The sequence below is a fragment of the Enterococcus sp. AZ196 genome (assembly GCF_050498845.1).
Lineage (GTDB): Bacteria > Bacillota > Bacilli > Lactobacillales > Enterococcaceae > Enterococcus_A > Enterococcus_A murrayae.
Window position 1 is genome coordinate 430001 of the sequence record NZ_JBIPAM010000001.1, and the last position, 57671, is coordinate 487671.

The 57671-nt window shown below is 39.7% G+C and carries 45 protein-coding genes and 11 tRNA genes (2 of these 56 running past the window's edge); 42 read left to right on the plus strand and 14 right to left on the minus strand.

Annotation, left to right across the window (positions count from 1 at the left end):
* The 11 genes from IGI67_RS02085 to IGI67_RS02135 form a co-directional block, all read left to right on the plus strand.
* Positions 1–26: transfer RNA gene (locus tag IGI67_RS02085), tRNA-Glu, on the plus strand; it begins 46 nt to the left of the window's first position.
* Positions 27–41: 15 nt separating this feature from the next.
* Positions 42–114, plus strand: a tRNA-Val gene (locus tag IGI67_RS02090).
* Positions 115–117: 3 nt separating this feature from the next.
* A tRNA-Asp gene (locus IGI67_RS02095) sits at positions 118–193 on the plus strand.
* Positions 194–227: 34 nt separating this feature from the next.
* A tRNA-Phe gene (locus tag IGI67_RS02100) sits at positions 228–303 on the plus strand.
* A 1-nt stretch (position 304) separates the two neighbouring features.
* A tRNA-Tyr gene (locus IGI67_RS02105) sits at positions 305–385 on the plus strand.
* Between the two features lie 8 nt (positions 386–393).
* Positions 394–464, plus strand: a tRNA-Trp gene (locus IGI67_RS02110).
* Positions 465–477: 13 nt separating this feature from the next.
* Positions 478–550: transfer RNA gene (locus tag IGI67_RS02115), tRNA-His, on the plus strand.
* 10 nt (positions 551–560) lie between these two features.
* Positions 561–632 (plus strand) — tRNA-Gln (locus IGI67_RS02120).
* 67 nt (positions 633–699) lie between these two features.
* Positions 700–770 (plus strand) — tRNA-Cys (locus IGI67_RS02125).
* 24 nt (positions 771–794) lie between these two features.
* A tRNA-Leu gene (locus IGI67_RS02130) sits at positions 795–878 on the plus strand.
* Between the two features lie 58 nt (positions 879–936).
* A tRNA-His gene (locus IGI67_RS02135) sits at positions 937–1009 on the plus strand.
* Positions 1010–1107: 98 nt separating this feature from the next.
* Here the strand turns inward: IGI67_RS02135 and IGI67_RS02140 are convergent.
* Both IGI67_RS02140 and IGI67_RS02145 read right to left on the minus strand, forming a co-directional pair.
* Complete coding sequence (locus IGI67_RS02140; RefSeq protein WP_429956596.1) at positions 1108–2274, minus strand: RtcB family protein; 1167 nt, start codon at positions 2272–2274, stop codon at positions 1108–1110.
* A 448-nt stretch (positions 2275–2722) separates the two neighbouring features.
* Entirely contained in the window at positions 2723–3595 is an 873-nt protein-coding gene (locus tag IGI67_RS02145) for a MerR family DNA-binding transcriptional regulator (RefSeq protein ID WP_429956597.1), read from the minus strand.
* A gap of 75 nt (positions 3596–3670) precedes the next feature.
* On the opposite strand from IGI67_RS02145, the gene IGI67_RS02150 reads away from it, so the two are divergent.
* From IGI67_RS02150 to ilvA, 7 genes are all read left to right on the plus strand, one after another.
* Complete coding sequence (locus IGI67_RS02150; RefSeq protein ID WP_429956598.1) at positions 3671–5413, plus strand: ABC transporter ATP-binding protein; 1743 nt, start codon at positions 3671–3673, stop codon at positions 5411–5413.
* Positions 5394–7199, plus strand: a complete 1806-nt coding sequence (locus tag IGI67_RS02155; RefSeq protein WP_429956599.1) for an ABC transporter ATP-binding protein — start codon at positions 5394–5396, stop codon at positions 7197–7199. The genes IGI67_RS02150 and IGI67_RS02155 overlap by 20 nt, the downstream gene beginning before the upstream one ends.
* A gap of 560 nt (positions 7200–7759) precedes the next feature.
* Positions 7760–9442, plus strand: coding sequence for a dihydroxy-acid dehydratase (gene ilvD, locus IGI67_RS02160; RefSeq protein ID WP_429956600.1), 1683 nt, complete (start codon positions 7760–7762; stop codon positions 9440–9442).
* 11 nt (positions 9443–9453) lie between these two features.
* On the plus strand, positions 9454–11160 hold the full coding sequence (gene ilvB / locus IGI67_RS02165) for a biosynthetic-type acetolactate synthase large subunit (protein ID WP_429956601.1): 1707 nt from the start codon (positions 9454–9456) through the stop codon (positions 11158–11160).
* Entirely contained in the window at positions 11161–11637 is a 477-nt protein-coding gene (gene ilvN / locus IGI67_RS02170; protein ID WP_207110700.1) for an acetolactate synthase small subunit, read from the plus strand.
* A 60-nt stretch (positions 11638–11697) separates the two neighbouring features.
* Entirely contained in the window at positions 11698–12693 is a 996-nt protein-coding gene (gene ilvC / locus IGI67_RS02175; RefSeq protein ID WP_207110699.1) for a ketol-acid reductoisomerase, read from the plus strand.
* Between the two features lie 13 nt (positions 12694–12706).
* The gene (gene ilvA / locus IGI67_RS02180; RefSeq protein ID WP_207110698.1) at positions 12707–13963 is read left to right on the plus strand and encodes a threonine ammonia-lyase IlvA; all 1257 of its coding nucleotides are present in this window, start codon (positions 12707–12709) and stop codon (positions 13961–13963) included.
* A 52-nt stretch (positions 13964–14015) separates the two neighbouring features.
* Here the strand turns inward: ilvA and IGI67_RS02185 are convergent, their stop codons facing one another.
* Genes IGI67_RS02185 through IGI67_RS02195 form a run of 3 tightly spaced genes read right to left on the minus strand, consistent with a single transcriptional unit; the run spans position 14016 to position 15689 of the window.
* Entirely contained in the window at positions 14016–14777 is a 762-nt protein-coding gene (locus IGI67_RS02185; protein ID WP_429956602.1) for an ABC transporter permease, read from the minus strand.
* Positions 14777–15412: an ABC transporter ATP-binding protein gene (locus IGI67_RS02190; RefSeq protein ID WP_207110696.1), complete on the minus strand. Its 636-nt coding sequence runs from the start codon at positions 15410–15412 to the stop codon at positions 14777–14779. The genes IGI67_RS02185 and IGI67_RS02190 overlap by 1 nt, the downstream gene beginning before the upstream one ends.
* A 1-nt stretch (position 15413) precedes the next feature.
* A complete protein-coding gene (locus tag IGI67_RS02195; protein ID WP_429956603.1) occupies positions 15414–15689 on the minus strand; it encodes a hypothetical protein in 276 nt (91 codons plus the stop codon).
* A gap of 316 nt (positions 15690–16005) precedes the next feature.
* Between IGI67_RS02195 and tuf the strand changes: the two genes are divergently transcribed.
* Both tuf and IGI67_RS02205 read left to right on the plus strand, forming a co-directional pair.
* The gene (tuf, locus tag IGI67_RS02200; RefSeq protein WP_088935902.1) at positions 16006–17193 is read left to right on the plus strand and encodes an elongation factor Tu; all 1188 of its coding nucleotides are present in this window, start codon (positions 16006–16008) and stop codon (positions 17191–17193) included.
* A gap of 133 nt (positions 17194–17326) precedes the next feature.
* Positions 17327–18370 carry a glycerol dehydrogenase gene (locus tag IGI67_RS02205; protein ID WP_429956604.1) on the plus strand — a complete coding sequence of 348 codons (1044 nt, stop codon included), beginning with the start codon at positions 17327–17329 and terminating at the stop codon, positions 18368–18370.
* Positions 18371–18484: 114 nt separating this feature from the next.
* Here the strand turns inward: IGI67_RS02205 and IGI67_RS02210 are convergent, their stop codons facing one another.
* The 3 genes from IGI67_RS02210 to IGI67_RS02220 all read right to left on the minus strand — a co-directional run bounded on the left by IGI67_RS02210 (position 18485) and on the right by IGI67_RS02220 (position 22839).
* Positions 18485–19801 carry an ISL3 family transposase gene (locus IGI67_RS02210; protein WP_429956605.1) on the minus strand — a complete coding sequence of 439 codons (1317 nt, stop codon included), beginning with the start codon at positions 19799–19801 and terminating at the stop codon, positions 18485–18487.
* Positions 19802–19926: 125 nt separating this feature from the next.
* Positions 19927–20664 carry an ATP-binding cassette domain-containing protein gene (locus tag IGI67_RS02215; protein ID WP_207110708.1) on the minus strand — a complete coding sequence of 246 codons (738 nt, stop codon included), beginning with the start codon at positions 20662–20664 and terminating at the stop codon, positions 19927–19929.
* A gap of 12 nt (positions 20665–20676) precedes the next feature.
* Entirely contained in the window at positions 20677–22839 is a 2163-nt protein-coding gene (locus tag IGI67_RS02220; RefSeq protein ID WP_429956606.1) for an amino acid ABC transporter substrate-binding protein/permease, read from the minus strand.
* A gap of 245 nt (positions 22840–23084) precedes the next feature.
* Between IGI67_RS02220 and uvrB the strand changes: the two genes are divergently transcribed.
* The 7 genes from uvrB (at position 23085) to whiA (ending at position 33365) form a co-directional block, all read left to right on the plus strand.
* On the plus strand, positions 23085–25076 hold the full coding sequence (gene uvrB / locus IGI67_RS02225; RefSeq protein ID WP_429956607.1) for an excinuclease ABC subunit UvrB: 1992 nt from the start codon (positions 23085–23087) through the stop codon (positions 25074–25076).
* 183 nt (positions 25077–25259) lie between these two features.
* Positions 25260–28082, plus strand: coding sequence for an excinuclease ABC subunit UvrA (gene uvrA / locus IGI67_RS02230; RefSeq protein WP_207110691.1), 2823 nt, complete (start codon positions 25260–25262; stop codon positions 28080–28082).
* 101 nt (positions 28083–28183) lie between these two features.
* A complete protein-coding gene (locus IGI67_RS02235; protein ID WP_429956608.1) occupies positions 28184–29440 on the plus strand; it encodes a carboxylate--amine ligase in 1257 nt (418 codons plus the stop codon).
* A 2-nt stretch (positions 29441–29442) separates the two neighbouring features.
* Positions 29443–30156 (plus strand): amino acid racemase, encoded by a 714-nt coding sequence (locus IGI67_RS02240; RefSeq protein WP_429956609.1) that lies wholly within the window; start codon positions 29443–29445, stop codon positions 30154–30156.
* Positions 30157–30462: 306 nt separating this feature from the next.
* On the plus strand, positions 30463–31350 hold the full coding sequence (rapZ, locus tag IGI67_RS02245) for an RNase adapter RapZ (protein ID WP_207110688.1): 888 nt from the start codon (positions 30463–30465) through the stop codon (positions 31348–31350).
* The gene (locus tag IGI67_RS02250) at positions 31347–32345 is read left to right on the plus strand and encodes a gluconeogenesis factor YvcK family protein (protein ID WP_429956610.1); all 999 of its coding nucleotides are present in this window, start codon (positions 31347–31349) and stop codon (positions 32343–32345) included. The genes rapZ and IGI67_RS02250 overlap by 4 nt, the downstream gene beginning before the upstream one ends.
* A gap of 84 nt (positions 32346–32429) precedes the next feature.
* Complete coding sequence (whiA, locus tag IGI67_RS02255; RefSeq protein WP_207110686.1) at positions 32430–33365, plus strand: DNA-binding protein WhiA; 936 nt, start codon at positions 32430–32432, stop codon at positions 33363–33365.
* Positions 33366–33385: 20 nt separating this feature from the next.
* On the opposite strand, the gene IGI67_RS02260 is transcribed toward whiA, so the two are convergent.
* A complete protein-coding gene (locus IGI67_RS02260) occupies positions 33386–33901 on the minus strand; it encodes a thioredoxin domain-containing protein (protein ID WP_207110685.1) in 516 nt (171 codons plus the stop codon).
* A 261-nt stretch (positions 33902–34162) separates the two neighbouring features.
* Here IGI67_RS02260 and nifJ point away from each other — a divergent pair, with 261 nt between their 5' ends.
* The 4 genes from nifJ to glmM all read left to right on the plus strand — a co-directional run bounded on the left by nifJ (position 34163) and on the right by glmM (position 41416).
* Complete coding sequence (nifJ, locus tag IGI67_RS02265; RefSeq protein WP_429956611.1) at positions 34163–37834, plus strand: pyruvate:ferredoxin (flavodoxin) oxidoreductase; 3672 nt, start codon at positions 34163–34165, stop codon at positions 37832–37834.
* Between the two features lie 218 nt (positions 37835–38052).
* The gene (cdaA, locus tag IGI67_RS02270) at positions 38053–38937 is read left to right on the plus strand and encodes a diadenylate cyclase CdaA (protein WP_207110683.1); all 885 of its coding nucleotides are present in this window, start codon (positions 38053–38055) and stop codon (positions 38935–38937) included.
* Positions 38934–40037, plus strand: a complete 1104-nt coding sequence (locus IGI67_RS02275; protein WP_207110682.1) for a CdaR family protein — start codon at positions 38934–38936, stop codon at positions 40035–40037. Before cdaA ends, IGI67_RS02275 begins: the two co-directional genes overlap by 4 nt.
* 23 nt (positions 40038–40060) lie before the next feature.
* Complete coding sequence (gene glmM / locus IGI67_RS02280; protein ID WP_207110681.1) at positions 40061–41416, plus strand: phosphoglucosamine mutase; 1356 nt, start codon at positions 40061–40063, stop codon at positions 41414–41416.
* Positions 41417–41491: 75 nt separating this feature from the next.
* On the opposite strand, the gene glmS is transcribed toward glmM, so the two are convergent.
* Positions 41492–43300 carry a glutamine--fructose-6-phosphate transaminase (isomerizing) gene (gene glmS, locus IGI67_RS02285; RefSeq protein WP_429956612.1) on the minus strand — a complete coding sequence of 603 codons (1809 nt, stop codon included), beginning with the start codon at positions 43298–43300 and terminating at the stop codon, positions 41492–41494.
* A gap of 467 nt (positions 43301–43767) precedes the next feature.
* Here glmS and IGI67_RS02290 point away from each other — a divergent pair, with 467 nt between their 5' ends.
* The 8 genes from IGI67_RS02290 (at position 43768) to yihA (ending at position 51611) form a co-directional block, all read left to right on the plus strand.
* The gene (locus IGI67_RS02290; protein WP_429956613.1) at positions 43768–44055 is read left to right on the plus strand and encodes a hypothetical protein; all 288 of its coding nucleotides are present in this window, start codon (positions 43768–43770) and stop codon (positions 44053–44055) included.
* A 10-nt stretch (positions 44056–44065) separates the two neighbouring features.
* On the plus strand, positions 44066–45094 hold the full coding sequence (gene sppA, locus IGI67_RS02295) for a signal peptide peptidase SppA (RefSeq protein ID WP_429956614.1): 1029 nt from the start codon (positions 44066–44068) through the stop codon (positions 45092–45094).
* A gap of 2 nt (positions 45095–45096) precedes the next feature.
* Positions 45097–45648 (plus strand): RDD family protein, encoded by a 552-nt coding sequence (locus tag IGI67_RS02300; RefSeq protein ID WP_429956615.1) that lies wholly within the window; start codon positions 45097–45099, stop codon positions 45646–45648.
* The gene (locus IGI67_RS02305) at positions 45635–46558 is read left to right on the plus strand and encodes a tetratricopeptide repeat protein (RefSeq protein ID WP_429956616.1); all 924 of its coding nucleotides are present in this window, start codon (positions 45635–45637) and stop codon (positions 46556–46558) included. Before IGI67_RS02300 ends, IGI67_RS02305 begins: the two co-directional genes overlap by 14 nt.
* 103 nt (positions 46559–46661) lie before the next feature.
* Entirely contained in the window at positions 46662–47945 is a 1284-nt protein-coding gene (gene tig, locus IGI67_RS02310; RefSeq protein WP_207110675.1) for a trigger factor, read from the plus strand.
* Between the two features lie 240 nt (positions 47946–48185).
* Positions 48186–49562, plus strand: a complete 1377-nt coding sequence (locus IGI67_RS02315) for a GH25 family lysozyme (protein ID WP_207110674.1) — start codon at positions 48186–48188, stop codon at positions 49560–49562.
* A gap of 151 nt (positions 49563–49713) precedes the next feature.
* Positions 49714–50961, plus strand: a complete 1248-nt coding sequence (gene clpX / locus IGI67_RS02320) for an ATP-dependent Clp protease ATP-binding subunit ClpX (RefSeq protein ID WP_207110673.1) — start codon at positions 49714–49716, stop codon at positions 50959–50961.
* Between the two features lie 53 nt (positions 50962–51014).
* On the plus strand, positions 51015–51611 hold the full coding sequence (gene yihA / locus IGI67_RS02325) for a ribosome biogenesis GTP-binding protein YihA/YsxC (protein WP_207110672.1): 597 nt from the start codon (positions 51015–51017) through the stop codon (positions 51609–51611).
* Here yihA and IGI67_RS02330 read toward each other — a convergent pair.
* Positions 51608–51760, minus strand: a complete 153-nt coding sequence (locus IGI67_RS02330) for an SPJ_0845 family protein (protein WP_429956617.1) — start codon at positions 51758–51760, stop codon at positions 51608–51610. The two genes, yihA and IGI67_RS02330, sit on opposite strands and share 4 nt — an antisense overlap.
* Before the next feature lie 133 nt (positions 51761–51893).
* Here IGI67_RS02330 and IGI67_RS02335 point away from each other — a divergent pair, with 133 nt between their 5' ends.
* Positions 51894–53222, plus strand: coding sequence for a hypothetical protein (locus IGI67_RS02335; protein ID WP_429956618.1), 1329 nt, complete (start codon positions 51894–51896; stop codon positions 53220–53222).
* Positions 53223–53352: 130 nt separating this feature from the next.
* A complete protein-coding gene (locus tag IGI67_RS02340) occupies positions 53353–53538 on the plus strand; it encodes a hypothetical protein (protein WP_429956619.1) in 186 nt (61 codons plus the stop codon).
* Between the two features lie 41 nt (positions 53539–53579).
* On the opposite strand, the gene IGI67_RS02345 is transcribed toward IGI67_RS02340, so the two are convergent.
* The 3 genes from IGI67_RS02345 to IGI67_RS02355 are packed head-to-tail and all read right to left on the minus strand — an operon-like array spanning position 53580 to position 57221.
* Positions 53580–55499, minus strand: coding sequence for a PTS fructose transporter subunit IIABC (locus IGI67_RS02345; RefSeq protein ID WP_429956620.1), 1920 nt, complete (start codon positions 55497–55499; stop codon positions 53580–53582).
* A 58-nt stretch (positions 55500–55557) separates the two neighbouring features.
* Positions 55558–56472 carry a 1-phosphofructokinase gene (gene pfkB / locus IGI67_RS02350; RefSeq protein WP_429956621.1) on the minus strand — a complete coding sequence of 305 codons (915 nt, stop codon included), beginning with the start codon at positions 56470–56472 and terminating at the stop codon, positions 55558–55560.
* The gene (locus IGI67_RS02355; RefSeq protein ID WP_207110667.1) at positions 56469–57221 is read right to left on the minus strand and encodes a DeoR/GlpR family DNA-binding transcription regulator; all 753 of its coding nucleotides are present in this window, start codon (positions 57219–57221) and stop codon (positions 56469–56471) included. The genes pfkB and IGI67_RS02355 overlap by 4 nt, the downstream gene beginning before the upstream one ends.
* A 157-nt stretch (positions 57222–57378) precedes the next feature.
* Between IGI67_RS02355 and IGI67_RS02360 the strand changes: the two genes are divergently transcribed.
* Positions 57379–57671, plus strand: partial view of an alpha-amylase gene (locus IGI67_RS02360; RefSeq protein WP_429956622.1) — the 5' portion only. 1168 nt of this gene lie beyond the right edge of the window; only the first 293 of its 1461 coding nucleotides appear in the window; its start codon is at positions 57379–57381; its stop codon lies off the right edge, out of view.

Here is a 57671-nt window from a genome sequence, read left to right on the forward strand (position 1 = left end):
CACGGGTTCGAGTCCCGTACGGGTCATTTCAATTAATTTATGGAGGTTTAGCTCAGCTGGGAGAGCATCTGCCTTACAAGCAGAGGGTCAGCGGTTCGATCCCGTTAACCTCCATTCGGTTCCGTGGTGTAGGGGTTAACATGCCTGCCTGTCACGCAGGAGATCGCGGGTTCAAATCCCGTCGGGACCGCCATTTATTTAATTGATTACTTTAAACTATTATATATGGCGCGGTAGCTCAGTTGGTAGAGCAACGGATTGAAGCTCCGTGTGTCGGCAGTTCGATTCTGTCCCGCGCCACCATGGAGGAGTAGCGAAGTGGCTAAACGCGACGGACTGTAAATCCGTTCCTTAGGGTTCAGTGGTTCGAATCCACTCTCCTCCATTTGTTTCAGGGGCATAGTTTAAAGGTAGAACAGCGGTCTCCAAAACCGTTAGTGTGGGTTCAATTCCTGCTGCCCCTGTTCTTTTATTATGGCGATCGTGGCGAAGTGGTTAACGCACCGGATTGTGGCTCCGGCACTCGTGGGTTCGATTCCCATCGTTCGCCCTTGTATTTTTGGGGTATAGCCAAGCGGTAAGGCAAGGGACTTTGACTCCCTCATGCGTTGGTTCGAATCCAGCTACCCCAGTTTTTAGAAAAGTATCAAGAAACTTTCTTGAAAAATACTTGTTCTAAGAAAAAAACAATAGTATAATGGCGGTATAGCCAAGTGGTAAGGCAGAGGTCTGCAAAACCTTCATCACCGGTTCAAATCCGGTTACCGCCTTAGTACTAGAATATTTATTGACATGCCGGCGTGGCGGAATTGGCAGACGCGCTGGACTCAAAATCCAGTGCCCTCACGGGCGTGCCGGTTCGACCCCGGCCGCCGGTATAAAGAGCTAAGATGTTATTTCATCTTAGTTTTTTGTTTGAATTTAAATAGCACCATGGCGATCGTGGCGAAGTGGTTAACGCACCGGATTGTGGCTCCGGCACTCGTGGGTTCGATTCCCATCGTTCGCCCTAATTAGACTCAGCAAAAAATGCTGGGTCTTTTTTTTATACAAAACTATCGGCAGAAAATCATTTCTGATCTTCTGCCGATAGAGAAATCGTATGGATTAACTTTTGAAGTTGTACAATGGACGAATGATTTCTTTCACTTCCATCGTCTCAGGCAAATACCTCATTAGTTGTTTTTTTGATTTATACGCTTTAGGCGCTTCATCCAGTGTCTTTTTTGAGACGGAGGTTGTCCAGACGTGTCGCATCATATGCTGATAATTATCTAAACTGATTGATGCTCTGGCTTGCGAACGACTCATCATTCGACCTGCTCCGTGTGGCCCAGAGTAATTCCATTTCTCATTGCCTTTTCCGATACCAATAATCGAACCGTCCTTCATATTTAAAGGAACGATCATCTTCTCGTTTCTTCTAGCAGAAGCTGCCCCTTTGCGTAAAATCATATGCTTTAAATCGATATAATTATGCGGGCTGTCAAAGCTTTCGATCACCGATTTTTCCCATTTCATTGCTTTTAAGATTGTTAAAGCCATATTTTGGCGATTAAAGGCAGCGTATTGTTGAGCGATTCTCATGTCTGATAAGTAGTTATCCAAATCTTGTTCTGAAACATAGGACAGCTCATAAGGCATTTTTAATAGTTCTCGTTGTTGAAGCAAACGTTCCTTTTCATCAGGATGTTTTGTACTCTTTGCTAGGAGCTTTATATCTTCCCGCTGCTGCGACAGTTTCTGATAGGCGATTTCCTGATGATACTCTGCGATTTCTTTTCCTAAGACACGGCTACCGCTGTGAATGACTAGATAAAAACCATCACTACCTTCATTGACTTCGATAAAATGGTTGCCACCGCCTAATGTCCCTATACTCCGTAATGCTCGGCCTCGGTGGATTGGAGCTTGAACATTCTCCAAAGGGAAAGTGTACTGCGGTTTATTGTGAGAATGGTGCCCACTTGGAATCCGATTGCGAATGATCCGGTCCAGTTTATCAAAGTTTAGTTTAACACCTTTTTTAACCTTAGCCACATATAGTCCACAACCTATGTCCACGCCGACAAGGTTAGGGACTACTTGATTGTTTACCGTCATGGTCGTGCCGATAACACAGCTTGATCCGCTGTGAGTGTCCGGCATGATCCGAATTTTTGCGTTTTTTGCAACTGATTGATTGCATAGCGTCGTGATTTGACCGACTGTACTCTCCGTTAAATTGTCTGCATAAACAGTTGCTGTATTATATTTTCCTTTTATTGTTAACATTTCTATTCCTCTCTGTGAGGAATCGTCCAATTCCTCGTATTAATTTGTATCTGTCTCTACTTTCATTTTCTTTCCACTCATAGGAAACACCTCCAGGAATTTGTTTGTATAAATTTAGTGTCATTGATCGCTTTAGAAAAATGATTGGTAGCTGTCTCCGCAGAAGGGAGGACATTTTTGCGTCGATTCGCACGGGCTGCTGTTAAATTAGATAAAGCATCTTGTTCACAGCTTGAACTTAATAAACTGTGAAAAGCATTGCTCACAAAATAAAAACTGCCAATCATATGATTGACAGTTTAACAAATAGGCTTTATTTAAGAATCTAGAGAGCCAGCAGAAGAAGACTTTCTGATCAAATAAAACGAATGCTGCAGATCAATCAATTGTATTAGGTTTAGTTTTTTAGTCTTAATCATCGTACTCTCTCCCTTCTTTAAACTCTTTATCATCCTATCATCTCTATTGATGGACTGTCAAGGTTATTCAGCTGACTCTGTTTGACTGGTATCAGTACCTCAAATACCTGATCTTCTGGATACTCAGAAGTCGTTTCATCCTGCCACAGCAATTCCCAAATATCACCATTCAATTCCAAGTTATTTTTCTTCAGGTAATTTCTAAAGCGGTTGTTAAAGGTATTGATATGATGAATCTCATCTTTCATGAAGCCGGAGACATAAGTGCCTGCTGGCCGTTTGACAACACGCTGTTTATCATAAAGGTGTAGTCGGTCTTCTGGAATTTTCACTAAGGCACGGTAAGGAGCTGCGTGAAAGTTCTCTTGGTAGAAGGCAGAACCATCTACTAAGAAACCGATTGGATAGCCGCTAAACAGATCGCTGCTGTCTACCGAGGAATAGAAGCGACCGTAGATTTGTACTGAATCAATGTCGTCAAAGTTTTCTATCGTCTCGGAAATCACAAAGGACTCGGATTCACGAAAGGAGAGGGTGATCGATTCCAAATCGAAATTCTTCAACGTCGTATAACGTTCAATATAATTATCCAAAGAGCCGCGGATAACATTCAGCTTCTTTATCTGCTCGTCAACCTTTTGCTTTTGCCGCATAAAACCTTCTAGTACATAATCCACATTTCGATTTTTCAAGAATAAATGGATATCTTCCAAGGAAACATCAAGATTTTTCAGCAGCAAAATGACATCCAACTCAAAATATTGATCAATCCCATAATAACGATAGCCGTTTTCACCAATTTTTGCTGGTTTAAATAGATCGATTTGATCATAATAGATCAGTGTTCGTCGACTGATACCGGCGTATTTCGCCATCTCACTGATTGTCAGATACTTCTTCATAAAAAAGTTCACTCCTTGCTTGACTGTAACGTTGCGTTACAGTTTATCCTACCATAGGAAGAGGAGGTAAAAAAGATGAAACTATTTAAAATCTTTTTCAAAGAATATCAACGGATGTTCTTAGGCACCTTCATCTTAATGATTGTGCAAGCTGTTGGAACATTGATGATTCCTTACTATGTTGCTGAAATTATTGATGAAGGAATTGTCACTCAAGATCAAGGGGCGATTTGGCAAAACGGCATTTTCATGTTGGGAATAGCGGTGCTAACGGGTGTTGTTTCGATTATTGCAAGCTATTATTCAGCGATTTTAGCCGGTCGTTTCGGGTATTTTTTACGGAAACAACTGGTTGATAAAACACAGCGCTTATCAATGGCTGATATGGATGAGTTTGGAACAGCCACATTGCTTGCTCGGACGACTAGTGATATTACGAATATCCAGCAGATTATGATGATGTTTTTTCAAATGATCATTCCTGCACCATTGATCTGTTTGGCATCCATTGTTTTAACTGGAACGATTTCGTGGCAGTTTGTATGGATTCCGATTGCGTCGATCACACTATTTTCGGTCGTGTCACTTTTAGTAATCAAAAAAGCTATTCCGTTGGCAGATGTGATGCAGCAGCGGATGGATAAAATGATGCAAATCCTAAGAGAGTTTTATACAGGTGTTCGAGTTATTCGTGCATTTAATAAAACAAATTTTGAAAAGAAACGAACAGATGCCACATTTACCGATTATTCAGAGGTTATGATTCGAGTAAATAAGCTGTTCGCTGTGTTGAATCCGACTGTTAATCTAGTGATGGGCATAGGAATGACTGCCGTCCTAGCTTTTGGAGGTGTCATTGTGGCTCAAGGAGCTGTTCCGATTGGCAGTCTGACGGCAATCAGTGAATACACTGTTTTAAGCTTGTGGTTTTTGACAATGGCTGCAATGGTAATTGTAATGATTCCCAAGGCGTTGGCCTCATTGGAACGAATTAGCGAAGTATTGAATAAGCAAGAAGAAATTGTTGATGGAGCAAAATCCTCCTTTGAGTGGAGAGAAGACAGACCGATCGTGGTTTTTGATCACGTTGATTTTGCTTACAGTGGTGCTGAAGAAGCTGTTTTATCGGATATCACTTTTGAAATTTCTAAAGGTGTGACCGCAATCGTCGGTGGTACCGGCTCCGGAAAAAGTACAATTGCTAAAGCGTTGTTACGTCTAAGAGACACGACTAAGGGAGAGATTCGTTTCTTGGGCGAACCCATTCAGACTGTTACTCAGGAGGCTTTGAGAGAGCGAATTAGTTATGTTCCACAGAAAGCCTTCCTATTTAGCGGAACTGTGAAGGAAAACTTCCTTTTCGGTAACCCTCAGGCGACAGAGGAGGAGATGAAACAGGCGGCAAAAGCAGCTCAAGCCGAAGAATTCATTGCTCATCTAGCTGGTCAATACAATGCGTTTGTTGCACAAAAAGGCAATAATTTTTCAGGTGGCCAGAAACAGCGTTTGAGCATTGCTCGAGCATTGATCAAACCGGCAGAGCTATATTTTTTTGACGATAGTTTCTCAGCTTTGGATTATCAAACAGATGCTAAGCTGCGTAAAGCATTGAAGAGTAATCTTTCAGATGCAGCGATTGTGATCGTTGCCCAACGACTTTCGACAATCAAGGATGCGGATCAGATTATTGTCTTAGAAGAAGGTAAGATAGTCGGTAAAGGAACACATGAAGAATTGCTTCAAACCTGCAGTGTGTACCAAGAATTTGCTAAATCTCAAGGAATGGAGGGGAAAAAGCATGAGCATCAAGCAAGCTGATGGAAAAAAGATAGATACAGAAACGCCAAAAGAGTTTAAAAAGACCGGGATTCGGTTATTCAAGTTGCTGTTAGAGCAGAAAGGGCGCTTTGTCATCATTATTGCCTCAGCCGTGTGTTTTGCCACTTTGATGGCATTTACACCTCTAATTTTGGGATGGGGGCTGGATGAGATTATTCGATTGATCCAAACAGGTCAAGTAGCGCTAGAAAACTTATTTTCAGCTTTGCTGCGTCCGGTATTTCTGCTTTTTCTAGCATGGAGCGGTATTTCGCTGTTTTCGCTGTTGCAGGAGTACACAATGGCGAGTGTCGCTGAAACGTTGACTTTGCGTCTAAGAAAGACGGTGACCGAGAAGCTGAATCATTTGCCGATGAGGGAGTTTGATCACTATAAAACCGGTGACATTTTGACTAGAACCACGTTGGATTTAGACAAAGTCTCAGAAGTTCTGCAAGTCGGATTGATGCAAATGATTTCGGCGATTCTGTCGATCGTCATCGGTCTGGGGCTGATGATCTATTTGAGTCCATTGTTAACGCTGGGAATCGTAGTCATTCTATTAATCAGTCTTCTTTTAACGAATCGTTTGGCACATAAAAATCAGGAGTATTTCTCTGAGAACCAGGAGGCTTTGGGAGCTGTAGGCACAAAGGCAGAGGAAAACTATTCGGGAAATCTTTTGATCAAGGCCTATAACCGACAAAAAGAAACAGCGGATGAGCTGGATAAATTGAATGAAGCGCAGTTTCAAGCCTTTAAAAAAGCGCAATTTGTCAGCTTTGCTATCAATCCTTTAATCCGATTGATCAATCAGCTAGGGTTTGTTACTAGCGCAGTTGTTGGCGGGATTATGGTGATTAATGGTCAACTGTCGATTGGCTTAGTTCAAGCTTACCTGCAATATGTAAACCAGGTTTCTGAACCAATAACTCAGGTTTCATACGTTATCAATAGTTTGCAAAGTGCTTTTGCGGCACTAGAACGAATCTTCGAGATTTTGGATCTTGAAGAGGAAACAGAAGAGATATTGAATGTTGCAGTTCCAGAAGATCTTCGTGGGGAAGTAGTCTTTAAACACGTAGCTTTCGGCTATACACCGGATCGTCTCTTGATGGAGGATGTTAATTTTAAAGTGAAGCCGAAACAAATGGTAGCCATCGTCGGACCAACCGGCGCCGGTAAGACAACGATGATTAACTTACTGATGCGTTTTTATGAAATGACAGGTGGTCAAATCGAGGTTGACGGAAAGAACATCAGTCACTTTTCACGTGCAGCGATACGACAAAAATTTGGGATGGTTTTACAGGATACCTGGCTGTTTGAAGGAACGGTGGCGGATAATATTGCTTATGGACGACCTGAAGCAAGCAGAAAGGAAATTATCCAAGCCGCTAAAGATGCTCAATGCCATCATTTTATCCGCACGCTGCCTGATGGCTATGACACAATCATCTCTTCAGATGGCAGTCAAATATCCCAAGGACAGCAACAGCTGTTGACAATAGCGAGAGCAATCTTAGCGAATCCGCAATTATTAATCTTAGATGAGGCGACTTCTAGTGTGGATACGAGAACAGAAGGGCTGATCCAGCAGGCAATGGATCAGCTGACAGCCGAGCGGACTAGCTTCGTGATTGCACACCGTCTATCGACGATCAAAAACGCTGATTTGATTCTGGTAATGAAAGATGGTTCGATTATCGAGCAGGGAAGTCATCGGAGCCTAATGAAAAAAGGCGACTTTTATGCAACGCTGTATAATAGCCAGTTTGCTGGATAAGACTAGATCAAAAAAATCCGCAAATGCTAACTTTGTATTGAATGAAGTTTCAAAAACTAAAGAGAAAGTCAAACGATCATATACTATCGTCATTGATAGGAAATAGGATCGTTTACTTTCATTTTGTTAAGTTTTTTTCAAAAAAACTTTCTGTTTATTAACTTTCTTCTTTTGCAATGATTAATCAAAAGTTTGTGATTGTTGAGCGGGTACGGATTAGTATTATGGACTTGTCTAACTTTGGTTATTCCGGTAGAGAAACCAAAAAAATACTAAATTAGAAAATATTCTGAAAATTCATTGACTTTTAATCTTATGAACTGTATAGTATAAAAAAATGATTAAGATATTATTAGAAAAATGAGGAGCCGATTTTTATGCGCAAGAGTAAATACAATAATTTTGATGGCATCGTCTTATTAATTATTGAGTCCAGGACTTAGAACGCGGGAAAGAAACAACCGTTAGTTTGAGTCCTATTTGCGTTAGAAATGGGATTCTTGCAAGAGCATCCCATTATTGATGGGATGCTCTTTTTTTGAAGGTAGGGAGATGTGACTATGAGAAGTGATCAGATTAAAAAAGGAATTGATGCAGCACCAGCTAGAAGCTTACTATATGCGACTGGCCAAGTAAAAAATATCCAGGATATGGAGAAGCCATTTATTGCTATTTGTAATTCTTATATCGATATTGTACCAGGGCACGTCCACCTACGAGAACTCGCAGATGTGGCAAAGGAAGCGATTCGCGAAGCTGGCGGTATCCCGTTTGAGTTCAACACGATTGGTGTAGATGATGGGATCGCGATGGGGCACATCGGGATGCGCTATTCGTTGCCAAGTCGTGAATTGATCGCCGATGCAGCAGAAACAGTTATTAATGCTCACTGGTTTGACGGCGTGTTTTACATTCCCAACTGTGACAAAATTACACCGGGAATGATCATGGCTGCTGTGAGGACCAACGTCCCATCGATCTTTTGTTCAGGCGGACCGATGAAAGCTGGGATCGATCCTCGTGGTCATCAAACGACTCTTTCTTCAATGTTTGAAGCGGTCGGTGCTTTTAAAGAAGGACAGATGACAAAAGAAGACTTTCTATTTATGGAACAAAATGCTTGTCCAACCTGCGGTTCATGCGCAGGAATGTTTACGGCCAACTCTATGAATTGTTTATTGGAAATCTTAGGTTTGGCATTACCTGGCAATGGAACGATCTTAGCGGTTTCCGATGAGCGACGCGAGTTGGTTCGTGAATCAGCCAAGAAGCTGATGGAGCTAGTAAAAAAACAGATCAAGCCGCGTGATATCGTCACAAAAGAAGCTATTGATGATGCATTTGCTTTAGACATGGCAATGGGTGGCTCTACTAATACTGTTCTTCACACCTTAGCGATCGCCAATGAGGCGGAGATTGAGTACGATCAGTCAGATATCAATGAGATCGCCAAAAGAGTACCGTATCTCTCTAAAATTGCTCCTTCTTCTAGTTACTCCATGCACGATGTTCATGAAGCAGGCGGTGTACCGGCAATTATCAATGAATTGGTTTCCATTGATGGAGCGATTCATTCAGATCGTATCACTGTTACCGGCGAATCTTTACGTGACAGTGTAGCTTCAGCCAAAATCATGAACGAAGAAGTGATTCATCCGAAAAGCGCTCCTTACAGTGCTGTTGGCGGACTTTCGATTCTTTATGGAAACATTGCACCTGAAGGCAGTGTAATCAAGGTCGGCGGTGTTGATCCGAGTATCAAGGTCTTTAAAGGAAAGGCGATTTGTTTTGCTTCTCATGATGAGGCAGTAGAGGCAATTGACAATCATACGGTTACAAAGGGACATGTCGTTGTGATTCGCTATGAGGGACCAAAGGGAGGTCCCGGTATGCCGGAGATGTTGGCACCAACTTCCAGTATTGTGGGTCGCGGCTTAGGAAAAGATGTGGCGTTGATAACTGATGGACGCTTTTCTGGAGCTACCCGTGGAATCGCTGTTGGCCACATTTCACCAGAAGCAGCAGCTGGAGGGCCTATCGCATTAGTCAAAGATGGTGATGAAATCACGATCGATTTGACGAATCGGACATTGAATGTCGATGTGTCAGCAGAAGAATTAGCAAAACGACAAGAAAACTTAGCGAAGTTCCAGCCAAAAGTGAAAAAAGGCTGGTTGGCACGTTACTCAGCAATGGTCACGTCGGCACATACCGGCGGTGTCATGAAATTACCTGAAGAATAGGAGGCATGGGGATGGAAGAGATGAAGCAAAAAATGGCGACTGAACATCTATACAGTGGCGCAGATTTGTTAATCAAGTGTTTGGAAAATCAAGGAGTTGAATTGATCTTTGGGTATCCTGGAGGTTCCGTCTTACCATTATATGACTCACTGTATGATGAATCTATTCCGAATATTCTCACACGCCATGAGCAAGGAGCCGTTCATGCGGCGGAGGGCTACGCGAAAGCAACCGGTAAGCCGGGAGTCGTGATTGTAACTAGCGGACCTGGGGCAACCAATGTCGTGACTGGTATTGCGGATGCAATGATCGATTCTGTTCCATTAGTCGTAATCACAGGTCAGGTAACGACTCCAGGAATTGGTAAGGATGCTTTTCAAGAGGCGGATATGTTAGGTATCACCGTACCGATCACTAAAAATAATTATCAGGTGCGGGATATAGAAGAGCTTCCACGTATCGTTAATGAAGCATTTCATATTGCAACAACAGGCAGAAAAGGACCAGTTCTAATCGATCTGCCAAAAGATATCACAACGTTGAAAGCCAATCCTAAAATCGATAAGCCTGTTCATTTGGAAAGCTATCAGCCTACAACGACACCATCGGTATTACAGGTCGAACGTTTGATGGGCTTATTGAAAAAAGCGAAAAAGCCGCTTCTTTTAGTAGGCGGCGGAGTTGTAGCGGCGAATGGGGCAGAGGAATTGCGTCAATTTGTTAACAAATATCAACTGCCGACCGTCAGTACATTATTAGGCTTAGGGTTACTGCCGCATGAAGACCCGAACTTTTTGGGAATGGGTGGGATGCATGGTACCTATGCCGCAAACATGGCGATGATGGAGGCCGATCTATTAATCAATATCGGTAGTCGCTTTGACGATCGTTTGGCTTGTTCTCCTGAAGCCTTCGCCCCGCATGCCAAAGTTGCGCATATTGATGTTGATCCAGTTGAAATTGGTAAAATTATTAAAACGGATGTGCCAATCGTTGGTGATGCCAAGATTGCTTTGCAGCAAATGCTGTCGATTGAGATCGATGCTCCGAATTGTGAAGAATGGCGTGAACTTTGTGATGAACGTAAGCAGAAATACCCATTGAAGTATGAGCGCCATGAAGAGATCATCAAGCCGCAAGAAGTGATAGAGATTGTAGGACGAATCACGAAAGGGCAGTCCTATGTCGTAACAGATGTTGGTCAGCATCAAATGTGGGTAGCCCAATATTACCCATTCCAATTTCCTAAGCAGCTGATTACCAGCGGTGGTCTGGGAACAATGGGATATGGAATACCCGCTGGAGTCGGCGTGAAGTTCGGCAAAAGAGATGAATCAGTTGTTGTATTCGTTGGAGATGGCGGATTCCAAATGACCAATCAAGAATTGGCGATTTTGAATCAACACAATTTGGATATCAAGTTTGTTTTGCTGAACAATCAATCACTGGGAATGGTTCGCCAATGGCAGGAGAAATTTTTCAATGAACGACGGTCTCAATCGGTTTTCCATGAACAGCCAGACTTTATGAAAATGGCCGAAGCATATGGAATCGGCAGTAAGAAAATCTCTGCTGCTGGGAATTTGGAAAAAGAATTGCAGGAGGCTTTCGCTGAGCCAGGTCCAATGCTGATAGAAGTCATGATCTGCAACAAAGAACATGTACTACCAATGATTCCGGCTGGAATGCCGAATGATCAAATGTTGGGGGTGGATTAAATGAGACGGATGATTACTGCAATGGTTCACGACCAGGCGGGGGTACTTAGTCGAATTACCAGTGTCCTGAACCGCCGACAAGTTAATATGGACAGCGTTTCAGTCGGTCGCACCGAAAGAGACGGCGAGTCACGGATGACGATCATTATTCAAGCAGAAACTTTGGCTGACGTTGAACAAGTCACCAAGCAGTTAAATAAACAAATCGACGTGGTGAAGGTTTCCGATGTGACCGATGAGCCTCATTTGGAAAGAGAACTGGCGCTTGTTAAAGTAAGTGCACCAGCGGCGATCCGCTCAGAGATTCAAGCGATGATCGATCCGTTTCGTGCAGATGTAGTAGATGTAGGACTAAAAACGATCGTGGTTCAGGTTGCCGGATCAACAGAAAAGGTTAATGCTTGTATCGATGTGCTCCGTCCTTATGGGATCAAACAATTAGCACGAACGGGCGTGACCGGATTTAGCAGAGGTTAAACGCGAAATCTATTTTTGGGTTTTGCTATTAATATAGTTTAAAAAATTGGAGGAAAAATTATGGTTAAAGTTTATTATGATGATGCAGTAGCGAAGGATGCTTTAGAAGGAAAAACAATTGCAGTGGTGGGCTATGGGTCACAAGGGCACGCTCATGCACAAAATCTTAGAGATACAGGACACCAAGTTGTGATCGGTATCCGAGAAGGAAAATCCGCTGAGGCTGCTCGCGAAGACGGCTTTGATGTGTTGCCGGTAGACGAAGCAACTAAGAAAGCTGAAGTAGTCATGATTTTAGCTCCAGATGAAATCCAAGGTGCTCTCTATGAGAATGAAATTGCACCAAACTTAAAAGACGGCGATGCATTAGTGTTCGCACATGGCTTCAATATCCATTTTGACGTAATCAACCCGCCGAAAAATGTAGACGTGTTTTTAGTTGCTCCTAAGGGTCCCGGTCATTTAGTTCGCCGTACCTTTACTGAGGGCTTCGCGGTACCTGCTTTATTTGCCGTTTATCAAGACGCAACAGGAACTGCTCAGGATTTAGCGTTGTCTTACGCTAAAGGAATTGGTGCTACACGAGTAGGTGTCTTGGAAACAACCTTTAAAGAGGAAACAGAAACAGATTTATTCGGTGAACAAGCGGTACTTTGCGGCGGCTTGACTAGTATGATCGAGGCAGGCTTTGAAACATTAGTTGAAGCGGGTTACCAACCCGAATTAGCTTATTTTGAGGTTTGTCATGAAATGAAATTAATCGTTGACTTGATTTATGAGGGTGGTTTCGCGAAAATGCGTAACTCGATCTCTAATACAGCTGAATACGGCGACTATGTTTCTGGTCCTCGCGTAATCACTGAAACAGCGAAAGCCGGTATGAAAGAAGTTTTAACTGATATTCAAAACGGCAAGTTTGCTAAAGGGTTCATTGATGATAACAAAAACGGCTTCCCTGAATTCAAGAAGATGCGCGCTGAAAGTGCGGGACATCAAATTGAAGAAGTGGGTGGCGAATTAAGAAAAATGATGCCATTTGTAAGTCGTAAAGATTAGTGGGGGTGCTGCGATGGAATTGATCAAGGATACCGAGGTTCGCAGTGCATATCAGTTACTGAAAAATTCTGTAAATCATACACCGTTGCAATATGATCGCTATTTATCTGAAAAGTATCAGGCGACCATTTTACTAAAAAGAGAAGACCTGCAGAAGGTGCGTTCATTTAAATTACGCGGAGCCTACTATGCCATCAAGAAGCTCTCAGAAGCAGAATTGAAAAAGGGTGTGGTTTGTGCGAGTGCAGGAAATCATGCACAGGGAGTTGCTTATACTTGCCATGAATTAAAAGCAAAGGCAGCGATCTTCATGCCGACGACTACACCGCAGCAAAAAGTTTCTCAAGTAAAATTCTTCGGTGGTGAATTTGCAGATATTCATTTGGTCGGCGATACCTTTGATGCTTCTGCTGCTGCCGCAAGGAAATACTGTGAAGAAAACGGCATGAGCTTCATTGATCCTTTCAACGATAAAAATATCATCGCTGGACAAGGAACATTGGCATTGGAAATGATGACTGATGCAGAAAGTGAAGGCTACAAACCTGATTATGTCATTTCAGCAATCGGCGGAGGCGGCTTGATCAGCGGAGTATCCTCCTACGTTAAAAATACCTCACCAACCACTAAAGTGATTGGTGTCGAACCCAAAGGAGCAGCTTCGATGCAAGCGGCCTTTGAGGAGGAACAGCCGATCAAATTAGCCGAGATCGATAAATTCGTTGATGGGGCAGCCGTCCAACGTGTGGGGGAAATCACCTACTCTCATAGTAAAAAGTATGTCGATGAATTGATGTCAGTAGACGAAGGCTTGATTTGCTCAACAATTTTGGATTTATACGGTAAACAAGCAATCGTAGTTGAACCTGCTGGTGCATTGAGTGTTGCTGCCCTAGATTTAATGAAAGAAAAGATCAAAGGGAAAACCGTCATTTGTATCATCAGTGGTGGAAATAATGATATTAATCGAATGGCAGAGATTGAAGAGCGTTCATTGATTTATGAAGGCTTGAAGCACTATTTTGTAGTAAACTTTCCTCAACGGCCAGGAGCTCTGAAAGAATTTGTATCAGAGGTACTAGGTGAAGGTGATGACATTACTCGCTTTGAATATACTAAGAAGAGCAATCGCGGAACCGGACCCGTAGTGATTGGTGTACTGTTGAAAAAACCTGAAACTTTACCAGAATTATTGAAACGCTTGAAGACGTTTGATTCAACGTATATTGAGTTGAGTCAAAACAAAACGCTGTACAATTTATTAGTTTAAAAAGCAGGAACTGCAAGAAGTTGGCGACTTTAACTTCTGCAGGTCCTGTTTTTTAGAGGGTCAATTGGTGATCGGAATTGAAGTAGTTCTTATAAGCAAAGTAGCCGCCAATGATGGAGCCGAGACTAGTAGCTGACAGCAGCATAAAGGTCACCATAATCTGATATTTGATGGCATGTACCGGATCAAGTCCGGCAAATATCAGCCCTGACATCATTCCAGGCAGACTGACTAGTCCAACCGTTTTTGCCGAATCGATTGTCGGCTGCATGGCGGTCTTGATACTTTGCTGCAGAATCGGTTTAGAAGCCAGCTTGATTGAAGCTCCTAATGCCAATTTTTCCAGTACTTGCTGTCTCAGATCGTGAAATTGTGTATTCAAGGCTCTATAGCATAAACCGATCGCTACCATAGAATTACTTGCTATCATACCTGTAATAGGAACGATTTGAGAAGGAATGAACTTGATTGCGCCAGAAAAAATCAATAGGCCCAGAGTAACATACGTGCTGATAAAAATAGCCGCTAATGAGTGAATATACTTTTTATGAAGACTAGGATTTCGCTTATGCGCGTTCCAAGCAGCGTTGAAAACAATAAACAGACTCATGGCGATCGTTAAAAAATTATTATCCACTTGAAAAATATACTTCAGTAAGTAGCCTACGATCACTAATTGTATGATCGCTCGGATAATACTAAGAAAAATATCCTTCGATAAGTGAAGCTTTTCTTTAGCACTTATCAGAACAGCAATCAGAACTAGCGCAAAGGCGAGAACTAATGAAAGATCGTTTACAGCTAATTGATTCATTATTTCAATTTCCCTCCTTGAACGAACAGCAGCTTCTTCGCAGCCTTGATTTCAGATTCATCATGAGTCACTTGTAAAATAGTACAGCCGTTTTGATGAATGCTGTCGATCAATCGATGAATAATTGTTTTTGTCTGTTCATCTAATCCAGAGGTCACTTCATCCAACAACAAAATTTCTGGCAGGAACAAGATATTTCTTATTAATGCAACCCGCTGACGCTCACCTCCAGAAAGCTCATTGATTTTTTTGGGTAAGTAGCTTTTTGGAAGATCGACCATTTGAAGATGCTCCAGCATTTGTTCCTGATTTGGAGTAGTTTGTCGAATCAGATAAGGAAATTCTAAATTGTCCTGGACAGTCTCGCCAAATAATGACGGCTGCTGAAAACAATAAGAGACTTGTTGACGAAATTCAGTGTAATCATATGAATGTTGATTTTTCCCGCGAAAAAGAATCTCTCCGCTGGACGGAGACAGCAGCGATGCAATCATTCGAAGCAAAGTGCTTTTACCGCCACCAGACGGTCCGGTAATTGTCAAAAAAGTTCCCTGTTCAACAGACAAGGTAATCTGATCCAAAATCAAACGTTCTTCCGCTTGGTAACTAACACTATTTAATTCTAATAAAGCCATGTTAATTATTATCCTTTCTATAGTCATAAGGCACGATGACAAAAAGCTCAGGCAGATCATTTATCACCAGCTGCTTCAAACCCAATTTAGGATAAAGAATAAATTGGCTGTCTTTTTTGTACCGTTCAAAGAAATAATCCTGTATTTGTTGTTCGTTCCATTGTCTGGCTGGAAAATGCCAATAGTGATCCTTCTCTTTGACAAAAACAAACCCAACACTCCACGCTTTGCTTATTTCCGCTGGTACTTGAGCTAGTTGTTTTTGAAAATTGTTCATTTAATCTTCTCCTTCATTAATTAGTTCTAACAAGAGTGGGAATATCATGGAATCCTCACTATTATTAAACCAATAATCCTTCTCTCTGTACACTCTTTCGTCTATACATAAACAATAATCAGTCATGATCAGCTTTCGAATCAATCTCCTTTATTCAAAGTAGAAACAAATTATTTGGAGTTTGACCAATTCTGATGTATTATGATCTCGGATAGTTACTTACAAAAAGTAAAAGTGTAAATCTTTTTCATTTAGCCCAAAATGTTTTACACTGTATCCGTAAGAATTTTTACACTTTTTAGGAGGTTTGTTTATTATGGCAAAAGAACATTACGATAGAAGTAAACCACACGTTAACATTGGTACCATTGGTCACGTCGACCACGGGAAAACAACATTAACGGCAGCGATCACAACGGTATTAGGCAAGAAAGGTCTAGCAAACCCTCAAGACTATGCTAGTATCGATGCTGCACCAGAAGAACGAGAACGCGGAATTACTATTAACACCGCTCACGTTGAGTATGAAACAGAAAAACGTCACTATGCACATATCGATGCCCCAGGACACGCGGACTATGTAAAGAATATGATTACCGGTGCCGCTCAAATGGATGGTGCGATCCTAGTAGTTTCAGCTACTGACGGACCAATGCCTCAAACACGTGAACATATTTTACTATCACGTCAAGTAGGTGTTAAATATTTGATCGTTTTCTTGAATAAAGTCGACTTAGTTGATGATGAAGAATTGATTGATCTAGTTGAGATGGAAGTACGTGAGCTGCTTTCTGAATATGGTTTCCCAGGCGATGATATTCCAGTTCTTAAAGGTTCTGCCTTGAAAGCTTTAGAAGGTGATCCTGAACAAGAACAAGTGATTATGGACTTGATGGATACTGTAGACGAATACATTCCAACACCAGAACGCGACACAGACAAACCATTCTTGTTACCAGTGGAAGATGTCTTCTCAATCACAGGACGCGGGACTGTTGCTTCAGGCCGTATTGACCGTGGTGAAGTCAAGGTTGGCGATGAAATTGAAATTATCGGGATCAAACCTGAAGTTCAAAAAGCAGTGGTAACTGGACTTGAAATGTTCCGTAAAACATTGGATTATGGTGAAGCCGGCGATAACGTCGGGGTCTTATTACGAGGCATCACACGTGATGAAATCGAACGTGGACAAGTATTAGCTAAACCAGGTTCAATCACACCACATACAAAATTCAGTGCAGAAGTTTATGTATTGACGAAAGAGGAAGGCGGACGTCATACTCCGTTCTTTAACAACTATCGTCCTCAATTCTACTTCCGTACAACAGACGTTACTGGTAACATCGTATTGCCAGAAGGTACTGAAATGGTAATGCCTGGCGATAACGTAACGATCGATGTTGAATTGATCCACCCAATCGCTGTAGAAAAGGGAACAACATTCTCTATTCGTGAAGGCGGACGTACTGTTGGTTCAGGTATCGTAACCGAAATCGAAGCATAATAGAATTTACTAAGCACGCAGCTATTCAACGCTGTGTGCTTTTTTTGTGTTATGGAGATACTGGACTTCGGGTTATCTTGCAACTGTGTTATTTGATTGCTATGATAATTTAAAAGGGTCAAAAGGAGCAGCTATGGAGAAAGTTTTTGTCAGTCCTATGACGTATCGTCAGGGAAAAAATGTTTTATGGAATCATTTAGAGGATATTTTAGCTTTTGGTGCAAAGGGATTATTGGTAACTGATTCATTTGTGTACGAAATGGTCGGAAAGCAATTGATCGAAGAGCTGACTATTCGAGGCGGCCAAATTAGCACATGGCTTGTGGAGAACGAGAGAGGTACAAACAGTTTTAATTATGTTATTGCTTTGGGCGGTGGAAGAGCGATTGATTTGGGAAAAGCGTTGGCATTTGAATCGAACAGCAGCTGTATCGTTGTTCCAACATCAGCTTCGACAGATGCGCCAACTTCACGGATTTCGGTGAAATACCAAGATGGCTACTTTGAAAAGTATGATTACTATGCTCAAAGTCCTGATTTAGTTTTAGTTGATACGGCGATTTTAATCAACAGTCCAGTCCATTTTCTAACTGCCGGAATCGCTGACGGATTGTCTACGTCAATAGAAGCGAGAACAGTGCGAGAAAATTCTGGAGTGAACACACTTGGAACACTGCCCACCTTGGCAGCAGAAGCCATAGCAGAAAAATGTCGTGAAGTTTTGTTGGAGTATGCAGAAGCAGCAGTGGAGGCAAACAAGAAACATGAAATTACGCCGGCATTTGAAGCGGTTGTTGAGGCAAACACACTATTAAGCGGGATTGGGTTTGAATCGGGCGGTTTGAGTATTGCTCATGCACTGCACAATGCGATGATTAGCCTATGGGGTAGAGAAGTGAAGGGGAGTCACGGACAAATCATCGCTCTGACGACTTTACAGCATCTTCATATAGAAGGGCGAGAAGAGGAACTGACTCAGTATCGAAGGCTATTTGAGAATTTAGATTTGCCGACTACTTATGAGGATTTATCGATCTTCCCATCTGCGGAAGAACTGAAAAAAGTGACTGATTTGGCCTTTTCTCCAGAGGATGGAATAATCCGCAGTCAATCACCAGTGACCAAAGAAGAAGTTTATCAAGCTTTATTAGTTTTTAGAAAAAACCGTGAAATCTAAAATGATTTCACGGCTTTTTGTGTTTATGGATTAAATATTGGCTCTAAGTCAAATAGTGTTGTTTCAATCAAATCACCTTAAGGAGACGCTTCGGCGTTTCCTTTTTTTGAGTTATTAAATGATGTCACAGAGATTCTGGTGGATCAGCACTCGCTTACGGAGATGACGGAAAGTCCTGAAGCCAAAAGCAATGCGCTTAATTACTTTGATCAGATTGTTTTTCCCCTCCAACTTGCCATTGGAATACGGATACTTCAAGGCATTAATGATCGCCGTTCGATGTTTATTAAGATAGGTCACGGCTTTTTTAAAACCAGCGTTTAATGACTGAGGCAAGGAATCGATCAAGTCAAAAAAGCTGTTAAAATCTTTCGCATCAAAGGCACCTAACAAATTCTGGTAGATGTCATAACTTTGACGAAGCTGTGGATCAACGGAAAGCAGATAATCTAAAACCTCCGATTCTGTTAGATATTTCTGTTTGAATAGTGGAAATTGTTTCAATGATTGATAGTTTAGTTTGGAATTTTTCTTCAAGACGGTGCGCCAGTACTTTTTCAGTTTCCGATAGTCTTTTTGTGCTTGCGAATCACTCTTTTTCAATTGGTTCATCGCTTGAATGCGTTGTTTGTTTAAAGCGCGAGTCAGCTGTTGAATGACATGAAAACGGTCGATTGAAATCCGTGCATTGGGAAACACTTCTTTCGTCACAATGCCGTAAGAAGCATTCATATCCATGACAACGTGTGTGACTCGACGTCTCGCTTTGAAAGAAAAACGTTGAAAGTACGCTCTTAACTTGAAATTCCGACGATCATCTAGAATATCGAAGATTTTCCCGGTATCCGCGTCACTGATGATAAAACACATAGCCCCTTCACAGTCCTTGGTTCCCTTAAATTCATCGATCAAAAGATGCTTTGGTAAGTACTCAGGGTTTCTTTTCGGCTCCTTAAAAAAAGTGTCCAGTACCCGCTCAACCGTTTTCGAAGAAACAGAATAGCGTTCGGCAATATCTTTCATCGAGATTTTTCTCTTTAAATCAACGGCGATCGCAAATTTCAGAGCTTGAGAAATATAGCAGTTTTCAGCGACATAATACGTTTTGGCAGAAAAAGTATGAAAACAATGCCTGCAGAGAAACCGTTGTTTATATAAATGAAGATACGTTGGTACTTCCTGATAAGGAAGCATCTGAATCCAGCTGTCTTTCCAGCCATGACGAATCACAGAATCAAAGCCGCAAAGTTCACAGTGAGGCGGTTCGTAGGACAGTGTCCCCGTAAATACGTTCGCAGATTTACCGCGGATGCGTTCCTTATTTATCGCATCTTTAGGAAACGAGATATGAGAATCTTTGATATTTAGCAACAATTTGATGGCTTTATCTGTATTTTCATCTTTAAGTTTGATATTCTTAGTTACGGACATTTGGTTGACCTCCTATGGTTTGGTTTGGCGATTTAATTATAGGACAACCAAGTGTCTTTTTGTATTATAAAAAGAAAAGGGTGTTCCTACTCACTTTTGAGTAACAACACCAAATATTATAGAACCTAAATATTCAATACTTTATTCAAGAAGTCTTGCGTTCTTGGATTATGAGGATTATTGAAAACTTGTTCTGGTGTGCCGTCCTCAAGAATTTTCCCACCGTCGGTAAAGATCACACGGTCAGCTACTTCCTTAGCGAATCCCATTTCGTGAGTAACGATTACCATTGTCATTCCTTGCAGCGCTAAATCTTTCATAACCTTTAATACATCTCCAACCATTTCCGGGTCAAGAGCAGAGGTTGGTTCGTCGAAAAGCATGACATCAGGGTTCATTGCTAATGCACGAGCGATTGCGACACGCTGTTTTTGGCCGCCAGAAAGACTATCTGGATAATCATTTTTCTTTTCAGCTAAGCCGACCTGTGTTAACAATTCCACTCCACGCTTATTAGCCGATTCTTTTGATTCGCCTTTTAAATCAAGCGGAGCCAAAGTAATATTTTCCAAAACAGTCAAGTGCGGGAACAAGTTGAAATGCTGAAATACCATCCCAATATGCTGACGCACCAAATTGATGTCTGTATGCTTATCGGTCAGATCCTGCCCATCGATAATGATTTCACCCGAAGTAGGTTCTTCTAAGTGGTTCATACAGCGCAAGAAGGTACTTTTACCTGAACCAGATGGTCCGATAATACAAACTACTTCACCTTCACTGATGGTGATATTCAAGTCATTCAATACGGTGTTTTCACCGAATTTCTTCACTAAATGGTTTACGACAATTTTTTTATCTATTCTATTTTCCATCTATTTCACCTTCTTATCTAAACGGTTTGCTAACTTAGTCAAGATCGTGATCAAGATCAAGTACATGATCGCGATGATCAAGTATACGTAAGAGCTTTGGGTTGTACGAGCGACGATGATTTTACCTGTTTGGAGTAATTCCACGACACCGATAGCAGAGATGATCGTCGTATCTTTCAAGCTGATAACGAATTGGTTAATGAAAGAAGGGATCATGATCTTCACAGCCTGCGGCAAAATAATTTTCTGCATCGTGCGATTGTATGAAAGACCTAAACTACGAGAGGCTTCCATTTGACCAACTGGCACAGCATTGATACCGCCGCGGACGATTTCAGCAATATAGGCACTTGCATTTAAAGTCAAAGTAATGATTCCTGCGGCAAAATCGGGAATCTTGATTCCGGTAATCCCTGGTAAGCCAAAGAAAATGAAGAAGGCTAATACCATCATTGGAATACCCCGGATAATATCAATGTAGACACCTGCTAAAGTCCGTAATCCACGAACTGGAGAAACTCGGAATAATCCGAAAATGACACCTAGGACTAAGGCAAGAGCAAATGAGACTAAGGCTAGAACGATGGTTTTCCATAAACCGTCTAGTAATGATTTATAGTTATTTTTCAATAGACCGATAATCGTGGATTCATCAATAGCGTCTTTCTTTTCTTCTTTATCAGACCCGATGTACTTATTGACGATCTCATCATATTCGCCAGTACGTTTCATTTCTTTCAAGCCTTCGGTGAACATTTCTCTAAGCTCCGCATTTTGCCCTTTTTTCACTGCGAAACCATACTCGCCACCAACTTCACGTTTAATCGGCGTCTTTAAATCTTGTCCTTGATTGACCGCATAACCGATAACAGGGTAGTCATCCATCATAGCGTCAATTGAGCCAACCTTCAACGCATCATACAGCTGATCAGCTGCATCAAAGCTCTTAATGGTGTAATCATATTCCTTTTTATGAGCTTCTAGAAAATCAGCACTTTCAGTACCGACTTTAGCTCCGACAGTTTTTCCTTTTAAATCTTTATAGGATTTGATGTCCTTATTGTCTTTGGCCACAGCTAACTGAATCCCGCTTTGGAAGTAAGGGTCAGAAAAGTCATAATTGGCCTTTCGTTCATCTGTGATTGTCATACCAGCGATCATACCTTCTGCCTGCCCAGATTCTAATGCCTGCATCGCTGAAGAGAAGCCAATAAATTTAATATCTAATTTAAACCCTTGGAGTTCGGCTGCACGTTTTAATAAGTCAACGTCGATCCCTTTGTATTTTCCATCACTGTCTTTGTATTCAAATGGAGCGAATGCAGAGTCACTGGCAACGACATAAACATCTTTTTTCGGTTCGATTTTTTTCATTTCACCAGAGACTTCTTTGTTGCCTGAACCAGTAGAAATGTATTTGCTGACAATTTTATCGTAGCTTCCGTCTTTCTTTAAAGCTTTCAACCCTTTGTTGAATTTTTCTAGCAACTCTTTGTTTTCGCCTTTTTTTACAGCGAAGCCATAAGAGCTGCCTTTTTCAGGATCACCGACTAACTTGAAGGGTTGACCGTTCGTTACAGCATACCCAAGAACCGGGTAGTCATCAAAAATTGCTTCAACATTTCCGTTAGTCAAAGCATTATACATAGCATCGGCAGCTTCATATTGCTTGATTTCGTAACCGTACTTATCTTTGTTCTTATCTAAGAATGTAGCACTTTCGGTACCGATCTTGGCAGCAACCGTCTTTCCTTTCAGATCCTTGTAATCCTTGATGTTTTTGTTGTCATTTTTAACGGCCATCTGGATGCCACTATCAAAATACGGTTCTGAAAAATCAAATGTTTTTTTACGTTCATCTGTAATGCTCATACCAGCGATCATGCCATCCAGCTGATCTGATTGAACTCCTTGGATTGAACTGTCAAAGCCTAAAGGACGTAAATCCACTTTGAAGTTCTGGTCCTTTGCAATTTGGTTAAGTAAATCCACGTCGATCCCTATGTATTCGCCATCGGAGTTTTGGAATTCGAAAGGAGCAAAAGTTAGGTCCGTTCCAATTTTATATGTTTTTTCCGCGGCGTCTGTTTTGTTAGCAAAGCCTAGTGTGAAAATACTTGCCATAAAGAAAACGACGAATGGAATTAATTTGTTTTTTCTCATAATAATCCTCCTAATTACTTATCGTTTGTTTATTATATGTTAGTTTAAGGATAAAATACAAGAGTCTTCATTGGAGGATAGAAAAAAAGCAAAAAATTTATAACATGAGATGTAACGAAATGTAACATGGACGTTTTTAAGAACTTCTTACGGCAAGAATAAAAAATGGCGAAAATATGTTCGGTATGCTATAATTTTGGAATGGAAAATCTTTGTTCATTTAATATAAAAAGGGGGATTTTTGTATGATTGAAAGAGTAACGGACAACACGTTCGACCTTCATTCAAAATATCAGCCTGCTGGCGATCAGCCTGAGGCCATTGAACAGCTCGCCGAAGGAATCGTCGATGGAAAAAAAGCACAAATACTTTTAGGTGCCACCGGTACAGGGAAAACTTATACGATTTCCAATGTCATCAAAGAGGTTAATAAACCAACGTTGATTATTGCCCATAATAAGACATTAGCAGGACAATTATACGGTGAGTTTAAGGAATTCTTTCCTAACAATGCGGTGGAGTATTTTGTCAGCTATTACGATTATTATCAACCCGAGGCTTATGTTCCTTCTAGCGATACGTATATCGAAAAAGATTCGAGCATCAATGATGAGATTGACAAACTGCGTCACTCGGCGACAAGTGCTCTGCTGGAGAGAAATGATGTAATTGTCGTAGCATCGGTCTCTTGCATCTTTGGTCTGGGTTCGCCGAAAGAATATTTGGAGCAGGTCGTCTCACTGCGTGTGGGAATGGAGATGGATCGAAATCAACTGCTGCGAAACCTGATCGATATTCAATTTGAACGAAACGATATTGATTTTCAACGTGGTCGTTTTCGCGTTCGTGGTGATGTAGTGGAGATATTCCCTGCTTCACGAGACGAACGTGCTTTACGCGTGGAATTTTTTGGAGATGAGATTGAGCGGATACGTGAGGTAGACGCTTTGACGGGAGAAATCACAGGAGAAACAGAACACGTAGCTATTTTCCCTGCGACTCACTTTTTAACAAATGAAGAACATATGGAAGTAGCCATCAGCAACATTCAAAAAGAACTTGCTGATCGATTGGAAGTTTTAAGAAACGATAATAAGTTACTAGAAGCTCAGCGTTTGGAGCAACGGACGAATTATGATATTGAAATGCTGCGAGAAATGGGTTATACCTCGGGTATTGAAAACTATTCACGACATATGGATGGTCGGAAAGAAGGAGAACCACCTTATACGCTGATTGATTTTTTCCCAGAAGACTTTTTACTTGTTGTTGACGAATCACATGTAACGATGCCTCAGGTACGCGGAATGTATAATGGCGACCGTGCACGTAAGCAGATGCTGGTAGATTATGGTTTTCGTTTGCCGTCAGCATTAGATAATCGGCCTTTACAGTTAAAGGAGTTTGAAGAACGCGTTAATCAAATCGTATACGTTTCAGCGACTCCAGGGCCTTATGAGCACGAAGAGACAGATACAGTGGTTGAGCAGATTATCCGTCCAACTGGTTTATTAGATCCGGTTATTGAAGTGCGTCCAATAATGGGACAAATCGATGACTTGGTAGGAGAAATTAACGAACGTTCTGAACGGAATGAACGGGTATTTGTCACCACTTTAACGAAGAAAATGTCAGAGGACTTAACAGATTACTTCAAAGAACTTGGGATTAAAGTTAAGTATCTGCACAGTGATATCAAAACGCTTGAACGTACTGAAATTATACGTGATCTGCGTTTGGGCAAGTTTGATGTACTTGTTGGGATCAATTTGCTGCGAGAAGGTCTGGATGTACCGGAAGTTTCATTAGTGGCGATCTTGGATGCAGACAAGGAAGGCTTCCTGCGAAGCGAACGTTCTTTGGTCCAAACCATTGGACGTGCCGCTCGTAACTCGGAAGGTAGAGTGATTATGTATGCTGACAAAGTCACGGATTCAATGCAGCGAGCAATGGATGAAACCTCACGTCGACGTAGCATTCAGCAGCAATATAATGAAGAACATGGCATTGAGCCTAAAACAATTATTAAAGAGATTCGTGATTTGATCGCGATTAGTAAAGTTGCAGAAGCTGTTGAAACTTACGATACAACTTCCTATGAAGAGCTAACGAAATCAGAACGCAAAGAACTCATTGCGAAGCTTGAAGATGAAATGCGTGAAGCCGCTAAGATGCTAGATTTCGAAACTGCAGCAACCTTGCGTGATACGATATTAGAATTAAAAGCAGCAGAATAAATCAAAATATATAATAAGATGTCAATTCCACTTTTACCAGTTCTCGTCATTTGGAGAAAAGACGACATGCTGCTCAAGATAACTGATAGAAAAGTTTAGTGGAATGATCTACGGATGAAGATAACACTCATTTTTCGTTTTTTTAGAAAAATGAATACGACAAAGTTGAAATAGGAGATATAAATGGCGAATGATAAGATAGTAATTCATGGAGCACGCGCTCATAATTTAAAAAACGTTGATGTTACGATTCCTCGTGACAAAATGGTGGTTGTTACTGGTTTATCTGGTTCAGGGAAAAGCTCGTTGGCTTTTGATACGCTCTATGCAGAAGGGCAACGACGCTATGTGGAAAGCCTATCTGCATACGCAAGGCAATTTCTGGGGCAAATGGATAAACCAGATGTAGATAGCATTGATGGCTTGAGTCCGGCAATTTCAATTGATCAAAAAACGACAAGTAAGAATCCTCGATCGACAGTAGGGACTGTAACTGAGATTAATGATTACTTGCGTCTGTTATACGCACGCGTTGGTCATCCAATCTGTCCTAATGACCATATCGAGATCACGTCTCAATCGGTTGAGCAAATGGTCGATAAAGTTTTGGAATTACCAGAACGGACTAAAATACAAATCTTAGCGCCAGTAGTTGCTAAGAAAAAAGGGCAGCATAAAAAGGTTTTTGAAATGATTCAGCGCGAGGGCTATGTCCGCATGCGTGTTGACGGCGAAATGTACGATGTGACAGAAGCGCCCGAATTGACAAAAAATAAAAAACACGACATCGAAATTATTGTTGACCGAATTGTCGTGAAAGAGGGAATCCGCTCACGTTTATTTGATTCTTTTGAAGCTGCATTGCGTTTAGCTGAAGGCTACGCGATCGTTGATGTGATTGGCGAAAAAGAAATGTTGTTCAGTGAGCATTATGCGTGTCCTTATTGCGGTTTCACAGTTGGAGAACTAGAGCCTCGACTATTTTCATTCAACGCTCCATTTGGTGCCTGCCCAGATTGTGACGGGTTAGGCGTGAAATTGGAAGTGGACATGGATTTAGTGATTCCAGATCAAAGCAAGACGCTGAGAGAAGGAGCATTAGTCCCTTGGAACCCAATCAGTTCACAATATTATCCTCAAATGTTGGAGCAAGCTTGTATAAGTTTTGGGATTGACATGGACACAGCCTTTGAAGAATTACCAAAAGAACATCAGGATATTATCTTAAATGGTTCAAATGGTGATAATTTCCATTTCCACTACGAAAATGATTTTGGCGGTGTTCGTGATGTGGAAGTTCCTTTTGAAGGAATTATCAACAATATTAATCGGCGTTATGCAGAAACGAATAGTGATTTCACTCGAGATCAAATGCGTTTATATATGACAGAATTAACTTGTCAAACATGCCATGGCTACCGTTTAAATCCACAGGCATTATCAGTTCAGATTAATGATGTGAATATTGGGCAAGTGAGTGAAGATTCAATTAATAGCGCCTTGGAATTCTTTGAAACAGTGGCTTTAAGTGAGCAGGAAAAAGTCATTGCTAAGCCGATTTTGAAAGAAATCAAGGATCGATTAAGCTTTTTGCGAAATGTTGGCTTGGATTATCTGACTTTAAGTCGCGCTTCAGGCACCTTATCTGGTGGTGAGGCACAGCGAATTCGTCTGGCAACTCAAATTGGTTCAAATTTATCTGGAGTTCTTTACATTTTAGATGAACCTTCGATTGGTTTACATCAACGAGATAATGATCGTTTGATTGAATCCTTGAAGCGCATGCGCGATTTAGGGAACACTTTGATTGTAGTAGAACATGATGAGGATACAATGCGTGCAGCAGATTATCTAATTGATGTTGGGCCTGGCGCGGGCGATCAAGGAGGCGAGATCGTCGCGGCAGGAACTCCTAAACAGGTTGAGAAGAATCCAAAATCCTTAACAGGTCAGTATTTGTCAGGAAAGCGAGAAATAGCTGTTCCTAAAGAACGCCGTAAAGGAAACGGAAAGAAAATCAAGGTTACTGGTGCTGTTGAAAATAATTTGAAGAGTATTGATGCAGAATTTCCATTAGGAAAATTCGTGGCAGTCACAGGTGTTTCAGGTTCTGGTAAATCAACATTGGTAAATCAAATTCTAAAAAAAGCCTTGGCACAAAAATTAAATCGCAACTCAAATAAACCTGGTAAGTTCAAAAAAATTACTGGTTACAATAATATTGAAAAATTAGTCGATATTGATCAAAGTCCAATTGGCCGTACACCGCGAAGCAACCCTGCAACCTATACGAGTGTTTTTGATGATATTCGTGATTTATTTGCACAGACGAATGAAGCAAAAATTCGTGGATATAAAAAAGGCCGATTCAGCTTCAACGTCAAAGGCGGACGCTGTGAAGCTTGTCGGGGCGATGGGATCATTAAAATAGAGATGCATTTCTTGCCTGATGTGTATGTGCCATGTGAAGTTTGTCATGGCAAACGTTACAATTCTGAAACATTGGAAGTCCATTATAAAGGAAAGAACATTGCTGATATTTTGGAAATGACGGTGGAAGATGCTGTTGAGTTCTTCAAACACATCCCTAAAATACATCGTAAACTGCAAACGATCGTAGATGTCGGTTTGGGATACGTTACAATGGGACAACCAGCAACAACTCTTTCTGGCGGTGAAGCGCAGCGGATGAAGCTTGCTAGTGAACTGCATAAGAATTCTAACGGCAAGAATTTTTATATTTTAGACGAGCCTACAACCGGATTACACACAGACGACATTGCTCGCTTATTGAAAGTACTTGAGCGTTTTGTTGATGCTGGAAATACTGTTCTAGTTATTGAGCATAATTTAGACGTTATCAAGTCTGCCGATTATGTCATTGATCTTGGTCCGGAAGGCGGAGATGGCGGTGGAACTATTTTAGCGACAGGTACGCCAGAAGAAATCGCTGATGTAACGGAAAGTTATACGGGTCATTATTTAAAGCGTGTCCTAAAAAAATAAGTAATGACTAAAGCTTAATGCAAGTGAAGGATTCTCCTTTGCTTGCATTTTTCTTTATGGTATGATTATCAAGGATTTAGAATGAGAAGGTGTAATAGAATATGAATGAAAAACAAAAATTTGTCCCGATTTTATTGGGAAGCGATATTAATGTCTACGGTATGGCCCGTTCCTTTCATGAAGCCTATGGGATCGTTTCAGAAGCCTACGCTGGCCTGCAATTGGCACCAACAAAATACAGTAAGATCGTGAATGTTCATGTTGTTTCAGGATTTGATAAGGATCCGGTGTTTATTGAACAAATGCGGGAATTAGGAAGAAGTACCTATAACGAACCTGATACTAAATATTTATTGATTGCTTGTGGTGACGGGTATGCTGAGTTAGTTTCACAACATAAAGACGAACTTTCTGAATGGTTTATCTGCCCTTATATTAATTTTGATTTATTACAAAGCTTGATCAGCAAAGTCAGCTTCTATGAAATTTGTGAAAAATATGATTTACCCTATCCGAACACATTTATTATTACAGAAGATATGCTGGAAGCTGGCAAGTTGAAGCAGGAACTGCCATTCGATTTCCCAGTTGCCTTAAAACCTGCGAATAGTGTAGAATGGCTATCTATCGATTTTGAAGGCCGCAAGAAAGCCTTTATTTTAGATACGCGTGATGAGTTTGATATGATCATTGAACGCATTTACCAAGCTGGCTACACTAGTGAAATGATTGCTCAAGACTTTATTCCAGGTGATGACAGCAATATGCGTGTTCTGAATGCTTATGTTGATCAAAACCATCAAGTTCGTATGATGTGTTTAGGACATCCGCTATTAGAAGATCCTTCTCCGGAAGCAATCGGGAACTATGTAGCGATTATGCCAGAATACAATGAAAAAATCTATCAGACGATTAAGAGCTTTTTAGAAAAAATCGATTACACAGGATTTGCAAATTTTGATATGAAGTATGATCCGCGCGATGGCGAATACAAATTATTTGAAATCAACTTGCGTCAAGGTCGCAGCAGTTTCTTTGTAACGTTGAACGGGTTCAATTTGGCACAGTATGTGACTGAAGATCGTGTGTATGAAAAACCGTTCAGTGAAACGATTTATGGAAAAGCAGAGTCTGCTACATCCATGTTATGGATGGGTGTACCAAAAGGTGTTTTTGAAAAATTTGCTCGTAACAACGCAGACAAAGAAAAAGCCTTAGAAATGATCAAAAATAATCATTGGGGCACAACAGTCTTCTATAAGAAAGATATGTCTCTAATGCGTTGGGTACTAATGAAATATATGTTCAGCAAGTATAAAGGACGATTTGATTTATTCTTTAAAGAGAAAGAAGGATAAATATGGAAAATTTCTTTAGTGTTCTTGGCGGTATGGGTACGATGGCGACGGAAAGTTTTATTCGCATCTTAAACCAGCGGACACATGCTCATAATGATCAAGAATACTTAAATTACGTGATGTTCAATCACGCGACTGTTCCTGACCGAACAGCGTATATCTTAAACCATAAGGCACCAAGCCCGTTACCGTTTTTATTAGACGATATCGAGAAACAAAATTTGTTGCAGCCAGATTTTATCGTGCTGACCTGTAACACTGCTCATTATTTTTTCAAGCAACTTCAAGCTGCTACAAAAATTCCTTTATTGCATATGCCACGTGAAGCAGTCATTGAAGTGACAAAGCACCATCAGCCAGGAGAAAAAATTGCCGTACTAGCGACTGCCGGGACAATGTCTGCCAAAGTATATCAAGACGAGCTGGAGGCAAAAGGGTTTGAAGTCATGGTTCCTGAAAAGGACATCCAAGACAAAGTAAACCATCTAATCTATCATGACGTGAAAGAAAATGACTTTATCAATAGTGAGTTATATTTAGATATTCTTTCGGATGTTTTCGAAAAATATGGTTGTCAAAATGCTATCCTAGGCTGCACGGAACTCTCTTTGGTTCAAGAGCTGACCAGGGAAGTTCCTTATCCGGTAATTGATGCCCAATCGATCTTAGCCGATCGCACTATTGAATTAGCGCTGAAAAACAGATCTTCTAAATAAGGAGATCTGTTTTTTTATCTTCCGTCATGTTAAAAAGTTTCTTACTCTTAGGAAAGAGTAAAGAATTACAAATAAGTAGCAAAGACACGCCTGGAATGTTATAATTTTTTAAAGATAGCGAAGGAGGCTAACGTTCAGTTTCTTTGGTATCTTTTTATTTGGGCAGGAGGCTTGCCTTATGTCAGGTGGTATTCAAGAAATGCACCGTTTTTTGTTGCATTTTATTGGTATAGTAAAAAAGTGGTATGAATAAAATAAAAATCGTTTTACATTTGATTTCCTAATTATGAGAAAGGAGTGACACGAATGACTGAAAGTTTACATTTAGTTGTCATTACTGGTATGAGCGGGGCAGGAAAAACCGTTGCGATCCAAAGTTTTGAAGATATGGGGTATTTTTGCGTAGATAACATGCCTCCAGGGTTGATTCCAAAATTCTGGGAGTTAATTCGTGAATCAGGGAAGGTAACGAAAATTGCGTTAGTTGTTGACTTGCGTTCACGTTCTTTTTTTGAAGACATCCAAAAAATGTTGATAGAAATTGAAAATACCGGATTTATTGATACGAGTATTTTATTTTTGGATTGTTCTGATGAGGAGTTGGTTTCTCGTTATAAAGAGACTCGTCGTTCTCATCCACTTGCGATGGAAGGGATGATTTCTGAGGGGATTCGAAAAGAACGGGGTATTTTGGAAGATTTAAAAAATCGTGCGACATTGATGATTGATACGACAGATTTGACGCCTCGTCAGTTACGAGAAAAAATCAATCAATCGTTTAAACAAAAAGACGATGTGGGCTTCCATGTAGAAGTTGTTTCCTTTGGCTTTAAATATGGCTTGCCGATTGACGCAGATATCGTAATGGATGTGCGTTTTTTACCAAATCCCCATTATATTCCAGAACTGCGTCCGCAAACGGGTTTAGATAAACCTGTTTATGATTACGTAATGTCATTTCCAGAAACAGAAAATTTTTACACGAACTTTGTACGACTTATCATGGATATTTTACCAGGTTATATTAAGGAAGGGAAAAGTTCATTGACGATTGCAATTGGCTGTACAGGAGGTCAACATCGTTCGGTTGCTTTGACCGAACGAGTGGGCAAAGCTATTAAAGATGCCGATTATAAAGTGAATATCACACATCGTGATAAGGATAAGCGGAAAGAGACGGTGAATCGTTCATGAAAATGAAAACATACCGTATCCGTAAGCCTAAAATTGTCGTGATTGGCGGAGGGACTGGTTTGCCAGTCATTTTGAAGAGCTTGCGCAACCAAAGTGCGGATATCACAGCAGTCGTAACTGTAGCTGACGATGGAGGCAGCAGCGGTGAATTAAGAGATTCAATTGATATGGCACCGCCGGGTGATTTAAGGAACGTATTAGCCGCTCTATCAGATATGCCAAAACTATATGAAGATTTATTTCAATATCGTTTTCATGAAGATGACAAATTTCTTGCCAATCATACAATTGGAAATCTATTGATCGCTGCTTTATCAGAAATGCGTAGCAGTACGTATGAAGCAATTCAGCTACTTTCTATGATGATGCACGTAGACGGACATATTTATCCATCTTCAGAAACACCGTTAGTCTTACATGCGGATTTTGATGATGGAACAAGTGCGGTAGGTGAGTCAAAAATTGCTATTGATCGCAAAACGATTGAAAAAGTCTATGTTACAGAGAAAAGTGGTAAAAAAGCTGTTCATGCAGCACGGAAAGTTGTCAACGCTATCCATGAAGCGGATATGGTTGTGCTGGGCCCAGGGTCATTATTCACAAGCATCCTTCCTAATTTAGTGATTCAGGAATTAGGAGATGCTGTTCGTTCGACGAATGCGGAAGTCGTGTATATTTGCAATATCATGACCCAAAAAGGTGAGACAGAACATTTTAGTGATGCAGATCATATTCGAGTTTTGCACAAGCATCTTGAAAGTAAATTTATTGATACTGTTTTAGTCAATACAGAAAAGGTTCCTGAAGGTTATATGGACCCTGAAATCTACGATGAGTATTTGGTACAGGTTACACATGATTTTAATGGTCTCAGAGATGAAGGATGCCGTGTAGTTTCCACCGACTTTTTAGAACTGCGTGATGGCGGTGTTTTTCATGATGGTGATAAAGTAGTTGATGAATTGTTTCGAATTGTTTTCGGAGCAAAAATTTAAAAAGAGTATCAATACAATACTAGTCAAGTGAGAACTAATTTTTAGAAAGAATTAGTTCTTTATTATGAAGAAGGAGGGCTCGTCATGTCTTTTGCAGCCGAAGTAAAAAAAGAGCTAACGGGTCTGGCAGTCCAAAAGAATCTCGCGCAAGCTGAATTAGCCGCTTTGATACGAATGAATGGGTCGCTAAGCTTGAGCAATCATCAATTTGTATTAAATGTGCAGACTGAAAATGCGGCGATCGCTCGTCGGATTTTTACTTTGCTGAAAGAGCATTATAAGGTGCGCAGTGAGTTGTTAGTAAGACGAAAAATGAAATTGAAGAAAAACAATGTTTATATTGTTCGATTGAAACAAGAAACACAGAACATCTTATTGGATTTGGATATTATGGATGGCATGATGTTTCAATCTCATATTTCAAACGAAATTAAACAATCAGATGATAAGACACGCGCTTATTTGCGTGGCGCATTTTTGGCTTCTGGCTCTGTCAATAATCCCGAAACCAGCCGCTACCATTTGGAGATTTCTTCAATCTATGAGGAGCACAATCAAGATATTTGTGACTTGCTGAATCAATTTGATTTAAATGCGCGAACATTAGAACGACGTAACGGTTATATTACTTATTTAAAAGGGGCAGAGAAAATTGCCGACTTTTTAACTCTGATCGGTGCTACCAACTCAATGTTGAAATTTGAAGATGTTCGAATTGTACGTGACATGCGTAATTCAGTTAATCGATTGGTTAATTGTGAAACAGCAAATATGAATAAAACGATTGATGCAGCTTCAAAACAGATTGATAATATTCATTTTATTGAATCAACCGTTGGACTGCAATCATTGCCTGAAAAACTACAAGAGATTGCAGAATTAAGAATCCAAAATCCCGAAATCAGCTTAAAAGAGCTAGGAGAAATGATACCTTCTGGCGCAATCTCTAAATCTGGAATCAATCATCGGATTCGGAAAATTAATGACTTTGCAGATAATCTGCGTAAAAAAACCGTTTGAATTTCAAACGGTTTTTTTCTTTATTCAGCAATGTAAGTTTTTAATGTAGCTTCATCAATTGACTCGTCAAAGATATGTTCACCTAATATAACAGTGGGAACAAACTTAATATTGGCTTGCTCAGCTTCATTGCGAATTTCACTTTGCAAGCTTTGGTTCGCTTGTTGCTTGAAACGCAATGTTTTTTCAGCATAGTCAGCGACTGCTTCTAATTCTAGGTCTTGCCAACTTTCTTGCGTTTCGAAAGCCAGTTGAATTTGAATCAAAGCCTTCTTAGGATCTGTATCGATATATTCGTGCATTACGTTGCCGCGCTGCAAACTAATTTTATCCTTATCTAATAATTTAATAACGCGTTGAACTTTACCTTCGGCGACTGCTTGATTTAAAGTGTCATAAGATTCTTCAAACCATTGTTTACAGAAAGGGCATCGAAGATTTATAAATTCAATTAATCGCTTTGGAGCAGCATCTGAACCGATTTTGATTCCATTAAAGTCATTAACAAGCTTTCCTTTTATAACAGAGATATCCATGAGAAAACACGTCCTTTCTCTTACAAGTGTACAAAAATTTTTTAAGAAAACAAGTTCTTTTCATTTAAATAAGTTAAAAAGACTGAAACTCGTGTTTGAAATTAGTTGTGGTTAGTTTATAATGAATGCGTTGTTAGAGAAATTATAAACTTGTGATTTCATATTTTACTGAGGGTACTAGTTAGTCAAGATGGTATCAAGTGTCTGAATCTGAAGTTCTTTCTAAAAGGACTTTTTTTGTTTTAGAAATGGAGGAAAAACATGCGTAAGAAAAAAACGATGGACGGCAATACAGCTGCTGCTTATATTTCGTATGCATTCACAGAGTTAGCGGCTATTTATCCCATCACACCAAGTTCAACCATGGCTGAACTTGTAGATCAATGGGCATCGCAAGGAAAGAAAAATATATTTGGACAACCTGTATCAATTACGGAAATGCAATCAGAGGCGGGAGCAGCAGGGGTTGTACATGGCGCATTGAAAACGGGAGCACTTACCACAACATATACCGCTTCACAAGGATTATTACTCATGATTCCCAACATGTATAAAATCGCTGGAGAGTTACTACCTGGCGTCTTTCATGTTGCTAGTCGTGCGGTTACAACTAATGCGTTGAACATCTTTGGTGATCATGGTGATGTAATGGCCGCTCGCCAAACGGGATTTGCTATGTTGCAAGAGAGCAGTGTTCAAGAAGTAATGGATTTATCTGCAGTGGCACATTTAGCTGCTATTGAGGGCAGTCTTCCCTTCATGAATTTTTTTGACGGCTTTCGCACTAGTCATGAAATTCAAAAAGTAGAAGTATTAGATTATGAGGAATTAGCCCCCTTGATCAATCAAGAGAAGTTGAAAGCTTTTCGTAAAAGAAGTATGAATCCAAATCATCCGACGATCAGTGGAACGAATCAAAATCCAGATGTGCATTTTCAACAGCGAGAAACAGTCAATCGCTATTATGACGAACTGCCTGCAATCGTACAGAAATACATGTTTGAGATCAATAAACTTCGTGGAACCAATTATGACTTAGTTACCTATTATGGTGCGGAAGATGCTGACGAAGTTATAGTGGCAATGGGATCAGTAGCACAAACAATCGAACAAACCGTCGATTATTTAAATGCAAAGGGTCGTAAAGTTGGTTTTTTGAACATACACTTATATCGTCCGTTTCCCAGCAAAAATTTTTTAGAAAAACTTCCTGATACAGTAAAATCAATCGCTGTATTAGACCGTTCAAAGGAACCTGGCGCTGATGGAGAGCCCCTTTTACTTGATATCCAAGGAGTAATGTATGAGGCTGACACTCGTCCTAAAATTATTGGAGGACGCTTCGGTTTAGGCTCGAAAGATGTTACACCAGATCAGATTATCGCTGTTTATGATGAGTTGGCGAAAGACAAAGTAAACACAAAGAAACGTTTTACGATTGGGATCACTGATGATGTGACCAATATGTCATTAGAAACAAAGAAAACGATAGATTTAACAAATCCCAATACTTTTCAAGCAAAATTCTGGGGATTCGGCTCAGACGGAACAGTTGGTGCGAATAAATCGGCAATCAAGATCATCGGAGATCATACAGATAAATATGCACAGGGGTACTTTAGCTATGACTCAAAAAAATCTGGTGGTTTGACCGTTTCTCACTTGCGTTTTGGTGATACACCGATACGTTCAACTTATCTTGTTGAGAGTGCTGATTTTATCGCTTGTCATACACCAGCCTATATTCATACCTATGACCTATTGAAAGGTTTGAAGCCAGGTGGAATTTTTCTCATGAATACCATGTGGAATGATAAGCAGATGGATAAATTATTGCCTGCGAAAATGAAACGATATATCGCTGAAAATGAGATTAAATTCTATACTATTAATGCTGCAAAGCTAGCAATGGAAGTAGGGCTTGGTTCACGTATCAATACAGTCATGCAAACAGCATTTTTCAGTTTAACAGGAATTATCCCGTTTGATGAAGTGCTGGATATCCTAAAGATTGAAGCAGATAAAAGTTATCGACGGAAATCGCTGGAAATTGTTGAGAAAAATATCGCAGCAATTGATCAGACGGTCGAATTGTTGCATCAAGTGGAGGTGCCTGAAACCTGGCGGACAGTTGACCTTCCCATAAAAGTTCGTGAGTCTACTGTGCCTCAATATGTAGAAGAAATTGTTGAACCTATTAATTCACAACGAGGAAATGATTTAACTGTGAACGACCTTGTAGTAAATGGTATGACTGACGGAACTATTCCCACAGGTACGACGAAATTTGAGAAACGAGGCGTAGCTTTAGAAGTTCCTCATTGGATTAGTGATCGCTGTACTATGTGTAATGAATGCTCATTTGTTTGTCCTCACGCGGCAATCCGTCCGTTCCTTGCGAATGATGAAGAAATGGAGGAAGCACCTGAAGGCTATATCGTTCGAGAAATGCGAGGTGCAGATGGGTTAAAATACCGTATACAAGTCTCAGTTGAAGATTGTACCGGCTGTGGTCTGTGTGTGGAAGCATGTCCAGCAAAAGACAAAGCATTAGTCATGAAGCCTTATCAAGAAGAGAAAGAACAGGCGATTAACTGGGCATTTTCAATGACATTGAAACAAAAAGCTAATCCAGCAAAAACGAATTCTGTTTTAGGATCACAGTTCAATCAGCCTTTGCTTGAATTTTCGGGAGCTTGTGCTGGTTGTGGGGAGACACCATATGTAAAATTAATGACACAAATGTTTGGCGATCGCATGATGATTGCTAATGCAACAGGCTGTTCTTCGATTTGGGGGGCAGCAGCACCAGTTAGTCCATATACAACGAATGAAAAAGGGCAGGGGCCAGCTTGGTCGAACTCACTTTTTGAAGATAATGCAGAATATGGATACGGAATGTTTTTAGCCAATCAAACAAGACGCAAAGAGTTAGCTGATAAAATCAATAATGTTTTAGATGTTGTTTCAGATGATTTACGGGAGCTGATGGAAGATTGGATGGACCACATGTTTGAATCCGATGGGACCCAGCAAAGAGCGGCAAAATTAACAGCAGCATTAGAGTGTGAAGGAATGACAGACCCTAAACTAGCTGAGATTTATGATAATCGGGACCTGTTTGTTAAAACTAGTCAATGGATGTTCGGTGGCGATGGCTGGGCCTACGATATCGGCTTTGGCGGAATCGACCATATATTGGCTAGTGGTGCAGATGTGAATATTTTGGTAATGGATAACGAAGTATACTCAAATACTGGTGGTCAAACATCTAAAGCTACCCCAGCCTCGGCTATTGCAAAATTCTCTGCAGGCGGCAAGTACCAATCTAAAAAGGATCTAGGTATGATGGCGATGACCTACGGCAATGTTTATGTCGCGCAAATCGCTTCTGGTGCCAACCAAATGCAAACAATCAAGGCATTAGAGGAAGCTGAAAAATTTCCTGGACCATCTTTAGTGATCGCGTATACACCATGCATCAATCATGGATTACGCGGCGGTATGAGCAAAACGTTGCAAGAAGCTAAAGATGCTGTTAACTCAGGGTATTGGTCACTATACCGTTACAACCCAGCACAACGAGAAAAAGGTAAAAATCCGATGTCACTGGATTATAAGAAACCAAAATTTGATGACATGATCGGATTTATGAAACAGCAAACACGTTTTTCAGCGTTAGAAAGAGTGCAGCCAGATGATGCTCAACGACTATACCAAAAAACGGTTAACGATGCGCAAACGCGTTTTTATAACTATGCACGTTTAGCTGGTCAAGAGGAAAAGATTCGGGCAAGATTGGAAGGAACTAAAGCAGAATCTAGTGAATTACCTGTGAATGCGGGTGTAAAACGCGAACGTAAGACTGATCCAGAAGCAGAAGCCCGGCGTGCCGCACGCAGAGCTGCCCGTGCTGAAAAGCGGAGTAAATAGCTTCGAATTAACATTTTTGCTAAAATTAGACTTAGCGAGTATAGATAATAAACGAAAATGTAACTGCCAAATTTATTTTTACTAAAACAAAGTAAAAGCATTCTTTAGTGGGAGGAGCCTTAATTTACTAAGGCTCTTTTTCCTTCTTAAATTTTATGCTAGACCTGTACCACTGTGGTATAATTGTAGAGAATTTTGGATAGAAAGAGAGGTTATCTATGCCTAATCGTCTAATTGAATTATTCAAACCGGAATATTGGCTTAGCTTTTTTTCTGAGAATCTTTCAACCTGGGATATCATCGTCAACCTTTTAGATATATTTGTTGTCTGGTTTTTGATTTATCGTTTGTTTGAACTTGTTCGCGGAACGAAAGCCGTCCAGTTGATCAAAGGTGTGGCGATTTTTATTGGGATTCGAATTATAGCTGAACTAATTGGCCTGCATACGTTGTCCTGGTTGATGAATCAAATCATCACGTACGGTGTAATAGCAGCAATCGTTATTTTTCAGCCAGAGGTTCGACGTGGGCTGGAACATTTGGGACGCAGTTCTTTCTTCAAAACATCTAAGAAAGAAGAACGTGATGATGAGCGAATGATCCTAGCTTTTGACAAAGCGATCCAATACATGTCAAAAAGAAAAATCGGTGCATTAGTAACGATTCAACGCTTTACAGGTTTAGAGGAGTATATTGAAACTGGAATTGATCTGGACGCGGACATTACTGGGGAATTATTGATCAATATTTTTATCCCAAACACACCACTGCATGATGGTGCGGTTATCGTTAAAAATGGAAAGATCGCTGTTGCTTCAGCATATCTTCCGCTTTCAGATAGTATGTTGATACCAAAAGAATTTGGTACGCGACATCGTGCGGCGGTAGGTATCAGTGAAGTCAGTGATGCGTTAACGTTCATAGTTTCTGAGGAGACAGGCGGTGTCAGCATTACGTTGAATAATGATTTTCTGCACGACTTGTCACAAGAAGAATATCTAGCTGTGATGCGCAGAGAGTTAATGCCAGATGAAAAAAATGCTGGTAAAAAAAGTCTTCTTCAGACCTTTTTGGAGGGTTTGACTAAAGGAGGACAAAAATGAGAATCAAATTCAAGAAAAGTAATGCTCCCTACATGCTAATTTCGCTAGTATTTAGTTTGATTTTATTTTTTAATGTCAACAGTCAGAATTTTAGTCGTTTGATTTCTTCTGAAATAAACTATGAAGAGTCTATTCAAAATGTTCCAATCAATGTTCTTTATGATTCGGATGATTATTTTGTTCATGGATTCTCATCGAATGTTTCAGTTAAGCTAAGCGGAGCCAATCGGATACAATTAAATAAAGAAATCGATCCTGATACTCGAAATTTTAGTGTTGTTGCGGATTTAACAAATTTATCCTCTGGAACTCACGAAGTACGTTTAAAAGCTAAAAACTTATCTAGTTCGCTTTTTGCAACGATTGAACCAGAGAAAATTTCAGTAACAATCGAGAAGAAGGTGAAAAAACAATTTGCTGTAACGCCAATTTTGAGCAGCACAACTGATAACAATAAATTGAAAGTTGGAGAGATGTCTACACAGCCTGAAAAAGTAGAAATCACTACTGGCGAAAACACAATGAAGGAAATTGAACGTGTTGTTGCGTCAGTCGATAGCAGTAAATTAACGGTTGATCAAGACAGTATTCAAGCGCCGATTCAGGCGTTGAACGCTAGCGGGGAGGCATTGCCAATCCAAGCTGAGCCACAAAATGTAACTGTTAACTTTGAGATTCAAACACCAAGTAAGGAAGTTTCGCTTTATCCGATTCAAGAGGGTGAACTGCCCTCGACAGTTGAAAATGTCAAGATTGATTTGAATCGTACAAAGGCAACAATTACTGGCGTACAGTCGGTAATTGATCAAATAGACAGTATTGGCATTCCAGTCGATGTAAGTCAGATACAAGGGACTGTAAAAAAATTCATTGATATACCAGTATCTGGGAATTATCAAGTGAATCCGAAAACGGTGAGTGCACAAGTGACACCGATATTTAAGAAGTCTCAAGAGTCAGAAACTAGCAGTACAAATCATTCTAGTTCGTCGGCAGCGAAAGTTACAGAAAGCTCAAGTGGGGCTTCAAAAAAAACTGAAGCAAGCACCACTAAAATGACTAGTAGTCAAGAAGAACCGACAAATCAATCAACTAACTAGATGAAGAAGGGAAATATAGTTTAATGGGTAAATATTTTGGAACAGATGGAGTACGTGGAATCGCAAATAAGGAGCTAACACCTGAGTTAGCATTTAAATTGGGGCGTTGCGGCGGTTATGTTTTAAGTCAGCATCATGAAAGTGAAGGGCGTCCAAGAGTGCTGGTCGGACGTGACACTCGTATCTCAGGAGAATTGTTAGAAACAGCTTTGATTTCTGGACTGCTATCGGTAGGAATCGAAGTATTCCAGCTTGGTGTTATCTCAACGCCTGGTGTTGCCTACTTAACGAGATTGCAAAAGGCTTCAGCTGGTGTAATGATTTCTGCTTCTCATAATCCTGCAGAAGATAACGGTATTAAATTTTTCGGTGGAGATGGTTTTAAATTAGTCGACGAACAAGAAGCTGAAATCGAAGCATTGATTGATGCGGAAGAAGATAACCTTCCTCGTCCATCAGCAGAAGGTTTGGGAACGCTGGATGAGTTTCATGAAGGTCTTTTGAAATATTCACAATTCCTCGTGCAGACTATCTCAGGTGATCTCTCAGGGCTAACAGTTTGTGTTGATGCCGCTAATGGAGCGACATCTACCAGTGTCAATCGTTTATTTGCGGATTTAGAAACTGACTTTTATACAATGGGGACTTCACCAAATGGTTTAAATATCAATGCTGGTGTGGGATCCACGCATCCAGAAGAATTAGCAAAAATGGTTGTAGAAAAGGGCGCAGATGCTGGTTTAGCCTTTGATGGTGATGGCGATCGTGTGATTGCAGTTGACGAGTTAGGAAATATTGTGGATGGCGATCGTATCATGTTTATTTGTGCTAAATATTTAGCTGAACGCAAACGGTTGAAGAAAGATACTGTAGTTACTACAGTAATGAGTAATTTGGGTTTCCATAAAGCGATTGAAGAAATTGGTTTGGAAGATGTGATTACTCAAGTTGGTGACCGCTATGTGGTTGAAGAAATGCGAAAAAATGACTACAATCTTGGTGGTGAACAGTCTGGACATGTATTATTCTTGGATTACAATACCACCGGTGATGGAATGCTGACAGGGGTTCAGTTATTAAACATTATGAAACAAACAGGTAAGAAGCTTTCTGAATTAGCCGGAGAGGTAACAATCTATCCGCAAAAATTAGTTAACATTCGAGTGAGTGATAAATATGGTGCGATGGATGTACCGGCTATCAAGCAAGCCATTGAAGAGGCCGAGACAGAAATGAATGGTGATGGACGAATTTTGGTGCGACCATCAGGAACAGAACCTTTGTTGCGTGTCATGGCAGAGGCACCAACTGATGAAAAAGTTGATTACTATGTTGAAAAAATCGCAGCAGTTGTTCGTAAAGAGATTGGATTAGATTAATTTAAAAACGTCTGAGCCGGTGGGCTTAGACGTTTTTCTACGCAAAAAGGTTGAGAAAAATCTCAACCTTTTTGTTTATTCTACTGTAACAGATTTTGCTAAATTACGAGGCTTGTCAACATCATAGCCACGTAATAATGTTGCATAATATGCGATAAGCTGACCTGGAATCACGGAGACAAGAGGACGCAAGAATTGATGAACAATTGGTAAAATAATTTGATCTCCTTCTTTGCTCAATTCCTCCGAGACAATGACTAGCGTGTGAGCACCACGACTTTCTACTTCACGCAAATTTCCACGAGTATGAGGAGCAGTTACAGCTTCGGTAATGATTCCGATAACTGGTGTGCCATCTTCAACTAAAGCGATCGTTCCGTGTTTCAACTCTCCAGCTGCAAAACCTTCAGCTTGGATATAAGAAATTTCTTTTAGTTTTAGTGCTACCTCCATAGAAACATAATAATCTTCAGAACGACCAATATAGAAAGCGTTGCGAGTTGTTGCTAGGTACTCTTCAGCAACTTGTTCAATCATAGCTTTTTCTGAAATCATTACATCCATGGCGTTGGCGGCAATGCCTAACTCTTTTGTTAAATCAAATTCTTTTGCTGCTGTGATGTCTTTAGCCTCACCAACCGCTTTTGCTAAAACAGTTAAGGCAGCAATTTGAGCTGTATAGGCTTTAGTAGAAGCTACTGCAATCTCTGGACCAGCATGTAAGAGCATAGTAAAACTTGCTTCCCGAGATAACGTTGACCCAGCTACATTAGTGACTGTTAGGGATGGGTAGCCTAATGTATTCGTTTTGACTAATACTTGGCGGCTATCTGCTGTTTCGCCACTTTGGGTTAAATAAATGAAAAATGGTTTTTTTGAAAGCAAAGGCATGTTATAGCCAAATTCACTTGATAAATGAATTTCTACCGGGATGTTGGCTAACCCTTCGATAATTTGCTTACTTGCCCACCCAGCATTGTTACTTGTACCGCAAGCGACGATGTAAATGCGGTCGCTATCTAGCAAACTTTGCAACAGTTCATTTTCTATCACGACGGTTCCTGTTTCATCAGTATATTCACTAATGATCCGACGCATAGTAGCAGGCTGTTCATCAATTTCTTTTAGCATGTAGTAAGGATATGTGCCTTTTTCCATATCCGAAAGATCGATTTTAGCTTCGTAAGGTGCACGTTGAATCTCATTGCCCGCCTCATCTTCAATTTCTACACGATCTTTTGTAACGATAACCATCTCGCCGTCATTAATCTCGACAAATTGGTTGGTTTGTTCCAACATTGCCATTGCATCGCTGCAGACCACATTGAATCCATCGCCTAGTCCAATCAATAAGGGGCTTTTATTTTTCCCAACGTAGATTGTTTCACGATCATTTTTATCGATCAAACCAAAAGCGTAAGAGCCATGAATCTCTTTTAAAGATTTACGAAAGGCGTCTTTTGTTGAAAGTCCCTGTTCTGCGAAATATTCAACTAAATGAACAGCGATTTCCGTATCGGTTTCACCATAGAAAATATCACTTGATAAATATTTTTCTTTCAAATCGTCGTAATTTTCAATCACACCATTATGAACTAGGACAAAACGTTTGCTTTGTGAAGTATGAGGATGTGCATTTTCTTCACTTGGTTCGCCATGAGTTGCCCACCTTGTATGTCCAATGCCAATAGAACCATGAACTTCAGAACCAATTTTCTCTGATAACTCTTTAATTCGACCTTGGGATTTAATCAAGAATTCTTCACTTTGATCCGCTACAAAAATACCAGCTGAGTCATAACCACGATACTCCAACTTCTCTAATCCATTCACCAAAATATTTGTTGCCTGCTCATTACCTACAATTCCTACGATTCCACACATAATGTCTTCCTACTTTCCTGTCATTATATGTTTCCGAGCTGTCTGACCATCTTTTTGTTCTTTTATAAAGTTTTTGTAATGATCTGTAGAGTACAGCAACCCTGAAGCCACCCGCCGAAATTTTCGATTAGCTTCTTCCTCGTCACCCTCATAAAAAAGGTCTGGCGCTATCTAATTGGTACATTTTAGATTTTTTTTAATTAACATCGGAAACAATGACTAATATAATATAAACTTTTTGTATAGTCAAATATTTTTTTATTTTTAGTTAATTGGTATATATGGAAAAAGAAGGAAAGAGGAAGGGAAACAAAATTGCTTCTGCGTTTCATCTGTCAGAAGAATAGGGTAAAATAGAGAAGTGCCATTTAAAGAATGGTCTCTAGCGATGATATTTTGTTGTTTCTAGAACAAGCTAATCATAGTAGAAATTATTTTCTATGAATCAATTGAGAGGGGAAACTTAAATGAATCAACCAGAAAATTTAACCATTGGAGAGCTGCGTAAATTTTTGGAGAAACTCGCATCTGATCCAAAGATCACAGATGAAACAAAGGTTTTCTTAGATACTGGATGGGATAGTATCCAAGAAATTAATCCTGATGCTTTGAGTATCGAGGATGCAAGGACTTTCAAAATTGAAGACCCTTTGACACATGAGTTTTTCGGAGGTTATTCTTTGTTTGAAAAGGCCGAGAAAATGAATGCCGAAGGACCAGTAGAAAAAGTTTTAATTATTCGCAACTTATATTAGGAGGAAGAAAATGAATAGAAGACGTTGGGTGGCAATCGGCATTGCAGTTGTGTTATTAATCTTTTCAGTAATCTCATCAACGATCAATCGGAGTAATGACAGGAAAAAAGAGCTTAGTCAAGTTAATGAGTTGTTGTATGGGAATAATGAACCACAAGAAAAAACAGAAGAAGAAGGATCGAGTACAGAAAAAATTGCTAAGCTAGTAGTAGAGGGCGCTATCATTAATGATGGTACTAGTGGCTTGTTTTCTACAGGTGGATACAATCATGAATCATTTATGAAACAGTTAAATAAAATAAAAAATGATTCAACTGTTAAGGGGATTTTGTTAGAAATAAACTCGCCTGGTGGCTCTGTTTATGAAACGGCAGAGATTGCAAGGGCATTGAAGGAAATCCAAAAGGATAAAAACATTCCAATTTATGCTTCAATGGAGAGTCAAGCAGCTAGCGGAGGGTATTATATTGCAGCAAATTCGGATCGAATCTTTGCTGCAGAAGATACCATGACTGGTTCAATTGGAGTTATAATGTCTAGTATGAATTATTCTGGACTAATGGAAAAGCTTGGTATTACTGATGCAACAATTAAAAGCGGCGCATTGAAAGATATCGGTTCAACTTCCCGGCCTCAAACAAAAGAAGACAAAGAAGTTTTGCAAGCCTTTGTTGACAGTATGTATGGTCGATTCGTCAAGACTGTAGCTGAAGGACGAAATATGGAGGAGACGCAAGTACGTAAATTGGCAGATGGAAGAATCTATGATGGGGCACAGGCTCTTGAGAATGGTTTAATAGACGATATTGGTTATCCTGATCAAGCATTGAAAGCTTTGAGGAAGGATGAGAACTTGACTGATGCAAAAGTTGTTTCATATACAAATGGCTCAACTAATTTCATGAATACATGGTTAGGGAATAGTCTGGCTGAACTTCAAGGGCTTAAACCCTCACAGGAAGAGCTAATCAAGAGTATTGTTGAGAGCGTTGGTACTCCGCAAGCGCCCAAAGCTATGTATCTTTATGGAGGTGAGTAATAATGACTGATGAAGCTAGTCAAAGACCTGCAGTAGGACCAGTAGCACAGTTACTTGAGAAAAAACACGAACGGCAGTTTCATCATTATCCAGATTATTTTTATGCTGGTTTTTGGATCCGTTCTTTTGCGTATTTATTAGATTTACTTTGTATCTTGGCCATCACAAAAATTGTATTGGGAGTGCCGACGAACCTACTTGGTTTATCCAAAAGCTCTGAGCTTTTCAGTATTTATGGATTTTCAACGCTTTTGATTTATTTGGCGTATTTTATTCTGATGACGAAAATTAATCATGGTCAAACAATCGGTAAGATGGTTTTTGGCATTAGAGTCGTTTGTTATACTGAAGAAGAGTTAAGTTGGCAAACAGTTCTAGTTCGTGAAGGTGCCTGTCGATTTGTCCTACGCGGCTCTCTTTTTATGCTGGGCTATCTTGTAACTATTTTTACACCAAATAAACAGCACATCGGCGATTACTTCTCTGATACGAGTGTTGTGACATTAAACCTATTAGCAGCGAGAGAGGGCGTACAGAAAAATGACTCCAATTGATTTTCCTAATAATGATCACTACTATTTAGCACTTGCGGAAGAAGCTTTTTCTGCAGGAGATTATTTAAGGGCGTTAGAGAATTATAAATATGCCTATCAGGAAAATCCAACCCCAAAACTTAATCACTTGATTGCAGGTTTAGCTTTGGAACAAGGTGATTTTTCTGCGGCCTTAGAATATGCCGAGGAGGAGTCAGAAAGCTATCTTGATACTCCCGAAACGATTGATTTATTTTTGCAGATTCAAGTGTATTCCCAGAATTTTTTTGCGGCACGTGAATTTTTATGGCGGTCACAAAAAGTTAAAATCTTAACTGAAGAACAGACTGATCTTTGGTTGATGCGTATTAATGATCAGGAGGCTTTTTATGAAAGACAGCAACAAGCGGTAATCAAACAGCTTGAAGCGGAGTTGAATCAACTGCCTTCAATGTCAGCAGTAGACCAATTACTATTCGTGCGTAAAATTAGACAGTTGCCTGAAGAGCGTTTAAAGACAATCGCTGAAAAATTTATGATGATTCCCAAGATAGTCCCTTTAGTTCGCAGTTATTTATTTGAAAGCTTAGCTCGTATAGGTGTGACTGAGAAGGTTCGTTACTTAACAATTCAAGATGAAATCGCAGAACTGTCGCCAATAGATTCAGGATTTGATGACTCTCTTCAATCGGGTATCGAAACTCGATTAAATGATTATTTGGGTGATGATAATCCAATTCTGTTAGCAAACCTATTGGAGCAAGTAAAGGTAGAAATGGCATTTTTGTATCCGTTGCATACCGCTTTTATGAAGCCTGATGCATGGACGGCTAGTTATTTAGCTGAGTATTCTGAGTGGTCAGGGCCGCTTGATGAAGAGGTTGAAGCAATCCGAGGAAGGATAAAACAACTGCTGTTCGATTATCATTAAAAAATGCCGAGAGTAAAAGCTTTATATTTACAATTCACAATCAGTAGTGTAATATTTAATGGTATGCAAAATGCAAGTATATTAGTATTCGGAGGGAACAAACGTGACTGCAAATTTTGAAAAAACAGGCACCAATGATGGTGTGTTAACTTTCTCGATTGAACAAACTGAGATTCAAAAAGGATTAACAAATGCATTCAACAAAGTGAAAAAAAATCTTAATGTACCTGGCTTCCGTAAAGGAAAAGTATCTCGCCAAGTATTTAACCGTATGTACGGTGAAGAAGCATTATACGAAGATGCATTGAACGATGTACTGCCAACTGCTTATGAAGCGGCTGTAAAAGAAGCAGGGATTGATCCTGTCTCTCAACCAAAAATTGATGTAGACAGCATGGAAAAAGGCGAAGATTGGGTAATCAAAGCAGAAGTTACTGTAAAACCAGAGGTTAAATTAGGGGATTACAAAGAATTAGAAGTTCCAAAACAAGATGTTGAAGTTTCAGACGAAGATGTAGATGCACGCCTGAAATCTGAACAAGAATCTCAAGCAGAACTAGTTATCAAAGAAGACGAAGCTGCTGAAAATGGCGATACGACAGTAATTGATTTCGAAGGTTTCGTTGGAGAAGAAGCATTTGAAGGCGGAAAAGGAGAAAACTATTCTCTTGAATTAGGTTCTGGTTCATTCATTCCTGGTTTTGAGGAACAACTGGTTGGTCACAAAGCAGGGGAAAGCTTAGATGTTACTGTTACTTTCCCAGAAGACTATCAAGCTGAAGATTTAGCTGGTAAAGAAGCAGTCTTCAAAGTAACGATTCACGAAGTAAAAGCGAAAGAATTACCAGAACTAGATGATGATTTTGCTAAAGATGTCGATGAAGAAGTTAATTCTTTGGATGAATTAAAAACAAAATATCGCGATGAATTAACAAAGCAAAAAGAAGAAGCTGCAAAAGAAGCAAAAGATGAGGCTGCCATCAAGCAAGCTGTTGAAAATGCTGAAATCGTTGAACTTCCACACGTAATGGTTCATGATGAAGTTCATCGTTCAATGGATGAATTCCTAAATAATATGCAACGTCAAGGAATCTCACCAGAAATGTACTACCAATTAACAGGTTCTACTGAAGAAGATCTTCACACCCAATTTGAAGGTGAGGCAGAAGGTCGAGTAAAAACAAACTTAGTAATGGAAGCTATTGTTGAAGCGGAAAAAATTGAAGCTTCAGAAGAAGATATTGCTAAAGAAATTAAAGACTTGGCTGAAATGTACCAAATGCCGGAAGAACAAATTCGTCGTGTGTTAACAGAAGACATGTTGGAACACGATATCAAAATGAAAAAAGCTGTTGAACTAGTGACTGGAACGGCTGTTGAGAAATAGATAATTTTTAGTATGTGGTACATATTTTGTATCACATACTTTTTTTCTTTTATAAAGAGGGATACATTTCAGATTAAAAAAGTCAATAACTTAGTTTCCCACTTTTTTTATGATTGATTATAACGAATAACTTCAAAATAAGCCCCAAATTTGGTAAAATTGAATTATTAATGAAATGGGATTATTTCTCATTTTAATTATAAAAATAGATTTGTGCTTTAATACACGAGGGAGGACGAAATGAAGAAAAAATTTCTGGGATTATGTTTTTTATCAGTTCTATGTTTAAGCTATACAACATCAGTGTTAGCTGATGAAAATCAAGTAATAGGCAGTGAACAAACGGTCGAAAGCTCTTCGACAGTTAGTTCAGTCGATAAAACTTCACAAGAAGTAACTCAGTCAACTGAAAACGTTGAAAATGAACAAACCACTGAGAGTACTGGATCAGAAGAGGAGACAGCAGTACCTGAGACACAAGTAGAAACAGCTGAAGGCACGATGTCATTACCGAGAGGGCGTTCAGATTTATACCCATCAATTCAATTGTTCGCATCATTGCCATCAGTGTCTGCGACGAATACAAATACACCAAGTAAAAGCTTTATTGATATTTCATCTCATAATGGCAATATTTCTGTAGCAAATTTTCAAAAAATGAAAAGCTATGGGGTTACTGGGGTGGTTGTCAAATTGACAGAAGCAACAAGCTATACCAATCCGTATGCCCAATCGCAAATTAACAATGCGATGGCTGCTGGAATGAAGGTTTCTGCATATCACTATAGTTGGTTTACTAGTGACGCACAAGCTACTGCAGAAGCAAATTATTTTGCTGCAGCTGCAAAAAGATTTGGTTTGAGCAGTGGCGCTGTCATGGTGAATGATATTGAAGAACCTCAAATTCTAGGCAAAGGGAATCATACAAATAATTCTAGAGCCTTTGAGAATCGCTTAAAAGCTCTTGGTTACGGAAATGTCCGTCATTACATTGGATTGAACTGGCTGACTACCGGCCGTATAAATGCTGCGACTATTGGAAATAAGAATATTTGGGTAGCTGCATATCCATACAATCTCTCAACTACGAATTTCTATACTCAATATGGTGCTTGGCAATGGTCTTCACAATTATCATTCCCTGGCATCAACGGAAACTTTGATATTAATGCGGATTATACATCAACATTTAGTAATCCTACACCAACACCACCAGCAAACAGTGTGCAAATGTATCGCTTGTATAATCCGAACAGTGGGGAACATTTTTATACACAGAATGTTGCCGAGAAAAATAATTTAGTTTCTAAAGGTTGGAGATATGAAGGAATCGGTTGGAATGGTCCAACGTCAGGTAATCCAGTTTATCGTTTATATAATCCAAATGCAGGAGATCATCACTATACATTACATGCCTACGAAAAGGATAATTTAGTTAAAAAGGGTTGGCGTTATGAGGGTATTTCTTGGTACTCTGGTGGACCAAACGCTTTGCATCGTCTTTATAATCCTAATGCAAAATCGGGCTCACATCACTATACGTTGAACACAAATGAAAAGAATAATTTAGTTAAGCATGGCTGGAAATATGAAGGCTTGGCCTGGTACGCTAAATAATTTGAAAGCTCTCGATTTTTCGAGAGCTTTTTATTATGAATTCCTTTTTATTTGCTCTTGGTTTCTTTGTCTTTTTAATGCTTTATGTTATTATAGATAAAGACTGCAATCGTGGAAACACTTGTAGAGAAAGAAGCAAGAGGTGACAGCCATGTATGAGAGCACAGGCGCAGGTGAAACAGTCCGCTGTTCATTTTGCGGAAAGACCCAAGAAGAAGTGAAAAAAGTTGTTGCGGGTCCGGGAGTTTACATTTGTAATGAGTGTATCGACCTTTGTAAAGAGATTATAGATGAAGAATTCCATGAAGAAGCTATTCGTGAGTTTATTGATGTGCCAAAACCAAAGGAACTATTGGATGTTTTAAATCAATACGTCATTGGTCAGGATCGTGCGAAAAAAGCATTATCGGTTGCAGTGTACAATCACTACAAACGAGTGAATACTGAAAATGATGGACTTGATGAAGTTGAATTACAGAAGAGTAATATTTGCTTGATTGGACCAACTGGATCAGGAAAAACATTTTTAGCACAAACTTTGGCTAGAACGTTGAATGTACCGTTCGCAATCGCAGATGCAACTAGTTTAACTGAGGCAGGATATGTTGGAGAAGATGTTGAAAATATTTTGTTGAAGCTTTTACAATCAGCCGATTACAATGTTGAACGTGCGGAAAAAGGAATCATCTATATCGATGAAATTGACAAGATTACTCGTAAAAGTGAGAATGTTTCAATTACTCGTGATGTTTCAGGTGAAGGTGTTCAGCAAGCATTGCTAAAAATTCTTGAAGGCACTGTTGCTAGCGTACCGCCGCAGGGAGGGCGTAAGCATCCGCATCAGGAGTTCATTCAAATTGACACAACAAATATTTTGTTTATTGTCGGGGGAGCGTTCGATGGAATCGAAACAATCGTTAAAAATCGTTTAGGTGAAAAAACGATTGGATTCGGCAAAAACAATAAAAAAGTCAATGAAGATGAGAGTATCATGCAGCAGATTATTCCGGAAGATTTATTGAAATTTGGTTTGATTCCTGAATTTATCGGTCGTTTGCCAGTTACTACTGCATTAGAAAAATTAACGACAGAAGATTTGGTACGAATTTTGACAGAACCTAAAAATGCGTTAGTTAAACAGTATCAAAAGTTACTTTCTTATGATGATACTGATTTGGCATTCGATGCAGATGCATTAAATGCAATTGCGGACAAAGCGATTGCACGTAATACAGGAGCTCGTGGATTAAGATCAATTATTGAGGATGTTATGATGGATGTTATGTTTGATATTCCTTCTGACGAGTCAATTGAAAAAGTGATCGTAACGAAGGATTCTGTTGAAGGCTCTGGAAAGCCAATTATTGAGTATCATAACAACAAGAAAAAAGCAGGTTAGTAAGTGAGGGTTCGCAAAGTAATTTGTGAACCCTTTTTGAAAGGCGTGAAAGAATGAAAGTGCATAATGCAGAGATCGTGATCAGTGCGGTTTCACCTAAACAGTATCCTGAGACGGATTTACCAGAGATTGCTTTGGCAGGGCGCTCAAATGTTGGCAAATCATCGTTCATCAATACATTGATTGATCGTAAAAATTTGGCGCGTACTTCTGGAAAACCGGGAAAGACCCAAACGTTGAATTTTTACTTGATTGAGAATTCATTGCATTTTGTTGATGTGCCTGGATATGGTTATGCGAAAGTTTCCAAGACTGAACGAGCAAAATGGGGCGAAATGATTGAGACTTACATTACTAGCCGAAAGCAATTAAGAGCGGTGGTGTCGTTAGTTGACGTGCGCCATGACCCTAGTAAAGAAGATATTCAAATGTATGAATTTTTGAAGTATTATGGAATTCCTGTGATTGTCGTTGCCACTAAGGCAGATAAAATACCTCGTGGAAAATGGAATAAACATACAAGTGCCATTAAGAAAAAGTTGGATTTTGATCCAAATGATACGTTCATTCTTTTCTCTTCTGAGACAAAAAAAGGAAAAGAAGAAGCATGGCAGGCAATTGAGACAGCAATCGAAAAGGATCAGGTCTAAACCTGATCCTTTTTTTTGTCATTTTGTTCAGTTTTTGGTTTTAAGAACTTTTGAATGTCTTCGTCTTTTTGCACGTTTTTTTCAGGATCAACGACAAATGATTCAAATAATTTGTCTAAATCATCGGTTTTTTCAAATTTTAACCCCATTTGAACACCTCCATTTTAGTTTTAACACAATTTATTATAGTATACAATTTTTTTTGACTTAGTAATCAATTTCATAGGGTTTTTTAAATCTTTAAGATATAATTATAGTAGAACAATGAGAAAGGGGAAGGCAATGGGGAATAATCAGAAAATATACAGTGTCAGTCAGCTTTTCGATTTAAAGCAAGCCGATATTCAGTTGAAAACCAGAGACTGGTTAATCATGAGTCGTCTATTGCTGGAACCAGACAGGATGTTGATCAACGGAAAAGAGCAGATATTTGATTCTAGTTATTTAGAACAGATAATAGATGAATTTGGTATGAAAGAGGATTATTGGATTCAATTAAAGAATGAAGAAGAGGAAATGACTGTTCACTTACTAGGGGATACAATCTTTGAAAAAAGTATTCTCAAAGAGAAAAATTTTTATTATTGGGAGACCGTTTACTTAGATTACTTAAAATCACGATTGATCGAACATGGTTTTTTTGCATACATTCGTTCCTATGAAGAATATTTATATCATAATACAAGCGAGTTATCTAAGCGTCGTTCTTTTGAAGTGGCGGAGGAAACAAGTGCATTACCAAAAATGAGAGGGCTTAATGGTGATGTTATAGTAGATTGCAATGCCTTTCCTGGCTATGATGTATTTTATAAAGGTGTCTGTTTGACTGCTTGCTGGTGGTTATTCTTAGGAGCTCCTTATAAAAAACTTTTTGCTAAGCAGCTATTGTTAGAGATTCAGCAAGTAGAAGAAGTTGCTGAACTTGGCTCTGGTGTATTTTTCGAGCTGTATAAGGATCCTTTTCAATGGAAGGAAGAGGCGAACTTACGATTTCAGCAGCTATTTAGAGACCAGTTAGGAATCTCTCAATTATCTTATACAAATGGCGTGGGATTGTTGAAGCAGCCTTATATTGAGTTTGCCTTTGAGGATACGGTCATCCAAACGGTTCAATATCAAAATGATCAATTTCAGCCCACCAAAAAAAGCGATGCCTCATATTTCGTAACGCGCACGTACAATTTTTTGACGAATCAATATCGAGTCAATCGGATGAAGGGCGGATTAAACGCCTTAGCTTATTTTCCTTGGATTGATGATGATAGTGAGCGGATGATGAATTATCACATTTTGTATCCGGAGCTAACCTTAGATAAAGGACTGGCAGCGTTTGAGTACTATATTCGAGATTCAATTGAATTTGAGATTCAAGATATGCGCTATAAAGAATATACAGCTGTTTTACAATTGTTTATTCCAAAAAAGGCATTCTTAGATTTTCCTTTAGAAGAATTAAAGTCGGCATTAAAAGATATAACGATTCACCAAGTTAGCCGCAAAAATGATTCACTCACTTTTTCTTTGGAGAAGGAAGCAAAACACTTGATTGTTTCGTTTATAGATCAAAAAAAGGTGTCTTCGAAGAATCAATTAGATATACTTGAAATTTAAAAAGCTGGGTTATTTCGTTTTTAGAGTAAGTATTAGGGTCACTGTTGAGCATATTAAGGTCCAAAAGATTGATGCAGTGGTATACTATCTTAAAATTATTTGTTTAATATATTAAAAGGAGAGGTTTGCTATGGATCAAAGATATATCAAGATTATGGGTAGTTGTTTACTGATCGTTGGAATGATTTTTGCGTTGCCGCTTACGTCGCTAGAGATTCCTTTATCAATTGCAGTTTTCTTTATTGGTATGATCCTATTTGCGATTAAACCTAAGCCTCAGCCAGCCCGTGCTCGCAGAAAAGATCGATGGATGTAAATAAAAGTCCCGCTCTCTATTTGAGAGCGGGACTTTTATGACTATTTTACGACAGGTTTTTTAACTAAACCGTAGATGACGCCAGAAACGATTGCGCCAATAGCGATGAACAAAAGATATAGCAGAGGGTGACTCAATAATAGAACAACAAAGACTCCACCGTGAGGAGCAAGCAGTTTGATGCCTACAGCCCCGACTAAACCACCAGCAAGAGCTGAACCAACAACAAAACTCGGAATAACACGAATTGGGTCGGCTGCGGCAAAAGGAATTGCACCTTCTGTCACGAAGGAAAGCCCCATAACGATGTTAGTCAAACCAGCATCAACTTGACTCTTTTCAAATTTATTTTTGAATAAACGAGTAGCGACAAAAATGGCTAATGGTGGAACCATTCCTCCAGCCATGACTGCAGCCATGACGATTGATCCGCCTTGGGCAACACTTGAGGCTAAAGTTGCAGTACCGAAAACATAAGCTGCTTTATTGATTGGGCCTCCTAAGTCAATTGCCATCATTCCGCCAAGCAAAGCACCTAACAAAATAGCGTTTGATCCGCTAAGCCCGGTTAAGAAACCATTTAAGCCATCATTGATTGCTTTCATAGGAACATTGACTAAAAGCATCAAGAAACCTGTAATCATCAATCCAAAGAATGGATAGAAGAGAATAGCTTTGATTCCTTCAAGTGATTTAGGCAAGTTTTTAAACAGTTTTTTAAGGAAAATGATCACATAGCCAGCAAGGAAACCACCGATCAATGCTCCTAAGAAGCCAGCGCCGCCAGCGTTAGCTAATGCACCAGCAGCAAATCCGGCAATCAGACCAGGACGATCAGCGATACTTGAAGCAATAAAACCGGCAAGAACAGGCAACATAAAGCCAAAGGCAGCACCGCCAATTTGATTAAACCAGCTGGCGATTTGGTTGTAGTTTCCTAAGTTAGCCAACTCTGATTGAGGTACACCCATGAACTGGTCGATCATAAATGATAATGCGATCATGATTCCACCACCGATAACGAATGGAAGCATATGAGAAACACCGTTCATCAAATCTTTATAAATGCGCTGACCTAAGGTTCCGTTATCACTTTTTTCTTCATTTGCAGAGGTATCTTCACTATTACCGTGATAAACAGGAGCGTCACCGCTTAAAGCAAGATTAATTAATTCTTCTGGCTTACGAATGCCATCGCTAACCGGACGATTAACTAATTCTTTTCCATTAAATCGATTCATTTCAACCTTTTTATCAGCGGCTACAATAACACCATCCGCTCGTGCAATATCTTCATCTGTTAGCCGATGTTTGATTCCTTCAGAACCATTTGTTTCGACTTTAATGTCCACACCCATTTCTTTGGCCTTTTTCTTTAAAGCATCTTCTGCCATATAGGTATGTGCAATTCCTGTAGGACAAGCTGTTACAGCTACAATATAGCGGCGATTAGTGTCTTTTATTTTTTCCTCGGCTTGAGCTTCTGCTTTTTCTTCCGCTTCTTTGGCCTTTTCAGCTGCATCAAACGTTGCTTGAACTTGATCTGGAGTTTCCGCAGCTTTTAATTTTGCAACAAAGTCAGGATCGATCAAAAGTCTTGATAAAGCAGCTAAGGCTTGAAGATGTGTGTCATTTGCACCTTCAGGAGCAGCAATCATAAAGAATAGATAAGTAGGTTGACCGTCTAATGATTCATAATCTACTCCATTTTTACTTTTAGCGAATAGAACGGTAGCTTCTTTAACGGCACTGTTTTTAGCGTGGGGCATTGCGATCCCGTCACCTAAACCAGTTGAGGTTTGCGCTTCACGTTTTAAGATACCTTCTTTATAAGTATCGATAGTTGAAATGCGGCCAGCATCATACATTTTTTGAACCATCTCATCGATTGCGGCTTTTTTTGTCGTAGCCTGCAAATCCATGATCATGGCATCTTTGATCAATAAATCTTTAATATCCATCATAATTCCTCCAAATTCTAAATTAATTCCTACTTTTCAGCAGAAGAGAAGACCATAATTATTTTACTTTTGTGATCTTAACTTCTGGCAGTAATTCTTGAATAAAATCTGCTGTTGCTAAATCATCTGAAAAAGTCGTTGCACTCCCGCAGGCCACACCCCATTTGAATGCTTCTACAGGATCCTGCGTCTTTGTAAAGCTGCCGACAAAGCCCGCGATCATTGAATCTCCTGCTCCGACTGAGTTTTTAACTTGGTGCTTTAAGACGTTTGAGCGATATACTCCTTCTTGGGTAAATAGTAATGCACCGTCACCTGCCATAGATACTAATGCATGTTGTGCCCCTTCATCTAATAAACGTTGACCAAATGGATAAATGTCTTCAATCGAGTTGAAAGTTGTCTGGTACAAATCAGCTAGTTCATGATTATTAGGTTTAACTAATAAGGGGCCTTTCTCCAATGCATCCATTAAGTCAGCTCCTGTAGTATCGATGACAAATGATGCGCCTTGAGCTTTGATGATCTCAATTAATTCTTGGTAAAAGCCAGTTGGAACGCTGGCAGGCTTGCTGCCGGATAAGACAACGATATCGTCCGTTGCTAAATGACCTAGAGCCTCTTTCAATGTATCCATTTCGTTAGCTGTAACTATAGGACCTTGGCCGTTGATTTCAGTCTCTTCACTAGCTTTCAATTTGATATTGATTCGTGTGTCATCCTCAACAGAAGTAAAATTCGTTTTTATATCTTCACGTTCCAGCCAATTATTAATGAAGCTTCCGGTAAAACCACCGAGGAAACCTAGAGCAGTTGAATCAGTATTGATTCGCTTTAAAATCCGAGAGACATTAATTCCTTTTCCGCCAGGCAATTTTAAATCGCCCTTCATTCGATTGACATCGCCAATTGTTAGTTGATCGATCTGAACAATATAATCGATCGATGGGTTTAGTGTAACTGTATAAATCATACAGAAACCTCCTTCAGGGTAGTTTGTTCTGTGATTTGATCATGAATAACCAAAGGACAGGTATCTGTGAGGATTGAAGCAGCTGATAGCGAAGCGACACTGACAAAGCTAGTCTGATTAAACTTACTGTGATCCACAAGTACAAAAGCTTGTTCAGATTGTTGAATAGCTGCTCTTTTTAAAATAGCTTCTTCTGGGTCAGGAGTAGAATAGCCGCTGTCTATGTGTACGCCATTCATTCCCATAAAGGCTTTATTAAAACGATATTGTTTTAACTGTTCCAAAGCTTGCGAACCGACAACTGCATCAGTAGTCAGTTTTATACGACCACCTAATACGATTGTGGCAATCTGCGCTTCTACTAGGTGAGCGGCAAGGCCAACAGAATTGGTTACTATTGTAACTGCGCGATTTTTCAAAAAGGGAATCATCTCAGAAGTTGTTGTACCCGCATCTAAATAAATTACATCGCCATCATTGATATAATCGGACGCATATTTTGCAATTAATTTCTTTTGTTGAACGTTTTTGGATGATTTTTCAAACATTGCAAGCTCTTGCTCTAAATGTTGAGGGCGTTTAGCACCACCATGAACACGTTCCAATATTCCTAAATCTTCTAACTCCTGCAAATCTCTGCGAACTGTTGATTCCGAGGAGTCTAACCATTGAATTAAATCTTGAGACTTTACTAAGCCGTCACGTTCCAACCAGTCGATAATTTTTCTATGTCGTTCTTCTGTAAGCATTTTCAATCCTCCTTCATCTGAAATAATACCACAAGTTTGTCACCCGTTCAATCAAAAACATTCATAAACAGTCAAAAACATTTATAAATTAAAAAATGATTCGTCTTATTATGAAGGTTCTCTCATTTTATGTATGATAAACATAGAGGTGAAGGTAATGAAAAAACAAACAATTTTACAGGGATTCGAATGGTATCTACCTGCTGACAGGAATCATTGGAAAACATTAGCAGAAAAAGCGGAAGAATTACATCAGTTTGGACTGAATGCTATTTGGATGCCGCCAGCCTACAAAGGTTCAGAAGGTGTGAATGATGTAGGTTACGGAACTTATGATCTTTACGATCTTGGTGAATTCGATCAAAAAGGGAGTTTGGCCACGAAGTATGGAACAAAAGAGGAGTACTTAGCCAGTATTGCTGCATTGAAAAACGCTGGCTTAAAGATTTA

What these genes read in the sequence shown, in the direction of transcription:
- IGI67_RS02335 (WP_429956618.1), top strand. Translation starts at nt 51,894, where the DNA reads ATGGGGAATAATCAGAAAATATACAGTGTCAGTCAGCTTTTCGATTTA.
- IGI67_RS02355 (WP_207110667.1), bottom strand. Translation starts at nt 57,221, where the DNA reads ATGCTTACAGAAGAACGACATAGAAAAATTATCGACTGGTTGGAACGT.
- glmM (WP_207110681.1), top strand. Translation starts at nt 40,061, where the DNA reads ATGGGTAAATATTTTGGAACAGATGGAGTACGTGGAATCGCAAATAAG.
- ilvA (WP_207110698.1), top strand. Translation starts at nt 12,707, where the DNA reads ATGGAATTGATCAAGGATACCGAGGTTCGCAGTGCATATCAGTTACTG.
- yihA (WP_207110672.1), top strand. Translation starts at nt 51,015, where the DNA reads ATGAAAGTGCATAATGCAGAGATCGTGATCAGTGCGGTTTCACCTAAA.
- whiA (WP_207110686.1), top strand. Translation starts at nt 32,430, where the DNA reads ATGTCTTTTGCAGCCGAAGTAAAAAAAGAGCTAACGGGTCTGGCAGTC.
- ilvD (WP_429956600.1), top strand. Translation starts at nt 7,760, where the DNA reads ATGAGAAGTGATCAGATTAAAAAAGGAATTGATGCAGCACCAGCTAGA.
- IGI67_RS02260 (WP_207110685.1), bottom strand. Translation starts at nt 33,901, where the DNA reads ATGGATATCTCTGTTATAAAAGGAAAGCTTGTTAATGACTTTAATGGA.
- IGI67_RS02250 (WP_429956610.1), top strand. Translation starts at nt 31,347, where the DNA reads ATGAAAATGAAAACATACCGTATCCGTAAGCCTAAAATTGTCGTGATT.
- IGI67_RS02205 (WP_429956604.1), top strand. Translation starts at nt 17,327, where the DNA reads ATGGAGAAAGTTTTTGTCAGTCCTATGACGTATCGTCAGGGAAAAAAT.
- glmS (WP_429956612.1), bottom strand. Translation starts at nt 43,300, where the DNA reads ATGTGTGGAATCGTAGGAATTGTAGGTAATGAGCAGGCAACAAATATT.
- ilvC (WP_207110699.1), top strand. Translation starts at nt 11,698, where the DNA reads ATGGTTAAAGTTTATTATGATGATGCAGTAGCGAAGGATGCTTTAGAA.
- IGI67_RS02150 (WP_429956598.1), top strand. Translation starts at nt 3,671, where the DNA reads ATGAAACTATTTAAAATCTTTTTCAAAGAATATCAACGGATGTTCTTA.
- ilvB (WP_429956601.1), top strand. Translation starts at nt 9,454, where the DNA reads ATGGAAGAGATGAAGCAAAAAATGGCGACTGAACATCTATACAGTGGC.
- IGI67_RS02290 (WP_429956613.1), top strand. Translation starts at nt 43,768, where the DNA reads ATGAATCAACCAGAAAATTTAACCATTGGAGAGCTGCGTAAATTTTTG.
- IGI67_RS02235 (WP_429956608.1), top strand. Translation starts at nt 28,184, where the DNA reads ATGAATGAAAAACAAAAATTTGTCCCGATTTTATTGGGAAGCGATATT.
- IGI67_RS02240 (WP_429956609.1), top strand. Translation starts at nt 29,443, where the DNA reads ATGGAAAATTTCTTTAGTGTTCTTGGCGGTATGGGTACGATGGCGACG.
- IGI67_RS02220 (WP_429956606.1), bottom strand. Translation starts at nt 22,839, where the DNA reads ATGAGAAAAAACAAATTAATTCCATTCGTCGTTTTCTTTATGGCAAGT.
- tuf (WP_088935902.1), top strand. Translation starts at nt 16,006, where the DNA reads ATGGCAAAAGAACATTACGATAGAAGTAAACCACACGTTAACATTGGT.
- IGI67_RS02340 (WP_429956619.1), top strand. Translation starts at nt 53,353, where the DNA reads ATGGATCAAAGATATATCAAGATTATGGGTAGTTGTTTACTGATCGTT.
- IGI67_RS02345 (WP_429956620.1), bottom strand. Translation starts at nt 55,499, where the DNA reads ATGGATATTAAAGATTTATTGATCAAAGATGCCATGATCATGGATTTG.
- IGI67_RS02140 (WP_429956596.1), bottom strand. Translation starts at nt 2,274, where the DNA reads ATGTTAACAATAAAAGGAAAATATAATACAGCAACTGTTTATGCAGAC.
- IGI67_RS02275 (WP_207110682.1), top strand. Translation starts at nt 38,934, where the DNA reads ATGAGAATCAAATTCAAGAAAAGTAATGCTCCCTACATGCTAATTTCG.
- IGI67_RS02185 (WP_429956602.1), bottom strand. Translation starts at nt 14,777, where the DNA reads ATGAATCAATTAGCTGTAAACGATCTTTCATTAGTTCTCGCCTTTGCG.
- uvrB (WP_429956607.1), top strand. Translation starts at nt 23,085, where the DNA reads ATGATTGAAAGAGTAACGGACAACACGTTCGACCTTCATTCAAAATAT.
- uvrA (WP_207110691.1), top strand. Translation starts at nt 25,260, where the DNA reads ATGGCGAATGATAAGATAGTAATTCATGGAGCACGCGCTCATAATTTA.
- sppA (WP_429956614.1), top strand. Translation starts at nt 44,066, where the DNA reads ATGAATAGAAGACGTTGGGTGGCAATCGGCATTGCAGTTGTGTTATTA.
- IGI67_RS02195 (WP_429956603.1), bottom strand. Translation starts at nt 15,689, where the DNA reads ATGAACAATTTTCAAAAACAACTAGCTCAAGTACCAGCGGAAATAAGC.
- IGI67_RS02330 (WP_429956617.1), bottom strand. Translation starts at nt 51,760, where the DNA reads ATGGGGTTAAAATTTGAAAAAACCGATGATTTAGACAAATTATTTGAA.
- IGI67_RS02305 (WP_429956616.1), top strand. Translation starts at nt 45,635, where the DNA reads ATGACTCCAATTGATTTTCCTAATAATGATCACTACTATTTAGCACTT.
- IGI67_RS02300 (WP_429956615.1), top strand. Translation starts at nt 45,097, where the DNA reads ATGACTGATGAAGCTAGTCAAAGACCTGCAGTAGGACCAGTAGCACAG.
- IGI67_RS02315 (WP_207110674.1), top strand. Translation starts at nt 48,186, where the DNA reads ATGAAGAAAAAATTTCTGGGATTATGTTTTTTATCAGTTCTATGTTTA.
- rapZ (WP_207110688.1), top strand. Translation starts at nt 30,463, where the DNA reads ATGACTGAAAGTTTACATTTAGTTGTCATTACTGGTATGAGCGGGGCA.
- IGI67_RS02190 (WP_207110696.1), bottom strand. Translation starts at nt 15,412, where the DNA reads ATGGCTTTATTAGAATTAAATAGTGTTAGTTACCAAGCGGAAGAACGT.
- pfkB (WP_429956621.1), bottom strand. Translation starts at nt 56,472, where the DNA reads ATGATTTATACAGTTACACTAAACCCATCGATCGATTATATTGTTCAG.
- clpX (WP_207110673.1), top strand. Translation starts at nt 49,714, where the DNA reads ATGTATGAGAGCACAGGCGCAGGTGAAACAGTCCGCTGTTCATTTTGC.
- IGI67_RS02145 (WP_429956597.1), bottom strand. Translation starts at nt 3,595, where the DNA reads ATGAAGAAGTATCTGACAATCAGTGAGATGGCGAAATACGCCGGTATC.
- nifJ (WP_429956611.1), top strand. Translation starts at nt 34,163, where the DNA reads ATGCGTAAGAAAAAAACGATGGACGGCAATACAGCTGCTGCTTATATT.
- cdaA (WP_207110683.1), top strand. Translation starts at nt 38,053, where the DNA reads ATGCCTAATCGTCTAATTGAATTATTCAAACCGGAATATTGGCTTAGC.
- IGI67_RS02210 (WP_429956605.1), bottom strand. Translation starts at nt 19,801, where the DNA reads ATGTCCGTAACTAAGAATATCAAACTTAAAGATGAAAATACAGATAAA.
- IGI67_RS02155 (WP_429956599.1), top strand. Translation starts at nt 5,394, where the DNA reads ATGAGCATCAAGCAAGCTGATGGAAAAAAGATAGATACAGAAACGCCA.
- ilvN (WP_207110700.1), top strand. Translation starts at nt 11,161, where the DNA reads ATGAGACGGATGATTACTGCAATGGTTCACGACCAGGCGGGGGTACTT.